33 protein-coding genes (2 of these 33 running past the window's edge) are annotated in these 57671 nt (G+C 67.9%); 11 read left to right on the top strand and 22 right to left on the bottom strand.

From position 1 onward, the window contains the following. Positions 1 to 389: the beginning of a M20 family metallopeptidase gene (locus BLW48_RS19065; protein WP_093176942.1), read on the bottom strand. Its footprint begins 1039 nt before the window's first position; 389 of the gene's 1428 nt are visible here — the first part of the coding sequence; the start codon lies at positions 387 to 389; its stop codon lies off the left edge, out of view. 116 nt (positions 390 to 505) lie between these two features. On the opposite strand from BLW48_RS19065, the gene BLW48_RS19060 reads away from it, so the two are divergent. Continuing rightward, entirely contained in the window at positions 506 to 1447 is a 942-nt protein-coding gene (locus BLW48_RS19060) for a LysR family transcriptional regulator (RefSeq protein WP_093176940.1), read from the top strand. A 9-nt stretch (positions 1448 to 1456) separates the two neighbouring features. Here the strand turns inward: BLW48_RS19060 and BLW48_RS19055 are convergent, their stop codons facing one another. Beyond that, on the bottom strand, positions 1457 to 2119 hold the full coding sequence (locus BLW48_RS19055; protein ID WP_093176939.1) for an NAD-dependent epimerase/dehydratase family protein: 663 nt from the start codon (positions 2117 to 2119) through the stop codon (positions 1457 to 1459). Positions 2120 to 2133: 14 nt separating this feature from the next. Next, entirely contained in the window at positions 2134 to 2520 is a 387-nt protein-coding gene (locus tag BLW48_RS19050) for a thioredoxin family protein (RefSeq protein WP_093176937.1), read from the bottom strand. A 123-nt stretch (positions 2521 to 2643) separates the two neighbouring features. On the opposite strand from BLW48_RS19050, the gene BLW48_RS19045 reads away from it, so the two are divergent. After that, on the top strand, positions 2644 to 2982 hold the full coding sequence (locus BLW48_RS19045) for an Mpo1-like protein (RefSeq protein ID WP_093176935.1): 339 nt from the start codon (positions 2644 to 2646) through the stop codon (positions 2980 to 2982). Here BLW48_RS19045 and BLW48_RS19040 read toward each other — a convergent pair. Beyond that, positions 2979 to 4190: a YihY family inner membrane protein gene (locus BLW48_RS19040; RefSeq protein ID WP_093176934.1), complete on the bottom strand. Its 1212-nt coding sequence runs from the start codon at positions 4188 to 4190 to the stop codon at positions 2979 to 2981. The genes BLW48_RS19045 and BLW48_RS19040 overlap by 4 nt on opposite strands. Between BLW48_RS19040 and BLW48_RS19035 the strand changes: the two genes are divergently transcribed. Continuing rightward, a complete protein-coding gene (locus tag BLW48_RS19035; RefSeq protein WP_256216820.1) occupies positions 4189 to 4662 on the top strand; it encodes a DUF2069 domain-containing protein in 474 nt (157 codons plus the stop codon). The two genes, BLW48_RS19040 and BLW48_RS19035, sit on opposite strands and share 2 nt — an antisense overlap. After that, entirely contained in the window at positions 4659 to 6092 is a 1434-nt protein-coding gene (locus BLW48_RS19030; RefSeq protein WP_093176932.1) for an FAD-binding oxidoreductase, read from the top strand. Before BLW48_RS19035 ends, BLW48_RS19030 begins: the two co-directional genes overlap by 4 nt. 15 nt (positions 6093 to 6107) lie before the next feature. Here BLW48_RS19030 and BLW48_RS19025 read toward each other — a convergent pair whose 3' ends face one another. After that, a complete protein-coding gene (locus BLW48_RS19025; RefSeq protein ID WP_093176931.1) occupies positions 6108 to 6860 on the bottom strand; it encodes a siderophore-interacting protein in 753 nt (250 codons plus the stop codon). Positions 6861 to 7171: 311 nt separating this feature from the next. Here BLW48_RS19025 and BLW48_RS19020 point away from each other — a divergent pair, with 311 nt between their 5' ends. Both BLW48_RS19020 and BLW48_RS19015 read left to right on the top strand, forming a co-directional pair. Then, a complete protein-coding gene (locus BLW48_RS19020) occupies positions 7172 to 7789 on the top strand; it encodes an RNA polymerase sigma factor (RefSeq protein ID WP_093176929.1) in 618 nt (205 codons plus the stop codon). After that, positions 7786 to 8853 carry a FecR family protein gene (locus BLW48_RS19015; protein WP_256330828.1) on the top strand — a complete coding sequence of 356 codons (1068 nt, stop codon included), beginning with the start codon at positions 7786 to 7788 and terminating at the stop codon, positions 8851 to 8853. The genes BLW48_RS19020 and BLW48_RS19015 overlap by 4 nt, the downstream gene beginning before the upstream one ends. A gap of 13 nt (positions 8854 to 8866) precedes the next feature. Here BLW48_RS19015 and BLW48_RS19010 read toward each other — a convergent pair whose 3' ends face one another. The 7 genes from BLW48_RS19010 to BLW48_RS18985 all read right to left on the bottom strand — a co-directional run bounded on the left by BLW48_RS19010 (position 8867) and on the right by BLW48_RS18985 (position 16395). Then, complete coding sequence (locus tag BLW48_RS19010; RefSeq protein ID WP_177142360.1) at positions 8867 to 9016, bottom strand: hypothetical protein; 150 nt, start codon at positions 9014 to 9016, stop codon at positions 8867 to 8869. A 74-nt stretch (positions 9017 to 9090) separates the two neighbouring features. Next, the gene (locus tag BLW48_RS35015) at positions 9091 to 9270 is read right to left on the bottom strand and encodes a hypothetical protein (protein ID WP_093077835.1); all 180 of its coding nucleotides are present in this window, start codon (positions 9268 to 9270) and stop codon (positions 9091 to 9093) included. Positions 9271 to 9483: 213 nt separating this feature from the next. Then, positions 9484 to 10932 carry an efflux transporter outer membrane subunit gene (locus tag BLW48_RS19005; RefSeq protein WP_093176926.1) on the bottom strand — a complete coding sequence of 483 codons (1449 nt, stop codon included), beginning with the start codon at positions 10930 to 10932 and terminating at the stop codon, positions 9484 to 9486. Continuing rightward, on the bottom strand, positions 10929 to 12941 hold the full coding sequence (locus BLW48_RS19000) for an ABC transporter permease (protein ID WP_093176924.1): 2013 nt from the start codon (positions 12939 to 12941) through the stop codon (positions 10929 to 10931). Before BLW48_RS19000 ends, BLW48_RS19005 begins: the two co-directional genes overlap by 4 nt. Further along, the gene (locus BLW48_RS18995) at positions 12938 to 14101 is read right to left on the bottom strand and encodes an efflux RND transporter periplasmic adaptor subunit (RefSeq protein WP_093176923.1); all 1164 of its coding nucleotides are present in this window, start codon (positions 14099 to 14101) and stop codon (positions 12938 to 12940) included. Before BLW48_RS18995 ends, BLW48_RS19000 begins: the two co-directional genes overlap by 4 nt. A gap of 21 nt (positions 14102 to 14122) precedes the next feature. Continuing rightward, complete coding sequence (locus tag BLW48_RS18990; RefSeq protein ID WP_093176921.1) at positions 14123 to 14707, bottom strand: Fur family transcriptional regulator; 585 nt, start codon at positions 14705 to 14707, stop codon at positions 14123 to 14125. Further along, the gene (locus BLW48_RS18985) at positions 14704 to 16395 is read right to left on the bottom strand and encodes a cyclic peptide export ABC transporter (RefSeq protein WP_093176919.1); all 1692 of its coding nucleotides are present in this window, start codon (positions 16393 to 16395) and stop codon (positions 14704 to 14706) included. The genes BLW48_RS18990 and BLW48_RS18985 overlap by 4 nt, the downstream gene beginning before the upstream one ends. Positions 16396 to 16672: 277 nt before the next feature. On the opposite strand from BLW48_RS18985, the gene fhuF reads away from it, so the two are divergent. The 4 genes from fhuF to BLW48_RS18965 all read left to right on the top strand — a co-directional run bounded on the left by fhuF (position 16673) and on the right by BLW48_RS18965 (position 22262). Beyond that, a complete protein-coding gene (gene fhuF / locus BLW48_RS18980) occupies positions 16673 to 17404 on the top strand; it encodes a siderophore-iron reductase FhuF (RefSeq protein WP_256330826.1) in 732 nt (243 codons plus the stop codon). A gap of 70 nt (positions 17405 to 17474) precedes the next feature. After that, entirely contained in the window at positions 17475 to 18311 is an 837-nt protein-coding gene (locus tag BLW48_RS18975; RefSeq protein ID WP_093077844.1) for a formyl transferase, read from the top strand. Positions 18312 to 18402: 91 nt separating this feature from the next. After that, positions 18403 to 19704 (top strand): lysine N(6)-hydroxylase/L-ornithine N(5)-oxygenase family protein, encoded by a 1302-nt coding sequence (locus tag BLW48_RS18970; protein ID WP_093176916.1) that lies wholly within the window; start codon positions 18403 to 18405, stop codon positions 19702 to 19704. A gap of 167 nt (positions 19705 to 19871) precedes the next feature. Continuing rightward, positions 19872 to 22262: a TonB-dependent siderophore receptor gene (locus BLW48_RS18965; RefSeq protein WP_093176914.1), complete on the top strand. Its 2391-nt coding sequence runs from the start codon at positions 19872 to 19874 to the stop codon at positions 22260 to 22262. A 47-nt stretch (positions 22263 to 22309) separates the two neighbouring features. Here BLW48_RS18965 and BLW48_RS18960 read toward each other — a convergent pair whose 3' ends face one another. The 10 genes from BLW48_RS18960 to BLW48_RS18915 all read right to left on the bottom strand — a co-directional run bounded on the left by BLW48_RS18960 (position 22310) and on the right by BLW48_RS18915 (position 56985). After that, a complete protein-coding gene (locus BLW48_RS18960; protein WP_177142359.1) occupies positions 22310 to 26344 on the bottom strand; it encodes a non-ribosomal peptide synthetase in 4035 nt (1344 codons plus the stop codon). A 19-nt stretch (positions 26345 to 26363) separates the two neighbouring features. Next, entirely contained in the window at positions 26364 to 29549 is a 3186-nt protein-coding gene (locus BLW48_RS18955) for a non-ribosomal peptide synthetase (RefSeq protein WP_093176911.1), read from the bottom strand. 4 nt (positions 29550 to 29553) lie between these two features. Beyond that, positions 29554 to 38529 (bottom strand): non-ribosomal peptide synthetase, encoded by an 8976-nt coding sequence (locus tag BLW48_RS18950; protein WP_093176909.1) that lies wholly within the window; start codon positions 38527 to 38529, stop codon positions 29554 to 29556. After that, a complete protein-coding gene (locus BLW48_RS18945; RefSeq protein ID WP_093176907.1) occupies positions 38529 to 45011 on the bottom strand; it encodes a non-ribosomal peptide synthetase in 6483 nt (2160 codons plus the stop codon). The genes BLW48_RS18950 and BLW48_RS18945 overlap by 1 nt, the downstream gene beginning before the upstream one ends. Before the next feature lie 13 nt (positions 45012 to 45024). Next, positions 45025 to 49653 carry a type I polyketide synthase gene (locus BLW48_RS18940; RefSeq protein WP_093176905.1) on the bottom strand — a complete coding sequence of 1543 codons (4629 nt, stop codon included), beginning with the start codon at positions 49651 to 49653 and terminating at the stop codon, positions 45025 to 45027. Continuing rightward, entirely contained in the window at positions 49653 to 54950 is a 5298-nt protein-coding gene (locus BLW48_RS18935) for a non-ribosomal peptide synthetase (protein WP_093176904.1), read from the bottom strand. The genes BLW48_RS18940 and BLW48_RS18935 overlap by 1 nt, the downstream gene beginning before the upstream one ends. 58 nt (positions 54951 to 55008) lie before the next feature. Next, positions 55009 to 55767 carry a thioesterase II family protein gene (locus BLW48_RS18930; protein WP_093176902.1) on the bottom strand — a complete coding sequence of 253 codons (759 nt, stop codon included), beginning with the start codon at positions 55765 to 55767 and terminating at the stop codon, positions 55009 to 55011. After that, a complete protein-coding gene (locus tag BLW48_RS18925; RefSeq protein WP_093051643.1) occupies positions 55767 to 55997 on the bottom strand; it encodes an MbtH family protein in 231 nt (76 codons plus the stop codon). The genes BLW48_RS18930 and BLW48_RS18925 overlap by 1 nt, the downstream gene beginning before the upstream one ends. 148 nt (positions 55998 to 56145) lie before the next feature. Beyond that, on the bottom strand, positions 56146 to 56415 hold the full coding sequence (locus BLW48_RS18920) for a DUF4880 domain-containing protein (RefSeq protein ID WP_093176900.1): 270 nt from the start codon (positions 56413 to 56415) through the stop codon (positions 56146 to 56148). Between the two features lie 48 nt (positions 56416 to 56463). Continuing rightward, positions 56464 to 56985, bottom strand: coding sequence for a sigma-70 family RNA polymerase sigma factor (locus BLW48_RS18915; protein ID WP_093051649.1), 522 nt, complete (start codon positions 56983 to 56985; stop codon positions 56464 to 56466). Between the two features lie 270 nt (positions 56986 to 57255). On the opposite strand from BLW48_RS18915, the gene BLW48_RS18910 reads away from it, so the two are divergent. Then, positions 57256 to 57671, top strand: the 5' portion of a protein-coding gene (locus tag BLW48_RS18910) for a ParB N-terminal domain-containing protein (RefSeq protein WP_093176898.1). The gene runs 430 nt beyond the window's last position; 416 of the gene's 846 nt are visible here — the first part of the coding sequence; the start codon lies at positions 57256 to 57258; its stop codon lies beyond the right edge, outside the window.

Below are 57671 nucleotides of genomic sequence, written 5' to 3'. Positions count from 1 at the left end.
CCCTTGTTGTCGGCGGTGCCGCGCCCGTACCAGCGCTCGCCGCGCACGGTCAGCGCCCACGGGACAAGGCCCTCTTCCCAGTGCGCGTCCTGCCCGCTGACCACGTCGCCGTGGCCGTAGGTCATTACCGTGGGCAGGGCCGGGTCTTCGATGCGGCGCGCGATGAGGAACGGCCCACCGCTGGGCACCGGGTTGGCGATCACCTCGCAGGCGAAGCCAAGCGCCATGAGCGGCGGGGTCATTTCCTCGCGCAGGTAGGCCTCCAGCGCGGGCGTTGCGGCGCCGGTGTCGCTCTCGGTGCGAAAGGCGATGCGGCGCTGGAGGTCGGCGAAGAAGCCGCCCCCGTCGAAGTAGGCGGCGGCAGCGGCCAGGCTGTCTGTGCGTTGCATGAAGGGCTTCCTTGTCTGTCTTTCCATCGGGTGCAGCAAGTACAAGGCCTGAAGGCCGATGCTTCCAGCATCGTTTTGGCAAGCTACCATTGCCTTGAAGGCAACACCCTGGCGTCATGACTCTCCCGCTTCTCAGCATCCCGATGCGCCACTTCCTCGAAGTGGCGCGCAGCGGCTCGGTCAACCAGGCGGCGGCGCGGCTGTTCGTGGCGTCTTCGGCGGTGAGCCGGCAGATCGCCAAGCTCGAAGACAGCCTGGGCACGCCGCTGTTCGAACGGCATGCGCGCGGCATGGCGCTCACGGCCGCCGGCGAACGGCTGGCCGCACACCTGCGCAATGCACAGCTCGACATCGAGCAGGTGGTCGAACAGGTGCGCGATCTTGGCGGGCAACGCGCGCGGCGCATTCGCATGGCCTGCACCGAGGGCTTCGCGGGGCATTTCATGCCGCTGGTGATGCGCAGCTTCGAGACGGCGAATCCGGGCTGCCAGCTCGAACTGCACGTGGGCTCGCCCGACGGCGTGAGCGCGCTGCTGGCGCGCGGCGAGACCGACATCGCGCTCAAGTACGTGGTTGCGCCCGAGCCGGGCTTGAAGATCGAGCACACGGCCACCGCGCCGGTGTACGCGGTGCTGCGCCCCGACCATCCGCTGGCGCGCCAGCGCGTGGTGTCGGTGGCCGATGCGGTGCGCTATCCGCTGGCCGTGGGCGACCGAGGCGTGACCGCGCGCCAGCTGTTCGACCAGGCCTGCAGCCTGCAGGGGCTGCAGTACCACGCGCTGTTCGTGAGCAATTTCTCTTCAGTGCTGCTGCCCTTGCTGCGCACGCCCGACGTGATGCTGTCGGGCCTGCTCACGGTGATGCACCTGATCGACGCGGGCACGGTGGTGGCGCGGCCCTTTGCGGAGGCGCCGCTGCAGCAGCGCCAGTTGCAGGTGCTGGCGCTCGAAGGCCGCACGCTGCCGCCGCTGGCGCAGGACTTCGTGCGGCACCTGGTGAGCGCGATCGCCAGCGCGGGCCGGCGCAAGCTGGGGCGCGCGCGGGCCGCTGCGGCCTGAAGAAGCTCTTCAGCCCAGCGCGTTGATGTCCGCCGGATCGAGCAGCACCTTCGGCGCGCCGTTGCGCGCCACGGCCAGCATGGCGCGGCCGATCTTCTCGGTGGTCGTCACCTTGTTCGGCCACAGGCTGTGGGCCAGCCCGAGCACGGGCCTGAGCACGACGATCGCAGCGTCATAGAGCGGCGTCTTCGAGCGAATGCCATGCAGCGGCTGGATCATGCCGGGCCGGAACATGTAGGCCGCCTTGAACGGCAGGCGCAACAGGGCGTTTTCCGTCGCGCCCTTCACGCGCGCCCACATGCTGCTGCCGCGCTCGCTGCTGTCGGTGCCTGCACCCGTCACGTAGGTGAAAGTCATGGCCGGGTTGAGCCGCGCGAGCACTGTGGCGGCGGCCAGCGTCAGGTCGTAGGTGATGCGCTTGTACTCGGGCTCCTTCATGCCGACCGACGACACGCCAAGGCAGAAGAAGCAGGCGTCGAAGCCCTGCAGTTGCGGCTCGATGGCGCTGTAGTCGTACATGTCCTTGTGGACCAGGTCGCGCAGCTTGGGATGCTGCTGCCCCGTGGCATTGCGGCCGACCGCGACGACGCTCTCGACGTCGGACGCCAGAAGGCACTCGCGCAGCACACCCTGCCCCACCATGCCGGTGGCGCCGAAGATCAGGATTTTCATGACGGAGCTTCCGGTCAGACCGTGAAGACGGCCGGTTTCTTGTTGAGCACGGCGAGCAGCAGGTCGACGTCAAGGCTCGAAGGCTTCGGCGGCTGCAGCGCGGAGAGCATGCGCGACAGCGTCTCGGCATGCGGCAGCAGCGGGCCCAGAAAGCGCGTGCCGTCGACGCCCGCAACCAGCAAAGTCGGGAAGGTCTCTACGTCGAAGGCGTCGGCGATGTCTGCGTGGTCCTCGATATCGACCCAGGCGAAGCGGAACTGCGGGTGCGCGCGCGCCACCTCTTCGAGCAGCGGCCGGTAGTCGCGGCAGGTGCCGCACCATTCGGCGCAAAGGCACACGACCCAAGGCGCATCGTTGCTGGCCGGCTCGACGGATTCGGGGGTGCTTGGAAGGGCGCTCAAGGCTGATGCGTCGGTGGTGTGATCGGAAGGCCGGGGTGGTGCGGCCGGAAGGTCGTGGCTATTATGGACAAAGCCCTCATCCGCCGGGACCACCGGGTTTCAGGGGCACAGGAGACTCGCACGATGAACACCACGACTGCCCCAGGATCTGCCGTCGATCCGCGTCAATTCAAGAGCTTTGCGCAGTTCTATCCCTTCTACCTGACCGAGCATGCCAACCTCACCTGCAGGCGGCTGCACTTCGCGGGCTCGACCATTTCGCTGCTGTGCCTGGTGGCGCTGGTGGTCACGCTCAACCCGCTGTGGCTGCTGGCCGGGCTGGTGGCGGGCTACGGCTTTGCCTGGGTCGGGCACTTCGGGTTCGAGAAGAACAAGCCGGCCTCGTTCAAGCGGCCGCTTTACTCCTTCATGGGCGACTGGGCGATGTACCGCGACATCTGGCTCGGTCGGGTGAAGATCTAGATCAGGAGCACGTCGCCCAGGCGCAGCGAGCGCAGCGGACCCTTCTGCCAGAGGTCTTCAAGCGGCTCGGCCTGCGGCATCAGCAGTTCTTTCAGCAGCGGCTCGATGGGCGTCGAAGGGTCCGCGAGCAGCACGAAGCGCGGGTCTTCGTTGGCGGGCTCTTCCGCGAGCGGCGCGATCCAGTCGAGCGCCACCAGCGTTTCGAGCACCGGCGCCAGTTGCAGCGCATCGACCCGCATGCGCGTGACCAGTTCGGTCGCGCCCATGCCCTTGGCCGGCGTGGCCTGCGCGCGGGCCAGATGCTGCAGCGCTTCCATTGCCAGCTGCAAGGGCCAGCCCGCGGTGCCGCCGCGCCGTGCCACGCCCGTGAGCAGGCTCGGCAAGTAGGCCGCGATGACCGCGCCGAGCAGCACGATCACCCAGGCCACATAGATCCACACGAGCAGGATCGGCACCGTGGCAAAGGCGCCGTACAGCACCGAATAGGTCGGCACCAGGCTCAGGTAGTAGGCCAGCACGCGCTTGGCGATTTCGATGGCGGCCGCCACGAAGATGCCGCCGGCCCATGCATGCGACCAGCGCACGTTGGTGTTGGGCACGTAGTGGTAGAGCGACGCCATGCCGACCGCGAGCAGCGCGAACTCGAAGGTGTCGAAGAACAGCTTGACCATGCCGCGCCCCACCACGTCGCTGGTGGCCGAGACCACGTACGAAGTGGTCGACAGGCTCACCGCAAGGATGATCGGCCCCAGCGTGATGGCCGCCCAATAGATGAGCACCCGCTGCGCGAACGGCCGCGGCGAGCGTACGCGCCAGATGTTGTTGAGCGTCTTGTCGATGGTGAGGATCAGCGCGATGGCGGTGATCAGCAGCACGATCAGGCCCGCGATGCCCAGCCCGCTGGCCTTGCTCGCGAACTGGTTCAAGTAGCCCAGCACCTGCCGTGCGATGTTGTCGGGAATCAGGCTCTCGATGAGCCAGCGCTGCAGGCGGCCCTGCATCTTCGCGAACATCGGGAACACGGTGAACAGCGCCAGCGCCACGGTGAAGAACGGCACCATTGCGATGGTGGTGGTGAAGGTCAGGCTGCTGGCCGTGAGGCCGAGCCGGTCTTCGCGAAAACGCTCGCCCAGCACCGCTGCGGTGTTGCGCCACGGAAAGCGCGAAAGATCCCTCCAGAGTTGCCTGCGATTCATGGCGGCTATCATGCCATCCGCTCTTTTTGTCGCCGCTGGCCGCCTGCCGGGCGCTCTCTTCCCTTCGCTGCCCAACGTGTCCGACACTCCGCTCCCGCCCTCCTCCGTTCGCGCGACCCGCTGGGCCGCCGTGGGCAGCCTCGTCGGCCTCATCGTGCTGGGCCTGGCCTGGGAGCTATGGCTGGCGCCGCTGCGCCCGGGTGGCTCGCTGCTGGCGCTGAAGGTGCTGCCGCTCGTCATTCCGCTCGCGGGTCTGTGGAAGAACCGCATGTACACCTACCGCTGGGTCAGCCTGATGATCTGGCTCTATTTCACCGAGGGCGTGGTGCGCGCCTGGAGCGACACCAACGGCGTGGGCCAGGTGCTCGCGCTCGTCGAGGTGCTGCTGTGCCTCGTGCTCTTCGCGGCCTGCGCATGGCATGTGCGGCTGCGCCTGCGCCACGCCAAGAACGCTGCCCGCCAACTGGAGGCTTCTGCCCAATGACCACTGCTGCTTCTTCTTCCCTGATCGATCAACTGCGCGCCATCGTCGGCGCGGCGAACGTACTGAACGAGGGCGACCTCACTGCCTACGAGCAGGACTGGCGCAAGCGCGCGCGCGGCAAATCGCTGGCCGTGGTGCGGCCCGGCACCACGCAGCAGGTGGCCGACGTGGTGAAGGCCTGTGCGGCCGCCGGCACCGCCATCATTCCGCAGGGCGGCAACACTGGCCTGGCGGTCGGCTCCATTCCGGACGAGAGCGGCACGCAGGTGGTGCTGAGCCTGCAGCGCCTGAACGCGATCCGCACCATCGACGGCGCCAACCTCACGATGACCGTCGAGGCCGGCTGCATTCTTCAAACGCTGCAGGAGACCGCCGAGAAGGCCGGCTTCCTCTTCCCGCTGAGCCTCGCGGCCGAAGGCAGCTGCACCATCGGCGGCAACCTCGCGACCAACGCGGGCGGCACGCAGGTGGTTCGCTACGGCAACACGCGCGAGCTGTGCCTGGGCCTCGAAGTGGTCACGCCGCAGGGCGAGATCTGGGAAGGCACCAGCGGCCTGCGCAAGGACAACACCGGCTACGACCTGCGCGACCTCGTCATCGGCAGCGAAGGCACGCTCGGCATCATCACCGCCGCGACCATGAAGCTCTACCCGCTGCCGGCCGCGCAGCTCACGGCCTGGGCCGCGGTGCCCTCGCTCGACCATGCGGTCACGCTGCTGGGCCTTGCGCACAAGCACCTGGGCTCGGGCCTCACGGGCTTCGAGGTGATGGGCAAGTTTGCGCTGAGCCTGGTCGACAAGCACATGCCGCAGCTGCGCGTGCCCTTCATCAAGGATGAGGCCGTGCCGTACTGCGTGCTGCTGGAAAACTCCGACAGCGAATCCGAAGACCATGCGCGCGCACGCTTCGAGGCGCTGCTCGAAACCGCCTTCGAAGACGGCTGCGTCACCGACGCGGTGGTAGCCGAGAACCTCACGCAGGCGCACCAGCTGTGGCACATCCGCGAAAGCATTCCGCTCGCGCAGGCCGAGGAAGGCCTGAACATCAAGCACGACATCTCGATTCCCGTGTCGCGCATCCCGGCCTTCGTGCAAGAAACCGATGCGCTGCTGGCGCGCGAGATCGCCGGTGTGCGGCTGGTGAACTTCGGCCACCTGGGCGACGGCAACCTGCACTACAACGTGCAGGCGCCGGAGAACATCGACACCAAGGCGTTCCTGAAGAACGAAGAAGAGCGCATCAACACGCTGGTGTACGACGCGGTCGAGAAGTTCGGCGGCTCGTTCTCGGCCGAGCATGGCGTGGGCTCGCTCAAGGTCGACAAGCTGGAAAAGCACAAGTCGCCTGTGGCGCTGGAGATGATGCGGGCGATCAAGCGCGGGCTCGATCCGAAGAACATCCTCAACCCGGGTCGCGTGATCCGGGTCTAGCTTGGCGGCCCACGTTCAGTCGAGCCCGGTCTTCCCCGGTGCCCAGTAGGCCTTGGCCTTGATTCGCCGCGCCTCGACGCCCTGCGCCTTGAGCGCTCGACTCACCTGCTGGATCGACGCGGCCTTGCCGGTCAGCACATAGTGCGTGCTGCCGTCCATGGGCGGCACCATCGCGGCCAGCAGCTCGCCGATGTGCGAATCGTCGGCGCGGCGCTCCATCAGCGCGAGCGGCTGGACGCCCAGCGCATCCAGTACCTGACGCGATTCGGCGATGGCGTTCACCTCGAACACGGCGCGAACACCCTGCCCGGGCGCATCCCTGCCGCACAGCGACGCCGCGAGGCCGAAGGAGGTCTCGTCGCCGAAGAGAATCGTCGACGCCGGCAGCGGCTCGAGTTCCAGCGAGCGGCGCGGCCCGAACACCTGCTGTTCGTCGCCGGGCCGGGTGCGGCGCACCCATTCGCTGCCCGGCCCCTCGCCGTGCGCAAACGCCACAATGCGCGCGACGCCGCGTGCGGCATCCAGGCACAACGGGGTGTAGGTGCGCGCCTCGAATGCGCCGCCGACCTTGATCTGGAGCTTCTGGCCAGGCGACCAGCGATGGCCTTCGAAAGCCGCGCCTTCGAGGTCGATGAACCGGAAGTGCGTCGACAGGCTGGTGGCCGCAATGACACGCACCGGACGCAGGAACAGGCGGGTGAGCGTGCGTTCGATCAGCCCGGGTTGGGGGGCATCAGGCGAAGGCGCCGCGAAACGGGAAGAAGACATAAGAAGGAACTCTCTGGACAGTGAGTGGATGCGGCAACGCCGCGAGAACCTGACAAGTTAGTTTCGACAGCCGGTGGCAAAAGTGGCAAAGGCGGCTCATCCGCGACGCGCCACAGTCATGTCTTCAGCTAACAATTCAGTGATACACTCCAATAAGAATAGTTCTTATTCACCCTTCCCGGGGATTTTCAAAACCAAATGCTTCTGCGGCCAGCTCGCCTCTTCCCATGCGGAAGTCGAGGCGAATCCGTCGGTGCGTTCTGGCAAGCGGCCCCGGGGTCCATCGTCGATGCTTGCGAGAAGGCGGCCGGATGCGCGACCTCGTTCAGGAACTGGTAGCTCACTACGCGGACTTGCGCCGGCAGCTCACTCGCGACCTGAGAGACCCGCACTACGCGGCCGACATCGCGCAGTCCAGCTTCGAGCGGGTCTATGCGGCGTCGCTCAAGACGCGCGGCGGCAATCGCGGCGATGCACTGCCCGATCCGCAGGACGCCGCCTATTCCATCGAATCGCCCCGCGCCCTGCTGTTTCGCGTGGCGCGCAACCTGTGCGTCGACGATGCACGCCGGCGCAAGGTCGCGCAGGAATGGGTCAGCACGCATGCAGGCATCGGCACGCACCAGACGGCCCAGTCCAGCGAATACGTCGTGGCCCAGCAACGGGTGCTGGCGCGGGTGGTCGAAACCATGGAACAACTGCCGCCGCGCCGGCGCGAGGTGTTCCTGTTGTTCCGCGCCTACGGCCACACGCGCGCTGAAATTGCGCAGCGGCTGAACATCACCGAGATGGCCGTGGCCAAGCACCTGCTGCGCGCCACCATCGATTGCTCGCGCGTGTTTGCCGAGTTGCGCTCGGAGCTGATCGAACCGCAGGTCGTGCTGAGCCGGCCGGGCTTCGACGCGGCGCTGGCCGAAGACTTCTCGTGAACGGCGGCAGCATGGCGGCAAGCGCTCCTCCGCGCGAACGGCTGATCGAGCGCGCGCTCGCGCTGATCGTCGAAGGAGAGATCGCACCCGGCGAGGCCGCAGGCCGCGCCCGCGCGTTGCTCAACCAGTGGCGCGGCAAATCGGCGGAACATGCAGCGGCCGTGCAGGAGGCACGCGAGCGCTGGGACGCACTCGGCGGCATGGCGAACGACTTGCGCGCGCACTTCGACGAACCCGCCGAAGCCGCGCTGATGGCCAACGCGGCCGCCACTGCGGCCGCATCGACGCACCGGCAGCAGCGCCGCAAGATGCTGCTTTCGGTCGCCGCCTTGCTGGGCACCGGCCTGGTCGCGGGCCGGGGCGTGCAGTGGTACTGGCAGCAACCCCTGTTCCGCGCAGCCTACGAAACCCGCACCGCGCAGATGCTGAAGGTGACGCTGACCGACGGCCGCAGCGGCGCGCCCGGCAGCCAGCTCGACCTGGCACCGCAGAGCGCGATCGACGTGGCGCTCTATCGCCAGCACCGCGCCGTCGACATGGCGCACGGCGAAGTGCGCTTCGAGGTGGCGCGCGATGCAGACCGCCCTTTCAGGGTCCGCACGCGCGGCGCCACCATCGAAGTGGTCGGCACCGCGTTCACCGTGCGCGACCGTGGCGGCCCGATCACCGTGGGCGTGGAGCATGGCCATGTGCGCGTGCACATGCCGCCGCGCGACGGGTCCACCGGCGCAGAGACGGAAGTGATCGACCTGCGCATGGGCGAGCTGCTTGAAATCGACGACGGCCGTGCCGCCGCAGTGCGGCAAACCGACACGGCAGCCCTGTCTGCGTGGCGCAATGGCTGGCTCGTCTTCGAGAACACGCCGCTCGGCGACGCTCTGGCCGCGGTCAACAGCTATCGCGCACGGCCCATCGTCAGCACGAGTTCGCGCGTCGACGCGATGCGGCTGTCGGGCCGTTTCCGCACCAACGATTCCGAAGGCCTCGTGGCCGCCCTGCCGACGATCCTGCCTCTGGCCGCCGAACCGCAGCCGGACGGCAGCGTGACCCTGCGAACGCGCTGAGTCCTTCGCCGCGTCAGGCGTCGCGCACATTCCCCACGGGGTGGCCGGACTGCACCAGGCCCCACTCCGCCAGCGCGATGTCGAGCGCGCGCAGGTGCCGGGGGTCTTTCCCGAGCCACTGGGCCAGTTCCTCCGTGTTCTGCAGGGTCGGCGAGGCGTGCATGCAAGCGAAAAGCGACGCCGCGGTGCGGACGCATTCATCGGGCACGAGGCAGTGCGCGGCCAACCCGGCGCGCCTCATTCGAGCCCGCCCGTGGGCGGATGAAAATTCCTGCGGCGGCTGACGACCAGGGCGGCGCCCGCCAGTGCCCAGAGGCGCAGGGCGCGGTCGAATGCGGGCGGATGTGCCTGGTCTTCCCGCAGCCAGTGCGTCAGCTTCAACGCGCCCGTGCGGCATGGATTCTCTCGGAGGTCCATGTAGAGACGCCATGCGGTCTCCTCGGCGGACGGCGCCTCCGGATGGTTTTGCGGGGCCACTGCTACTCCAGGCGCTGTGTTGTTGATTCAGGGGGATGACCGTCGAGGCCGATGCGCACCGGAAAATGCCGGCGCGCAGGCGTCTAGAGAAAAAGACGATCCGCGGCCCCGAATGTTCAAAGAGGCCGGCCCGGCGATGCAGGGCCACGAGCGTCAAACGCATTCGGTATGTCCTTCGACTGCGGCGGGTGCGGCATCCGCGCACCGGGCCTGCCGCCATCCGCCGCCCATTGCACGGTAGAGCGAGACCCGTGCCTGCAAACGCGCCATGCGCAACTGGACCGCCAGGTCCTGCGCGGTGTAGAGGGTGCGTTGCGCGTCGAGCAAGGTCAGCAGTGTCTCGGCGCCCGCACGGTAGCGGGCCTCCGACAGATCTGCCGCGCGGCGCGCCTCGGCCAGTTCGGCGCCTTGCGCCGTTGCCTGCGCATCGATGGCCGACACGCCGTTCAGCGCAGTCTCCGCGTCCGCGAACGCACCGACGATCGCGCCCCGGTAGGCGGCCAGCAATTCCTCGCGCCTCGCCTCGGCCAGGCGTTGGCCGCCCGCCAGTCGCCCTCCATCGAAGACCGGCGCGGTCAGGCCGGCAGCCAGGCTGTAGAGCGGGTTGTCGAAGAGCCTGCCGAAGCGGCTATCTCCGGTGCCTACCGTGGCGCTCAGGGAGACGGTCGGCAGCAGCGCAGCGCGCGCCGCCAGCACGTTGGCATCGGCCGCAGCCAGATGCGCCTCCGCGCGTGCGATGTCCGGGCGCCGCACCAGCAATGCAGAAGGCGCGCCCGCGCCGACGACGGGAACCTGAAGCGCATCGAGCCGCGGCCCCCGCAGTTCGAACGCCGGCGCCGCAGTGCCCAGCAGCAACGCCAGCGCGGTCTCGGCGTCGCCCGCCTGCTGATGCAGCGCTGCGAGCGCACGTTGCTGCGCGGCCACCAGACCGCGCTGCTGTGCAAGATCCAGCGGCGACACCGCGCCGGCGCGGCTGCGGGCCTCCACCAGCGCCAGCACGCGGTGCGCGTTGTCGAGGTTGCGTGCCGCAATTTCGGCGCGTTCGCGCAGGGCCAGCGCCAGCAGCCAGGTGGCGGCGACATCGGCCGTCACAGTGAGCCGCACCGTGTCGCGGTCGAAGGCGCTTGCGCGCAAGCCTTGCAGCGCTTCGTCGCGCGGCGCGGCCTCCCGGCCCCACAGGTCGAGTTCATAGCTGGCGGCAAAACCCGCCGCATAAGTGCTGCCGGCAACCGTTGCATTGCCGCCCAGGCGGCCCTCGCGACTGACGCCGAGAGTGCCCGTCACCTGCGGCCGCAGCGCCGCGCCGGCGATGCGCGCCCGCGCGTCGGCCTGCCGCACCCGGGCGACAGCAGCCGCGAGATCGTTGCTTTGCGATTGCGCACGCGCAATCAGCGCGTCGAGTTCCGTGCTGCCGAAACTGCGCCACCACTGCGCATCGGCCGGCCCCGTGTCGACACGAGCCTGCGCATGACGCCATGCAGAGGGAAGCTCCACCGCGCGCTCGGCGCGATCGCCATGCAGCACGCAGCCCGACGACAGCGCCGCACACAACAAAGCCGCCCACCAGCCACATCCAGAGCGCGTTCGCAGCAACACCGTCATTCCCCCGCCAGCGCCACCACGGGGTCCAGCCGCGCAGCGTTGCGCGCCGGCATGAACCCGAAGATCACGCCCGTCAGCACCGCGCAGCCGAACGCACCCACGCTTGCCGCCAGCGAGAACAGCACCGGCACGCCTGCCAGCATCAGCCCCACGACGATGCCCAGCCCGGCAACAACGCCCACGGTGCCGCCCACCGACGTCACCAGTACCGCCTCGGTCATGAACTGCCGCAGGATGTCCCGCTGGCGCGCGCCCGTCGCCACGCGGATGCCGATTTCGCGCGTGCGCTCGCGCACCGTCATGAGCATCACGTTCATCACGCCGATACCGCCCACGATCAGCGACACGATGGCGATCAACCCCAGCATCAGCGTCATGGCGCGCGCGGTTTCGGTCTGCACGCGCAGCGCCTCGACGCGGTTCCATATCAGCACGTGGCGCCCGGCCTGCTGCCGTTCGAGCTGCGCCTCGATGGCGGCGGCCGTTTCCTGCGCCTTGTCGATGTCGCGCACCTGCACAGCAAGCCACGTCGGGTGGGGATGGCCGTAGACGCGCGTGGCCGCGGAAGACAGCGGCACAACCACCCGGTCGTCCTGGTCCTCACCGTTGGTGGCGCCCTTCGACGCCAGCACGCCGACGACCTGGAACGGCACCTTGTCCACCAGGATGTCCTGTCCGACGGGGTCCTGCCCGTCGGCGAACAGGCGCTGGCGCACCGTTTCGCCGATCACCGCGACCTTGGCGATGCGCCGTTCGTCCTCGGCGTCGAACATCACTCCCCGACTCACGCCCCAGCCGAGCACTCGCGAGAAATCGACCGTGGCACCGCCGCCCTCGGTGAGGTGGTCGATATTGCCGCGGCGCACGACCACCCTGTCTTCGATGTAGGGCGCGACGCCTTCGACATTGGGCAGCGCGCGAACGGCCAGCGCGTCGTCCAGCGTGAGCGGCGCGCTCGGGTTGCGCAGGCTGGCGAGCTGCACGGAAACGAACATGGTGCGGGTGCCGAAGGTCTCGAACTGCGCCATCACCTTCCGCTGCGAGCCGCCGCCGACTGCCAGCATCACGATGACCGAGGCCACGCCGATCACGATGCCCAGCAGCGTGAGCCCGGTGCGAAACCGGTTGCTCCACATCACGCGCCATGCGGCCCGTGTCGCCTCGCGAATGTCGGCAGGCAGCGAGGCGCCGCCAGTGACCGATGGGCGACTGAAGACCGGAGCCGGCGCTGCAGCGATTGCCGCCGCGCCTTCGCCGGTGTGCTCACCCGAATCCGCCACGATGCGCCCGTCCCGGATCTCGATGATCCGCCGCGCCTGCGCGGCCACCGAGCGGTCGTGCGTGATGAGGATGATGGTGTGGCCCGCATCCGCCAGTTCGTGCAGCAGCGCCATCACTTCGGCGCCGCTCTTGCTGTCGAGCGCACCGGTGGGCTCGTCGGCCAGGATGATGCGCCCGCCATTCATCAGCGCACGCGCGATCGCCACGCGCTGCTGCTGCCCGCCCGACAGCTGGTGCGGGCGATGGTCGAGCCGCGCGCCCATGTCCAGCCGTTCGAGCAGTGCGGTGGCGCGCGCACACCGCTCGGCCTCCGGCATGCCGGCATAGAGCGCGGGAATTTCCGTGTTCTCGCGCGCCGACTCGCTGGGCACCAGGTGGTAGCCCTGGAACACGAAACCGAAGGCCTCGCGGCGCAGCCAGGCGAGCGCGTCGGCATCGAAGCTGGCCACGTCCTGGCCGTCGAACAGGTAGCGCCCGGCGCTCGGCCGATCGAGGCAACCCAGGATGTGCATCAGCGTGGACTTGCCGGAGCCCGAAGCACCGACGACGGCCACGAACTCGCCCGCGTACAGGCGCAACGAGATGCCATGCAGCACGGTCGTTGCCGGGCTGCCCGCCCCTGCTTCCTTGCCGCCCCGGCCACCGCGCCCGCCGTACGACTTGCGAATGTCCTGCAGCTCGATCAGCGGCCGCGGCGCATCGCCCGGCGCATTCGCCGCGGTCGTCATGGCTTCGAAGCCCTGGCGGCGATGACGATGCGGTCTCCGGCCTGCGCGCCTTCCAGCACCTGCGCAGCGAGCCGGTTGCGTACGCCGACGCGCAGCTGCCGGACCTCGACCTTGCCATCGGGGCGAAGCACGCGCGCCGTGAAGCGGTCGCTGCTGCCGGCCACCGGCACCAGCGCGGCGAGCGGCACCGAAAGCGCGTCTTTTTCGGCGTACTCGACGAAGGCGACCTTGGCCGTCATCTGCGGCATGAGCTCGCCGTCGGCATTGTCGACATCGAACAGCGCCGTGTAGACCACCACCTTGCTCGCCGCGGCGGAAGGCTTGGCGCTGCTGTCGCTGCCCGTCTTGTTCTCGGGCACCGGCGGCGCGGGCAGCAGCTGCCGCACGTGCCCCTGCCAACGGCGCTGGCTCTCGCCGAGCGTGGTGAAGTAGACCGGCATGCCGGTCTTGATGCGCCGCACGTCGGCCTCGGAAACCTCCGACCACACCGTCATCGAAGACAGGTCTGCAATGCGCAGCACATTGGGCGTCTGGTAGGTCGCGTTCAGCGTCTGGCCCTCGCGCGCCTCCACCGACACGACGGTGCCGGACATCGGCGCGTAGATGCTGGTGTAGCCGAGGCGGGCCTCGTCGGCCTTCAGCGTCGCCTGGGTCTGTGCGATCTGCGCCTCGAGCTGTCTCACGCGCGCACCGGCCGACGCCAGCGCGGCTTGCGCGGCCTGCACGTCCTCGTCCCGCGTGGCGCCGTCGGCAGCCATCTGGCGTTGTCTCGCATGCTGCTGCTGCGCCAGCACGTGCTGGGCCTGCTGGTCGTCGCGCTGCGCGCGCAGCCCCGCCAGCGAGGCTCGACCCGCGTCGACCGTGGCCCGCTGCACGCTGGGATCGATCTCCACCAGCAACTGCCCCCGCTTGACGACGTCGCCCGGCTGCACATGCAGCCGAAGGATCTGCCCGGAGACCTGCGCGCCCACGTCCACGTAGTGCCGCGGCTGCAGCACCCCGAGTGCCGAGACGCTGGACTCGATGGTGCCGCGCGCGACCGGCACGGAGTCGACGTCCATCGGCTCGCCCCTTCCCCAGAGCAACCCCGCGCCGGCTGCCGCGCAAAGGGACACGAGCACCGCGGCGACCGCACGGCGGCGCCAGGCGCCTTGACGCACATCACTCACGCCGGCTCCTCGTCAAGCGGCAAGGCGCTGCGCGCGCGGGCGAGCGCGGAAGCCCGCGAGCGGCAGCATCCTGCCGTGCTCGCGCGACGACTGGTGCTCGCTCGACGATTCCCCCGCGGACCGGTGCTCGCAGGACGAACATGAGCCGTGGATCTGCACGTCGAAGGTGCCCGCGAGCGGCAGGCCCTTGCTCTGGGCCACGCGCACCAGCGCCTCGTGAAGCTCGCGGTCCTGCACCTCGGTGAACGTGCCGCATCCGTTGCAGCGCATGCGCACGCTCAAGGCGTCGGCATCCGCACCGGGCGCGGCGTAGCGGAACACCGCCAGCGCACCGCCGCGGCTGCGCGCCCATTCGCGCTCGACAAGCCCCGAATGTTCGAACTCCTTGAGGATGCGGTAGACCGTGGTCAGGCTGGCCGAGGTGCCGCGCAGCAGCATGCGGCGAAAGACTTCTTCACCGCGCTGCCATTCGCTGCCCGCGTCCGCCAGCGTCTGGAGCACGCACAGCCGCACCACGGACGGCCGGATTCGCGCAGCCCGCAGCTGCGACATGAACAGCGGCCGCTGCGTATCGTTGGTTTGCGGGCCGTCGGTCATGCAGCAAGACTCTCCAGGTGGGCGCGGGGCCGGTCGTCCGCGATGCGGCCGGCGCTCATGGTGATGATGCGGTCGGCCAGGTGGAAGTAGCGGTCGTCGTGCGAGATCACCACCAGCAGGTGCCCCTTGGCACGCAGCTCGGGCAACAGCTCGGTATAGAACAGGTGGCGGAAGGTCGGGTCCTGGTCGGCGGCCCATTCGTCGAACACCAGCACCGGGCGCCCCTCGAGATAGGCGTGCACCAGCGCCAGTCGCTTGCGCTGGCCGGTCGACAGGTCCGTGGTGGTGAACGCACCGTTCTTCAGGCTCACCTTGTGTGCGATTTCCAGGCGCTCCAGGTAAGGCAAGGCGCGCTGCGGCAGCACCTGCATGCTGGCCTCGCCCTGCTCTTCGTCCGGACCGGCTGCGAGGTCCTCGAACAGGTAGAAGTCGGAAAACACCGTGGTGAAGAGCTGGCGGTAGTCGTCGCGGCGCTCGGGGCCCACCGGGGTGCCGTCGATTGCCACCTCGCCTTCGTGCGGCGCGTACAGGCCGAGCAGCAGCTTGATCAGCGTGGTCTTGCCGGAGCCGTTGTCGCCCACCACGAACACCATCTCGCCGCGGCGAAGCCGCAGGTCGATCGGCCCGAGCGCGAAGGCCTCGCCGCCCTCGGGCGCATCGAAGGCATAACGCACGCCGCGCAGCGCGATCTCGTGCTCGAACTTCAGCTCGCTGCCCGCATGGCCGACGTGCAGGTGCGGCTCCGGCGTGGCGAAGCGCGCCGACAGATCGGCAATGCGCCGGAATGCGACCCGCGCGCGCCCCACGGCAGGCAGGGCACCGGCGATCTGGTCCATCGGCCCCTTGAGGAACAGCAGCACCAGCACGAAGCCGCTGAGCACCGCGGGCTCGGTCGGGCGGAACGAGGCCCAGCCCAGGATCAGCGCGATCAGCAGGAAGAACAGGCCCGAACCGAATGCGGCGGCAATGACGAAGGTGTTGATCGCGCGCCCGTTGACCGTGCGGATGTTGTCGACGATGCGCTCGATCTGGCCACCGAACATGCGCTGGCGGCGCACGCGGTGCATGCGCAGCTCCTTGGCGCCCTCGCTGATCGCGCGGTAGGCCTTGTGCAACTGGTCTTCATGTTCGCGTGCCTTCCAGAAACCGCTCACTCCGCGGAACTGCGCCATGGCCTGCACCGTCGCGCCGATCGCCAGCGCCACCAGCAGCACACCGAACAGCGGCAGCGACAGGTAGGCCAGGTAGGCCAGGCAGCCGAGCGCCGTAACGCAGGCGATCAGCGTCGCGGACAGCGCGAACGCAACGTCGCTGACCATGTCCACGTCCTGCGACAGCACCGGCATCAGCCTGTGGGTGCGGTAGCGCTCCAGCGCGTCGATGGGCGCCGAAAGGATCTTCTGCGCCAGGCTCTTGCGGACCTGCGCAACCACCCGCTGGCCGACGAAGTTGGTCGAGACATCGGACACCATGCGCCCGAACAGCGCCACCGCGCACAGCCCGATGAACGTCAGCAGCAGGCCGCCGGACAGGCCGCCCTGCCGGTTGAGCACCTGGTTGATGGTGCTCAGCAGCGCGACCGTGGCCGCGCCCGCGCCGATGCCCGTGACCGCCGACAGCAGGATCCACGGCAGGAACGGCTTGAGCAGGCGTGCGAACTCGCCGTCGGGAGCGGGGGCAGTTGTCATGCAAGAACTCTTTCCGCCCTTGGGCGACTGGGGTCCGGCGGCATGGGCAAGCCCTGCCGCCGGACGCGAAACGGATGGATGCACCCCTGCCGCGCCGGCTGGGCCACAGGGCTGCGGGCGGCAACGGACCGCCTGTACCCCACTTGACGGGTGGCCCGCGCAAATGTTCACGCCGCGCCGCATGAACACCTGCGCGGCCCATCCGTCCTAGCTTCATGCCCCCTGCAAACCGCCGCACCGCCGGCGCCCCCTCTTTCGCGACGACGCCATGATCGCCATGCTGGAACCCCTGTTCCAGGGCAACCTGGCGCCGCACGGCGAGGCACTGCAGTGCGCGCCGCAGCCGCCCGCGGGCGCGCTGCGCGTTGCCGACCTTGTGCACTCGCCCGAACTGCTGGGCCGTGTGCTGCGTCTGCATGCGTCGCACCTGGGGGTCGAGGGCAAGGACCTGCGCGCAGTGGCTTCGGCCTGGAGCCTGGACTACCTCGGCATGCTGCTGCCGCCGGTCGCGGCCGCCGCCAGCGTGCTGCAGCATGGATTTCCCGTTGCCGCCGACCAGGTCTGGGTGCGCCTCGGCCCGCACGCCCACCCACTGAGCTTCCACATCCGCGAGCTGGGCCAGCCGCAACGCGGCGCGACCACCGAGGAGCGCTACTCGGCGCTGCTGCGGCAGCACCTGGAGCCGCTGTTCTCTGCGCTGTGCCGCCTGACGGGCATCGCCGCCAAGATCCTCTGGGGCAACGCGGCGCGCAACCTCGAACCGGTGCTCGACCAGGCGCTTGCGTTGACCGGCGGGTCGCCGCCGATCGCCGGCGACAGGCAGCAATTGCTGCACAACCCCGCCTGGCCGGCATGGAGCAACCCCCTGCCCGGCCGGCAACGCGAAATCCGCGTGCGCCTCGAGGGTCGCGAGCGGACCGTGAAGCTGCACCGCCAGTGCTGCCTCTTCCATCTGTTGCCACGCGAAGGCTACTGCGGCGCTTGCCCGCTGTCGCCGGCGCACCGCTGACAACGCCATCACGTCATCACGTCATCACGTCATCACTTCTTCCATCCACCCACCCATCGAGCGCATATCCATGTCCAAGGCAAAACTCGTCTACATCATGTCCCTGAGGAATGCGGCGGCCGACAAGGCCGGCCAGTACATCGACTACAAGGGCGGGCAGCGCTACATGAAGTCCCCGCTGGAGTACCTGGCCGAGGCACTCGAGCGCACGCCGCTGGGCGATGCCTACTCGCTGGAGGCCGTGCTCTTCGACGACGACGAAGGCTCGCCGCGCGACCGCCAGGCGCTGCAGGACTACGGCTTCGGCTTCGATCCGGCCCGCCAATGGATCTACCCGGGCGACCTGCAGGTGCAGGGCCGCCGGGCCAACGACATCTTCCACAACGTACCGTCGACCTACCGGCGGCTGCCGCTGGACGCGGCCGCCGAGCGCGCAGCCGGAAAGAAGGAGTTCGAGCAGCGCCTGCTCGAGCGGCTCACCGCGCTGGAGGCTGACCTTGTCGTGCTCGACGGCCTGCTGGTGATCCTCGACCAGCTGGCGCGCCCCGAAAGTCCCTTCTTCCGCCGGATCGTGAACATCCATCCGGGCATCACGCGCCTGGAGTCGCCGTTCGAGCGCCGCGGCGCCTGGGCCACGCTCGACGCGCTGTACGGCGCCAAGGGCCAGCGGGTGGTCGACTGGCGCACGCGCGAGACGGTCGCGATCGAGCCGGTGCTGAAGACCGGCGCCTCCTTCCACTACGTGGACACCGGCATCGATTCGGGCGAAGTCATCTTCGACGTGCTGGGCACCGACATCGACCCCGCCGACACCATCCTCGAGCTGCGCTGGAACAACTTCAACCGCAGCCTCTTTCCGGCGCTCCACCAGGGCCTGGCCCTGATGGCCGAGACCGTGGAAGCGTGAACATCCCGCGCCGCCGAGCGTCTTCTTACACACGGCCCAGGGTGGGCTGCCGCATGCGGCGCGCCGCCCTCCACCACAGGAGTTGATTTCAATGCCACACGTCCATGATCTGGTCGGGATCGGGTTCGGCCCGTCCAACATCGCCCTGGCCATCGCCCTCGACGAAAAGCGCCATGCCGGCCGCCCGCTCGATGCGCTGTTCATCGAGAAGCAGCTGAGCTTCGCCTGGCACCCGCACATGCTGCTGGACCACGCGCACATGCAGATCTCCTTCCTGAAGGACCTGGCGACGCTGCGCAACCCGACCAGCCGCTTCACCTTCATCAACTACCTGCACGAAAAAGGCCGGTTGACCGACTTCGCCAACCTGAAGAGCTTCTTCCCCAGCCGCCACGAGTTCAACGACTACCTCTCGTGGGCCGCCGAGCAGTTCGAAGACGCCTGCGCCTACGGCGAAGAGGTGTTCGAGGTGCTGCCCGAAGAAAAGGGCGGAGAGGTGGCCCTGCTGCGCGTGCGCTCGCGCAACCATGCGGGCAAGCTGGTCGAGCGGCTCACGCGCAACCTCGTGGTCAGCATCGGCGGCATGGCGAACATCCCCGACGGCTTTCGCGCACTCCGGAACGACCCGCGCGTCTTTCATTCGAGCAGCTACCTGCAGGACATCGCACAGCTGCCGGACGCCCGCCGCATCGCCGTGGTGGGCGCAGGGCAGAGCGCGGCCGAGATCTTCATGGACCTGCAGGGCCGGCCCGGCGCGCCGCAGGTCGACCTCGTCACCCGCTCGCGCTCGATCCGCCCGGCCGACGACAGCCCCTTCGTGAACGAGATCTTCAACGCCGAGTTCACCGACTACACCTTCAGCCGCTCCGATGAGGAACGCGCCGCGCTGCTCGACGAGTTCTGGCACACCAACTATGCGGTGGCCGACCTGGAACTGATCCAGCAGATCTACAAGGCCTTCTACCAACAGCGGGTGACCGGCGGCAACCGCCTGCGCTTCCTGCGCCGGCACGACATCCGCAACGTCACGGCCGACGACCAGGGCGTGCACCTCGCGCTGTGGGACCAGAACGCCCTGCGCGAGCACACCGTGCGCTACGACGCCGTGGTGCTCGCCACCGGCTATGTGCGAGAGCACCACAAGGCTCTGCTCGCGCCGCTGGCGGGCTATCTCGGCAGCTACGAGGTCGACCGGCACTACCGCGTCCTGGCCACGCCCGACTTCCATCCGGCCATCTACCTGCAAGGCGCCTGCGAGGATTCGCATGGCCTGAGCGACACCCTGCTGTCCGTCACCTCGGTCAGAACCGGCGAAATCGGCAGCGCCCTGCTGGCCACGCCGGCCGGCGCGGCAGTGCATCTCCGGCCGGAACCCGAGGCCGTCCAGAACTGAAATTCCGGCGCCGCACCCCGGCGTACTAAAGATTTGTGCAGGGAGAGTGTCTCTGTTTGATGAGTTCGAACGTCTTACTCATAGATGCGCCAGAGACCGGAAGTTGGGCCGGCATCCGCACCTGAATGTGAATGCGTCGTAATTCAAAAAACTGGAGTTGTTCTTTTATGCGTCCCCTGCCTCGTCAACATCTGCTGAATGCCGCGCTTGCCGCGGCGTTCGGTTCCGTTCTCACCGTCTGGGCCCCACTGGCTTCAGCGCAAGCGCAGGCTTCCGGCCAGGCCGTGGCGCAGGTGTTCGACGTGAAAGTGCCGTCGCAGGCACTCGGTGCAGCGCTCAACGAGCTCTCGCGCCAGACCAGCGTGCAGGTGTTTGCTGCCGGCGAGGTGGTCGCGGGCAAGAACTCGCGCGCCGTGCAAGGCAAGCTCACGGTCGATCAGGCCCTGGGCCAGATGCTCGCCGGCACCTCGCTCGAGGCGACGCGCGCCGCCAACGGCAGCTTCACGATCCGCCGCACCGCCGACCTTGCCAGCTCCCAGGGCACTCTGCCCGCGGTGCAGGTGGTGGCCAACGCCGACGAATCGCCCACCGGCCCGGTCACCGGCTACGTGGCCCGCCGCAGCAGCACGGCCACCAAGACCGACACGCCGGTGCTCGAAGTGCCGCAGTCGATCTCCATCATCGGCCGCAATGAAATGGAGGCGCGCGGCGCGCAGGACGTCATGGAGGCCATTCGCTACACGCCTGGCGTCACGACGAACACGTACGGCCCCGACAACCGTGGCTGGGAATACATCCTGCTGCGGGGCTTCAGCACTTCCGCCAACGGCGTCTATCGGGACGGGCTCGCCCAGCCGGCGTTCGGCCCCACCTACTACCTGAGCGAACCGTATGGGCTGGAGCGCGTGGAGGTATTGCGCGGCCCGTCGTCGATGGTGTTCGGCCAGGGCGACGCAGGCGGCATCGTCAACCGCGTGAGCAAGGAGCCGACCGGGGAGAAGAGCCGCGAAATCGAACTCCAGTACGGCAGCTACCAACGCAAGCAACTGGCGTTCGACCTCGGCGACAAGATCGGCAACAACACCGACCTGAGCTATCGCCTGGTTGGCGTAGGCCTCGACAGCAACGACCAGGACAGATACCCCGACGGTCACAAGCTGAACCACACGCGCACCTACATCGCGCCTTCCGTGCGCTGGCAGCCCAATGCAACGACCTCGTTGACCGTCTTTGCGGAGTACCTCAAGAACAACACGTCTGAAGACCCGTACTACCTCACCCAGGACTACGTTCTCTACCCCGTGAAGGTGGGCGACTACAGCTTCGGCCAGCTCAAGCAGAAACAGGCCGCCATCGGCTACCGCTTCGAAACGGCCCTGAACGACACCTGGACCCTCCGCCAGAACTTCCGCTACAGCAGGATCGACTTGAACAGGCGAGCAGTCTGGGCCGGCTCGCTCGGCGATGACCAGCGCACGCTCTCCCGCGTTGCCAGAAGCTGGAACGACCCCGTGAACCTGGCAACGCTCGACACCAACGTGCAGGGCAAGCTGCAGTACGGCTCCGTCCAGCACACGGTGCTGCTCGGTTTCGACTACACCGACCAGAACGGCAAGCAGCGGCGTTTCCGCGGCGCGGCACCAGACCTCGACGTGCTCGCACCCGTCTACGGCCAGGCCGTGGCAACGCCCACCATCCCGGTGACCGACCTGTCGCAGTCGACGCGCCAGATCGGCATCTACGCCCAGGACCAGATCAAGTTCGGCGACAAATGGGTCTTCACCGTCGGCGGCCGCCAGGATCAGGTACGCCAGAGCACCAGCAACTACCTGAGCGAGACCTTCACCCGGAAGTCGGACAGTGCGTTCAGCGGCCGGGCAGGCCTTAGCTACCTGCTCGGCAACGGCTGGGCGCCCTACATGAGCTACACCACGTCCTTCCTGCCCAACAGCGGCGTCGACGCGAACAACCAGCCCTTCGATCCCAGCCGCGGCAAGCAGGTCGAGGTCGGCGTCAAGTTCCAGCCCGAAGGCACGCGCACCCTGTTCACCGCCGCGGCCTTCGACCTGCGCAAGACCAACGTGGTCACCTACGACCCGGCAACCTCCGAGGGGCGCCAGATCGGCAAGCAGCGCTCGCGCGGCATCGAGCTGGAGGCCAAGGGCGAGCTCGCACCGGGCCTCAACATCGCTGCTGCCTACACCTGGCTGGACATGAAGGTGCTCGCCAGCGCCGATCCGGACGAAATCGGCAAGATCCCGCCGCTCGTGCCCAAGCAGTCCGCCTCGGTGTGGCTCGACTACACCCTGGGCAACGGCCTGGGCTTCGGCGGCGGCGTGCGCTACATCGGCAAACGCCAGAACGACGAGTACAACACCACGTTCGAACGCGGCGTGACGCTCGTCGATGCGGCCGTGCACTACGAAACCGGCCCGTGGCGCTTCGCGCTCAACGTCTCCAACCTGGCGAACAAGAAGTACAACTCGATCTGCTACCACGGCGAGTGCTACCAGGGCACCCTTCGCGCGGCGACCCTGACCGCCCGGTACAAGTTCTGATCGATCAGCCTCGCCCCCCGCGTGAATGCGGGGGGCGAGGCCATCCATCAGCGCGCGCCTGCTGTCTCCCTGTCCTGCGCATCGCACATGGCCGCATGCAGATGACTCAACATCGCAGCGTGGCGCACGATGCCCTGATGGTCGGCATCCACTTCGACTGAAGCACGCGCTTCGCCGTCGAACTGCGACAGGAGCGCGGCCTTTTCCGCAGCCGCTCTTCCCTTCTTCCACCAGAAATGCGGCGCCACGTTCAGGCGCGGGAACGCGGCGATCTTTTCCGTGATCGCGTTCATGCGCCTGGTTGCGACGATCCCCTGGACGATGTCGGCCGTCTTCATGCTCATGCCGGCCGCGGCCACGATTTCTTCGACAGCGTCGCGCACGGCATCGTCGGATCCTGAGCGGATCGGTTCGAACCTGTCGAGCATCGCGTCGACGGCCTCGCGGCCCATGCTGCCGTTCGCGGTGTCCAGAACGAAATCGCGGAAGTCCTGATACCAGCCGTCCGGATCGAAGCTCTCGTCCAGCAGGAAACTGTCGACCATGCCGAGGAAGGCGACGTCCACGCCCTTCTGCTCCAGCAGGCTGGCGACATGTACCGCAACAACCGCCCCCAGTGACCAGCCGACGATGCCAACGGCTCCTTGCGGCCGCGTCTTGCGGATGAGATCGACGTAGTACCGGGCCATCTGCCCGATGGACTCCAGCCCGGTGATGTCGTCCGTGTAGCTCAGGCCGTAGACGGCACGCGAGTCTTCCAGGTGGCGCGCCATCGGCCGATAGTCGACCGGATGGCGCAGCCCGGGCGGCACGCAGAAGAGCGGCATCGCTTCTGCCGGCCCGGCATACGCGTTCAGCAACTGGACAGGCTGCGGAGTCGCCCCGATATCCAGCTGTGCAACCAGCCTGGCGATCGTCTGCTTCTGAAGCAGGTCCTGCAGGGAGATCTTCACGCCCAGCGCACGCGACTTGTTGATCCTGGCCAGCAGCCTGAGCGCGACAAGGGAATCACCACCGAGCTCGAAGAAGTTGTCGTGGCGCCCCACGTGCGGCACGCCCAGCACCTGCCCCCAGATCGCTGCCAGTGCGCCCTCCACCAGCCCCTGTGGCTCCTCGCCTGCCCGGGCCTCTCCGAACTCCGGCGCCGGCAATGCCTTGCGATCGACCTTGCCATTGGCGTTCAGCGGCAATGTATCCAGCACCACCAGCGCCGCCGGCACCATGTAGTCCGGCAGCGCCGCGGCAAGACGTTCACGCAACACGGCTGTCTCGATGGCCTGCCCGGCGTGGGCGGAGACATAGCCCACCAGTCGGGCTCCGCTTGCGGCATCTCGTGCCGCCACCACCGCTTCGCGCACTTCGGGCTGCGCCAGGAGTTGCGCCTCGATCTCGCCCAGCTCGATGCGGAAGCCCCGCACCTTCACCTGGTGATCGATGCGGCCCAGGTACTCCAGTTGGCCCTCCGCATTCCAGCGAACGAGGTCGCCCGTGCGGTACAGCCGGGCGCCATCTTCCGTCGCAACAAAGCGCTCTGCGGTAAGGCCCGCCCTGTTGAGATAGCCGCGTGCAAGGTTGACCCCGCCCAGGTACAACTCTCCCGCCGCTCCTGCAGCTACCTGGTTGAGCTCCGCATCCAGCACACGCGCCTGGGTGTCGCTGATGGGGCGTCCGATCGGCACCTGGCTCCGCCCGTCATCCCGGCAGGTCCAGTGCGTCACGTCGATCGCGGCCTCGGTCGGGCCATAGAGATTGCAGAGCACTGCCTGCGGCAGCCGCCTGAACACTTCGTTCTGTGCTTCGGCCGACAGGGCCTCGCCACTGCACACGATGCGCCGCAGACTGGTGCAGGCCTCGATGCCCTCGTGGGCCAGGAAGGCCTGCAGCATCGAGGGCACGAAGTGCAGGATCGTGACCCGGTGCTGCCCGATCAAAGTTCGCAAACGTGCCGGGTCGCGGTGGTCGCCCGGAAGGGCAACCGCCAGGCGAGCGCCGAACATCAAGGGCCAGAGAAACTCCCACACCGACACGTCGAAGCTGAAGGGAGTCTTCTGCAGCACGGTGTCGTCCGCACCGAGTGCATAGGCTTGCTGCATCCAGGCAAGGCGGTTGTACAAGGCGCCATGACGGTTGGCGGCGCCCTTCGGCTTTCCGGTGGAGCCGGAGGTGTAGATGACGTAGGCGAGGTTCTCGCCGCTCAACGCAATCTGCGGATTTGTCTCGGATTCGGCGCGAACGTCCAGCATGTCGAACGACAGCACCTGCACGGCCTCGGTGCCCGGCACGGTGAGATGGCTCTGCGTCAACACCAGCCCGATGCCGCTGTCGGCCACCATGTAGGCCAGCCGGTCCGCCGGGTAGTCCGGATCCAGCGGCACGTACGCACCGCCTGCCTTCAGGATCGCCAGGATCCCCACCACCATCTCGATGGAGCGCTCCACCGCGATGCCCACCTTCGCCTCTGGCCTTACGCCAAGGCCAATCAGATGATGCGCGAGGCGGTTCGCCCTCGCATTGAGCTGCGCGTAGCTCAGCGTCTCTTCGCCGAAGCTCAAGGCCGGCGCATCCGGGGTTCGTTGCGCTTGCCCTTCGATCAGCCGATGCACCGGTGTCGCGTTTTCATGGCGCTGCGTGTTCACACCCCACGCCGCGAGTTGCGCGCGCTCCGCCGCGCTGCAAAGATCGACGCCCGAAAAGGCCTGCCCCGGATCGACCGTCAATGCCTCGAGCAGGCGCACGTACCAGCCTGCCAGTCGCGCCACCGTCGCCTCGCCGAAAAGGCCCGTGTTGTATTCGATCTGGGCGTGCGCCCGCGTCGGTTCGATGAAGAAATCCAGTGACAGGTCGAACTTCGCGCTCGCATTGCGGGCACCGATCTCCTCCGTGCGCGCGTCGCCGAACGCGAGGCCGGCAGCGCTGTCGCCCATCTGCACGCCGAACATCACCTGGAACAACGGATTGCGCGACGCGTCGCGCTTCACGTTGCGGCTGGCCAGCAGCGCCTTGAGGGGAAGGTCCGCATGCTCCAGCGCGGACAACGAATCGCGTCGCACCCGTCGGCAGATTTCGAGCAGCGTGGCGCGCGGCTCGAGCCGCGCCCGGAACACCTGGGTCGTGATGAAAAAACCCACCAGATCGCGTACCTCGTCGCGATGGCGACCGGCATTGGCCACGCCGACGGCAAAGTCGTTCTGGCCGCTGTACCAGCCCAGCAGCATCTGCCACGTCGCGAGCAGGACCACGAAGGGCGTGCACTTTTCCGTGCGGCAGAACTTCTGCAACGCCACGGCCAGTGCAGGCTCCAGCTCGAAGCGATGCACGGCACCGTCGAAGGTCTGCCGCGAGGAACGAACCCCGTCCAGCGGCAGTTCCAGCGGCGGCACATCGGCACCCAGATGGGTGTTCCAGTAGTTCAGCTGCGTCGCCAGGGCCTCGCCCTGCAGGCGTTCCCGCTGCCACAGTGCGTAGTCGGCGTACTGGACCGGCAAGGCCGGCAGCCGCACGGCCGCGCCCGCGGCCAATGCCATGCGGTAGGCCGAAGCGAGGTCTGCCGCAAGGATGGGGTTGGACCAGGCATCCGACACGATGTGATGCAGGCAGACCGTCAGCACATGCTCTTCGTCCGACAGCCGGATCAACCTCGCCACCAGCGCGGGCGCGGCGCCCAGGTCGAACACGTGCAGGGCCATCTCGCTCGTCAGCGCATCGACACGCGCCTGCCGCACGACCCCGGACTCCAGGGACAGGTCGAACCGCTCCAGCACGAACGTCACGTCCCGCACCATCTGCTGCATGGGCACGCCGTCTTTCTCGAAGAAGCGGGTGCGCAGGATGCCGTGGCGATCGATCACGGCCTGGAACGCCCGCTCGAGCGCATCCGCATCCAACGGGCCCTGCAGGCGGAGCATCCTCGGCAGGTTGTAGGCCGTCAGCCCCGGCTCCAGGCGCTGCAGGAACCAGAGCTGCTCCTGCGCATGGGACAACGGCACCGCGTCGCCGTTCGACACACGGCGGCGGATTTCGTCGTCTTCCTCCGCCCACTCGTCTGCTGCCGAAATCCGCTGCGCCGCATCGGTGATGTTCATCACTGTTCCATCCTGCATATCAAACTGATCCTGAGTCCTTGAGGCGAGCTTGCTCGTGCGTGTGCGCCAGCAGTTCCATTCGCTCGACGTCCTGCTCCTCCAGCGCGCGAAGCGCCGCCGCCAGCGTGGCGACGGTGGGATGGTCGAACACCAGCCCCGGCGCGATATCGAGTCGCAGCAGCTTGCGGATGCGCGCCACCAGCTTGATCACGAGCAGCGAGTGCCCGCCGAGTTCGAAGAAGTCGTCTTCCACGCCGATGATGTCGCGCTGAACGAGGCCGGCCATGCACTGCGCCAGCACCGATTCGAGTGCGTCGCGCGGGGCCGTTGCCACCGGCTTCCGGTCATCGACCTTTGCTGCGGACAGCAACGACTGGCGATCGATTTTTCCGTTCGGCAGCCGCACGAACTCCGCAACGAAGGTGCAGCGTGCGGGCACCATGTGCGCAGGCAGCAGCGTGCCCAGCCGCCCGGTCAGCGCCGAACAGTCGGCCTCCGATGCGAGCAACTCGTCTGCCACGACGAAGGCCCGGAGTTCGGTGTCGCCTCCGCCGGCCGGCACCGCCAGCACCACGGCCTGCCGTACGCCGGGCTGCGACAGCAACACCGCCTCCACCTCGGCCGGCTCGACACGAAAGCCACGGATCTTGACCTGGTCGTCAGCCCGCCCTGCCAGGCGGATGCCGCCCTCGGGCAGCACGCAAGCCAGGTCGCCCGTGCGGTAGAGCTTTTGCCCCGGCTGGAACGGATCGGCCACGAAAGCGCCTTCCACTTCCCGGTTCAGATAGCCGCGGCACAGCTGCGCACCGCCGACATACACCGCCCCCAGCGCACCGCTCGGCACCACGCGCAGGGACTCATCCAGTACATGGATGCGGTTGTTCGCCAGCACGCGCGACAGCGGCAACACCGAAGACGAGGCGCCTTCTGCCAGCACACGATGCACCATCACACCCACCGTCGTTTCCGTGGGGCCGTAGTGGTTGTAGACCACGGTCTGCGGTGCGAGCCGCGCGATGCGCTCGATGAGCGAGCGCGGTGCGGCCTCGCCGCCCAGCACCAGCGTGTCGGGCAGCTTCGGTGCATCGTCCTCGAGCAAGGCCTCCAGGTGGGAGGGCACCATCTTGAGCGCGTCGATCCGGCGTTCGCGCATGAAGCCCGCGAAAGCGCGCGCATCCTTCACGTCGCCGGGGCCCGCCACGACGAGGCAGGCGCCGTTGTGGAACGCACCGAAGAGCGCCGTGTTGCCCAGGTCCGCGACGACCGAGCTGGTGAGCGCCCAGCGACGGCAGCGGCCCAGGTCCATGGCCGACGACACCGCCGCCACGTAGTTGAGCAATTGCCCTTGCTCGATCACCACGCCCTTGGGCGTTCCCGTCGAACCCGAGGTGTAGAGCACATAGGCCAGGTCACGCATCGCAGGCTGGTGTGCCGGCGCGCTGTCGGCAAAGCCGCCCAGGTCCATGTCACCGAGCGATGCCTGACGCCACGGTGCATCGCCGGGCGAAGCCGACCCGGTGGCATGGAGCACGAGCGACGGCACGGCGTCTTCCAGCACGGCCTGGCGGCGTGCGGCAGGCCATTCGGGGTCCAGCGGCAGGTAGCCCGCCCCGATGCGCCAACTTGCAAGCATCGCCACAAGCAAGTCGGCCGACCGCGGAAGGTTGAGCGCCACCAGCGCGCCGGCCGTAGCGCCCTTGGCCTGCAGCCAGTGCGCCATCCGGTTGATTCGCGCATCGAATTCGCGGTAGCTCAGAAGCACATCGCCTGCCTCCAGCGCGGGCGCGTCCGGCGTCGTCCGAGCCCAGCCGGCGACCTGCTCGGCCAGCGTGAGGATTCCGAAATCCGCCTCCTCGCCACGGGCTGCGAGCAACAGCAATTCGCGCTCGCGCGAACCGACCAGCGCGAGGCTGCCAACCGTCGCGCGAGGCTGCGCCACGGCATCTTCGAGCAACGTGCCGTACTGCCACAGCAACCGCTCCACGGCCTGCGGTGAATAGCGCGATGCGTCCGCATGCACGGACAGCGTGAACGCCTGCCCGGCCTGGCCGACCTGCAGGGCCAGCTCAAAACAAGGCTGCGGCCCGGGCGCGGTGTCCACACGCCATGACACGGCGCCGTGCGACCGCACAGGCGCCTCGTCGAAACCGAAGCCCACGTCGAGGTGCGCGGAGATCGGCGGCGCATCGATTGCCCAGTACTCCTGCGCCTCGGTATGCGCCTCGACTGTTTTGCCCAGGCGCCCGATCCAGTCGGATAAGCGCTCTTCAGGCGCGACATCCACGACCACGGGCAGGATCTTCTCGAAGACGCCCACCGCTGCCTGCATCACTTCGTAGTTGCGCCGGCAATCGTTCTGCCAGCCGGCTACGAATGGCCGGTGGCCCGTCAGCCGGGCCACGAGCAGCCACCAAACGGCCTGCAGCAGCAAGTCGGTGCCGCACCCGAGCTGCCCGGCCACTTCCTGCATGCGGGCGGCGAGCGCCGCGTCAAGAGGAAGGGCGAGGCTGATGCGAGTCGGTGTGCCTTCGCGCTCCCCGTCCGCCCGGGTGTTCAGGCGCGGCGCCTGCAGCATGTCGGCGCGGTCGATGTAGGCATGCCAGTAGCCACGCCCGTCGGCCGCTTCGTCGTCGCTGTCGAGCTCCTGGCGCCATTCGACGAACTGCGCGTACTGGAAGACCTCGTCCGCATCGACGACCTGCCCCGTCAGGTAGGCCGTGGCAATCTGATCCAGCAAGCCCTGCAGGCTGCCCTTGTCCGCGGCGAACACGCTGGCGACCAGCAGGAGCTTGTGTCGTGTTTCTCCGAGCCGGGCGATCCCTATGCGCAGCAGCGCGCCGCTCGCGACATCCAGCGGCTCTTCCGTACACACGGCGATCCAGTCGGCCAGCGCGGCAGCACTGTCGTCGTTGCCGCGAAGGTCGATTTTTTTCAGGCCCGGCATTACCGCCGCATCGAGTGCCTGTTGCCGCAGGCCCCGGAAGCCGGGAACCTGCAACACAGCCGAGCGCAGCGCCACATGGGCCTGCACCACCGACTGCACCGCAGCCTGCAGGCGCGCCGCATCGAGCTCGCCGCCAAGATCGGCCAGCAGCACGAGCTTGGGCGCGCCGGTCGCGGCCTGTTCTCCGTGCTGGGCCCAGATGGCACGCTGTTCCGGGCTGAGCGGCAAAGCGGAACTCGTGGTTTCAAGGATGGCAGCCATGGCTTCAACCCTCGGACACAACGGGTTGCTGGGCAGCGCGGTCGAACATCGCGCCCATGGCGACCACGATCTTGCGCGGCCCCTCGTACGGGTCCCGCGCGTGTGCCGCGAGCATGTTGTCGAGCATCACCACATCGCCCTGGCGCCAGTCGAAGCGCACGGCGCAGGCCTCGTAGGCACGGCCGACGATCGCCATGGTCTCATCATCGATCGGCGTACCGTCGCCATAGGTCACGTGCCGCGGCAGGCGATCCAGGCCTCCGGCCATGACCAGCAAGTCTTCGCGCACGTCCGCCTCCAGGCAACTCACATGGTGCAGCTGGATCTGGTTGAAGAAAACGCGCTCGCCCGTGACGGGGTGCGTGATCACCGCCGGGCAACGGGTGCGGGTCTGCAGCGTTTCCTCGTCCAGCCAGCGCCAATCGGTGCCCGCCAGTGCGAGACGCGCCTCGACCTCCGCCTTGCTGTCGGTCTTGAAGAAGTCCTGCCAGCTCACGTCGAACCGGGGCACGAAGGTGCGCACGTACAACAGCTCCTTGCGCTCGAACTCCGCCACCATGTCGGCCGGCAGATGGCGCAGCATCTCGCGGCAATCGACGATGGGCGTGGCGCCGCCCACGGGCGAAGGCAGCTCGCAGAAGAACCACTGCTTGCGCGGCCAGCGGTCGAGGTGCGAACTCTCGTTGTGATACAGGATCATCTGGCGCTCGGGATATGGCGTCGAGCGATAGGTGTTGCGCCCGCCCTCCTTCTTCGGCAGGTCGCCGTAGCCGCCGTAGAGCTCGGGCTCGATCACTTCTGCAAAAGCCTCGAACTCCTGCGGCGTGCGCAGGCCGAAATTGCGCAGCAGGATGCCGCCGTGCTTGCGCAGGCTGGCCTCGATGTAGTCACGCTGCTCCCGGGCCCATGCCACCGCGTCGATGTCGCTGCTCGTGGCCTCGATGACCAACGGGAAAGTCCGTTGGTCCGACAGGAAGGACGTGCGCACGGGCGAGCGCGGTGCCGACTGGACGTCGCGGTCCTTGTCCGCGAATTTCTTGAGCTTCTGCAGTTTGCCCAGCGCAGGCGAAGTAGATGACATGGTTTTTCTTTCCGGGTTGGATTGAATGACGAAACTCTCCAGCACGTCGTTGGGTGCCGCGACAACCTGTTGCAGGAGATCGCGCCACGCGGCGGATGCGCGTTCGATGGTTTCGCGCAAATACAGGCTGGAGGCAAAGGTCCACTCGGCCCGCAGGCCGCTTTCGTTCTCGCTCACGAAGACCGCGAGGTCGAACTTCGATGTCGTTCCGGGTTTCGCGATCGGCTCGATGACGACACCCGGGATCTCGAAGCGTTCTTCGGGCATGTTCTGCATGACGAACAGCACCTGCACCAGCGGGTTGTGCTGGCGGCTGCGGGGCGCGCCGACCAGCTCGACGATCTGGTCGAAAGGCACGTCCTGGTGCTCGAAGGCCGACAGCGTGCTCTCCTTGACCGTCGAGAGCCACTGCGCGAATGGCAGCGCTGGCAAGAGCCGGGAACGCAACGGCACGACGCTGACAAAGAAGCCGATCAGGTCTTCGAGCGCTGGATGGTCGCGCCCTGCAACGTCGGTGCCGACCACCAGGTCGTCCGACGCGGCCTGCCGGTGCAGCACGAGCAGGAAGGCCGAGAGCAGCAGCACGTAGAGCGAGGTCTTCTGCTCCCGCGCCAGGCCCTGCAGCGCCTGCGCGAGTTCGCGTCCGATGTCGATGCCGACCGTGTCGCCCGCCACCGAAGCCACAGGGGGACGGGTGCGATCGGGTTTGAGCGTGGAAACGGCGGGAGCGGCATCGAGGTAGTCGCGCCAGAACGCGGTGTCTTGCGCAAGGTTCTGCGCGAGCTTGCGGTGGTGCCAGTCGGCGTAGTCCGCGTACTGGATCGCGAGCGGTGCAAGGGGTGAGCCACGCCCTTCCCGCAGCGCCGCATACAGGGCCATGAAGTCCTGGATGAAGACGGCTTCCGACCAACCGTCGAACACGATGTGATGCACGCACAGAAGCAGCACGTGCTCCTCGGGCTGCAAGCGCAGCACGGCCGCCGCAAAGGCCGGGCGAGTGGTCAGGTCGAACGCGGTACCCGCATGCACGGCGAGCGCGTCGTTCATCGCTGTCGCCCGGAACTCGCCCGACAGGTGCGAAATATCCGTCAACGGAACGACGAGCTCGCTCTCTGGCGCGATGCGCGCCACGGGGTCGCCGTCGTCGTTCTCGGGGAAGCAGGTCCGCAGCACTTCGTGCCGCTGCACGATGGCATCGAGCGTGGCCCGCACCAGATCGACATCGAGTGCTCCCGACAACCGCAGCGCCGCCGAGATGTTGTAGGCCGAGTGCTTGCCGGTCGAACCGTCCGACAGCCGGTTCACCAGCCACAAGCGCTGTTGCGCGGGCGAGAGCTTCATGTCGGCCATGCGCTCGACCGGTTGCAGCACCGGTGCCTGGCTGGACAACGGGGTGCCATGCCTCGCCTGCCGGGCGACATTCGCAAGGTCTCGAAGCACCGGGTGCTCGAATATCTTGCGCAGCGGCAACTCGAAGCCGCCGTCGACGCGTGCCCTCGACGCGAGTTGTGCGGCCAGCAGGGAGTGCCCGCCGAGCTCGAAGAAGCTGTCATGCCGCCCCACGCGTGCAACGCCCAGCACCTCGGCCCAGATCGCAGCCAGCTTTTGTTCCACCTCGCCTTCGGGCGCCTCGTATGCACGGTCGCTCGTGAACTCCGCCTCCGGCAGCGCCTTGCGATCGACCTTGCCGTTTCCGTTCAAAGGCAGGCGGTCGAGCACGACGATGGCGGCCGGCACCATGTAGTCGGGCAGCACCACCGCGAGCCGGTCGCGCAGCATCGCCACCTCCATCGCCTGCCCCACCTGCAATGCGATGTAGGCGACCAGCGATGCGCCACTCGCGCCTTCGCGCGCCACCACCACGGCCTCGCGCACTTCGGACTGCGCCAGCAGCTGCGCCTCGATCTCCCCCAGTTCGATGCGGAAGCCCCGCACCTTCACCTGGTGGTCGATGCGGCCCAGATACTCCAGCTGCCCTTCAGTGTTCCATCGCACCAGGTCGCCCGTGCGGTACAAGCGCTGACCGTCTTTCGCCGCAATGAAGCGCTCGGACGTCAGGCCCGCGCGCTGGAAGTAGCCGCGCGCCAGGCCGATGCCGCCCAGGAACAGTTCGCCCGGCACACCTACCGGCGCCGGGTTCAGGAATCCGTCCAGCACGTGGAGCGTTGTGGCCGCAATCGGTCCGCCGATGCGAGGCCTGCTGCGAACCTCGGCTGCCGTCGACCAGATGGTCGTTTCGGTGGGGCCGTACATGTTCCAGAGCTCGACACCGATCGCCCGCAGGTCTTCCGCAAGGTCTTCCTGCAGCGCTTCTCCACCGCACAGGCCCTTGAAGTTCGCAAGCTGGCCACCATTCCATCCGGTAGCCCGCAGAAGCCGCCAGCCCGCGGGCGTGGACTGAAGCACCGTGGCGCCGCAGTCATCCATCAGCTTCCCAAGTGCACTGCCGCTTCGCACCACATCCCTCGATGCCAGCACGAGGCGCGCACCGCTGAGCAGCGGCAGATACAGCTCCAGGGCGGCGATGTCGAACGACAGGGAAGTGACCGCGACCAGCACGTCGTCCTGCGTCATGCCCGGTGCGTCCTTCATGCTCAGCATGAAGTGGCAGAGCGACAGGTGCCGCACCATCACGCCCTTCGGTTTTCCCGTGGAGCCGGAGGTGTAGATGACGTAGGCCAGGTTCTCGCCGCCCAGCGCGATCTGCGGGTCCGCATCGGAGCAGCCGCCGGTGTCCAGCGTGTCCAGTGCCAGTACCTGCAGCGCCTCGGCGCCCGGCACCAGGGCTCTCAGGTGACTCTGCGTGAGCAGCAGCGCGATGCCGCTGTCAGCCACCATGTAGGCCAGCCGGTCCACCGGGTACTCCGGGTCCAGCGGCACATACGCACCGCCGGCCTTCAGGATCGCGAGCACGCCAACCACCATGTCGATGGAGCGCTCCACTGCAATCCCCACCTTCGTCTCCGGCTTCACGCCCAGGGCGATCAGATGGTGCGCGAGGCGGTTGGCTCGCGCATTGAGTTCGCCGTAGCTCAGCACCTCGTCGCCGAAGACCAGCGCCACCGCGTCGCGATGTGCCGCGACCTGACGCTCGATCAGCCGGTGCACCGGCACATCCTCGGTGTACCGCACAGCGTTTTCACCCCATGCGGCAAGCTGGCGCTGCTCGCCATCGGACATCACCCCGAGTTCGCAGACCGGCCAGTCGGGCTGCAGCGACAGGCCCTGCACGACGGCCTCGACAGCTGCAACCATCAGGTCGCACACGCGCCCGGCATCCACTGCCTCGTGAATCTGCGCGACCAGACCGAAGCCCTCGCCCAGGTCGTCCACCGACATCTCGATCGGGTAGTTGGTGCGCTCCCTGCTGCCGAGGATCTCCATGCCCTCCCAGAGCGGGCCCTTCTGCGCCGCCTTGCCCTGCTGCGCGCCGTAGCGGTAGTTCAGCAGCGCCGTGAACAGCGGCATCCGCTCCGGCAGTCCGCTGCAGCGCTGGGCCAGCGAGAGGCTGGCGTATTCGTGATGCATCAGCTCGATCAGTGCCGCATGCGTCTGGCGCACGCATGCCTGCACGCCTTGCGTTCCCAGCCGCACGCGCACGGGCAGCGTGTTGATGAACATGCCCAGCGCCCGGTCGGCATTCGCGCCACCCTGCATGCGGCCGAACAGCACGGTGCCGAACACCACGTCGTCCCTGCCCGTGGTCTTGCTCACCACCAGCGCCCAGGCCAGGTGGAACAGCGCCGCGGCGCTCACGCCATGTCTCTGTGCCTGCCGCCTGACCTGCAACGCGAGTCGGGCGTCCAGCGCGAGCGAGGTTTCGCGCACGCGGGTGCCGTCGCCCTGCACGTCGAGCAGGCCGAAGGGCGCCGTCGGCTCCTCCACATCGGCGAGCATCCGGCTGAAGAAGGCCTTGTGCTCGGCCTGGCTCACGTCCAGCCTGGCCTGCCCGACGAAGCGCCGGAACGGCACAGGCGTCGACAGCTCGGCCTTTCGCCCTTGCTGGATCAGCGCGATTTCCTCGACGACCAGCTCCAGCGTGGTGTGGTCCACCACCAGGTGATGGTTCGCCAGTTGAAGGAGCCAGCGGCCGTTGTCCGTGTCGTGAGCGGCGATGGCCCTGAGCATCGGTGCCTTGCGCACGTCGATGCGGTAGCGGGCCGGGTCGACGTGTGCATCGAGCCGCGCGGCCGCGCTCGCACCGCTCGGCTCGGCATCTGCCAGCCACTGGAGCTCGAGCAACGCCTTGCGATGCACCACCTGCACCGGTTCGGGCAGGTCTTCCCACATCACAGCCGTTCGCAGGATGTCATGGCGCGCAATCACTTCGTTGAAGCTGGCGACGAAGTGCTCGAGCCTTTCGCGGCTCTCGAAACTCAGGCGGTTCAGCGTGATGTACGCGTCGCCCTCCGTCTGCAGCATGTGGTGGAAGAGCATCCCCTCCTGCATCGGCACCAGCGGGTAGATGTCTTGCACGTTGGCCGCCCCGCCCGGCACCGCCGCCTCGATGCGCGCAATCTGCCGCGCATCCAGCGCCACAAGCGTCAGCATCTCCGGCTGGATCGCCCTGCAATCCGCCGGAATGCCGTTGGGCGGAACAATCACTTCCCGCCGCACCGGCTCCTGCGCCAGCGCCTGCGCGAAGGCGCCGAGCCGGGGCTGCTGGAACAGCGTGCGCACTTGCGCCGCCCAGCCCTGGGCGCGCATGCGCTCCAAAAGTCGCAGCGCCAGCAGCGAATGGCCGCCGAGTTCGAAGAAGCTGTCCTGCCGCCCCACGCGCGCCACGCCCAGCACCTCGGCCCAGATCGCCGCGAGCTTCTCTTCCACCTCGCTCTCGGGCGCTTCGTACGCCTGTTCGCTCGTGAATTCCGCGGCCGGCAGCGCCTTGCGATCTACCTTGCCGTTCGTGTTGAGCGGCAATCCCTGCAGCACGACGATTGCCGCGGGAACCATGTAGTCGGGCAGCGCCTGGCCCAGTTGCTCCTTCAGCTGCGCAACGTCGATCGCCTGGCCGGCATGCGGCGATACGTAGCCCACCAGCCTCGTGCCGGCGGGGCCTTCGTCGGCCACCACAACCGCCTCGCGCACTTCGGACAGCGCCAGCAACTGCGCCTCGATCTCTCCCAGCTCGATGCGGAAGCCCCGCACCTTCACCTGGTGGTCGATGCGGCCCAGGTACTCCAGCTGACCCTCGTTGTTCCAGCGCACAAGGTCGCCCGTGCGGTACAGCCGCTCTCCGTCCGCTCCCGCGACGAAGCGTTCCGACGTCAGGCCGGCCCTGTGCAGGTAGCCGCGCGCGAGGCCGGCGCCGAAGACATGCAACTCGCCGGCCACGCCGACCGGCACCGGGTTCAGATGCGCATCGAGCACCCGCAGCCCGAGGTCCGGAATGGCAAGGCCGACCGGACTGCGCTGCCGGCCCAGGTCTGCCGCCGTGATCCGCCGGTAGGTCACATGCACCGTCGTCTCGGTGATCCCGTACATGTTGACCAGCTGCGGGCTTTCGTCTCCATGGTGGTCGATCCACTGGCGCAGCCGCTGCGGGTCCAGGGCCTCACCGCCGAAGATCACCGCGCGCAGCGCCAGGCGCTCCTGGCCAGCCTCGTAGGCCTGCGGCAGGCTGATCAACTGGCCGAACGCCGAAGGCGTCTGGTTGAGCACCGTCACCTTCTGCGTCCGCAGCAGTTGCAGGAAGTCTTCGGGCGATCGGCTGACCCAGAACGGCACGATGACCAGCTTGCCGCCGGTGCACAGCGCGCCGAAGATTTCCCACACCGAGAAATCGAAGGCATAGGAATGGAAAAGGGTCCAGGTGTCTTGCCGGCCGAACCGGAACCAGGCATCGGTGGCGCCGAGCAGCCGCGTCACGTTGCGATGGCTCATCTGCGCGCCCTTGGGCCTGCCGGTGGAGCCCGAGGTGTAGATCACGTAGGCGAGGTTCTCGCCGTGCAGCGCGACCTGCGGGTCGCTTGCGGGCTGTGCGTCCAGGTCCAGCGTGTCGAGCGCCAGCACGCGCAATCCCTCGGCGCCCGGCACCTGCGACTGCAGATGGCTTTGCGTCAGCAGCAGCGCAACGCCGCTGTCCTGCGCCATGTAGGCCAGCCGCTCCGCGGGGTACTCCGGGTCCATCGGAACATAAGCGCCGCCGGCCTTGAGGATGCCCAGCAGGCCCACCACCATTTCCATGGAGCGCTCCACCGCGATCCCCACCTTCGTTTCCGCCTTGACGCCCAGCGCGATCAGGTGGTGCGCTAGGCGGTTGGCCCTGGCGTTGAGTTCGCCGTAGCTCAGCATCTCGTCGCCGAACACCAGCGCTGCCGCTTCGGGCTGCTGCGCAGCCTGCCTTTCGATCAGCCGGTGCACCGGCGTCGCATCCGGAAAGCTTTGCGAATTGGCACCCCAGGCCGCGAGCTGCGCCCGTTCGGCTTCGCTCAACAACGTCACCTCGCCCGCGGCCTGTTCGGGGTGGTCCGCCAGTGCCTGCAGCACCGCCAGGTAGTGGCCGGCCATGCGTTCGATGGTCGAGGCATCGAACAGCTCCGCCGCATAGCTGAACTTCGCATGCAGCCGGCCGTCGGGGCTCTCGTCGGTGACCAGCATCAGCTCGAACTGCGCGGCCTGGGCACCCAGGTCGTAGGGCTCCAGCGCAAGCCCCGTCAGCCCCTCCAGTCCCGAGAAATCCGCGCGCTGATGATTGAACAGCACCTGGAACAGCGGCTGGATTCCCGGAATGCGCTCGGGCTGCAGTGCCTCGACCAATTGCTCGAACGGCAGGTCCTGGTGCATCTGCGCGCCCAATGCCGCCTCGTGCGTCTGCGCCAGCACCTGCAACAGGCTGGTGCGGTTGTCGACCACGGCGCGCAGCACCTGCGTGTTGACGAAAAAGCCGACGACGCCTTCAGTCTCCACACGGTGGCGGTTCGCAATCGGCACGCCCACGCGAATGTCTTGCTGGCCGCTGTAGCGACCGAGCAGCACCTGGAAGCCGGCCAGCAGCACCATGAACACCGTGCCCCCCTGGCTCCGGGCCCGCTTCTGCAGGCCCTGAACCAGCGACACGGGCAACTCGACCCGATGGGCGGCCGCGCCATACCGGGCATCGGGCCTTCGGGCGCGGTCGAGCGGCAGTTGCAGCACCGGCTGCGTCGCGCCGAGTTGCGCCTTCCAGTAGGCGAGCTGGCGCTCCTGCTCGCCGGCCTCCAGCCAGTGGCGCTGCCACACGGCGTAGTCGGCGTACTGGATCGGCATTGCCTGCAGCGCCACCGCTTCGTGCTGCACGCAGGCGCGGTACTGAGCCACAAACTCGTCCACGATGATCTGCAGCGACCCGCCGTCCGAGACGATGTGGTGCATCACCAGCACCAGCACGTGCGCCTCGGGCGCCAGGCGGATCAGCGCCACCCTCAGCAGCGGTCCTTGCGTCAGGTCGAAGGGCGTGTTGCCGATGCGGTGCGCCGCTTCGCGGGCCATCGCTTCGCGGGCATCGGGGTCTACCTTGCTCAGGTCCAGCAGCGAGAAGTCGAGTTCGCCGTCTTCGCGAATCACCTGCTCGGCGAGCCCGTCGGCATCGGCGCGAAATACCGTGCGCAACGATTCGTGGCGCGCCACCAATGCCTTGAAGCTCGTGCGTACCGCGTCCACATCCAGTGCGCCCGTGAGCTTGAGCGCGTCGCTGATGTGATAGGCCGTACTCTGCGGATCGAGCTGCCACAGGAACCACTGGCGCTGCTGCGCGTAGGAGACATGGCAGAGGTCCTGCGCCGCGTCTTCGCGCGGGAGGATGGGAAACTGGTCGAGCGTCAGACCCTTGGAACGGATCCCCTCGTACACCACGCGGCGCTGCTCGGTCGACAACCGGGAGAAGCGCTCGGCGATGCGACGGGTTGCTGTGGTTTCCATCAAACGGTCTCCATGCTGTCGATCAGCGAATCGATTTCTGAAAGGGCCTGGACCACGGGGCTGTCCCGAAGGGCCTCGGCGATCCGGGCGGCCATGGCGGCCAGGGTCGGGTACTGGAAGACGTCGCGGATCGTGAGTTCGCTTTGCATGGCGGCATGCAGGCGCGCCACCAGCCGCGCGGAAAGCAGCGAGTGCCCGCCAAGCTCGAAGAAGTTGTCGTTGCGCCCCACGCGCTCGACACCCAGCACCTCCGCCCAGATGGCGGCGAGCTTCTCCTCGGTCTCGTCCCGTGGCGCCTCGTACGCGCTGCACGCAGTGAACTCCGGCGCCGGCAGCGCCTTGCGGTCCACCTTGCCGTTCGCGTTCAGCGGCAGTGCGTCGAGCACCACCAGCACCGCGGGCACCATGTAGTCGGGCAGCGCCTCGCCGAGACGCTCGCGCAGCACGGCGGTGTCGATGTCTTGCCCCGACACATAGCCCACCAGTCGGGTTCCCGCAGGGCCGTCGTTCGCAACGACCACGGCTTCGCGCACCTCAGGCTGCGCCAGCAACCCTGCCTCGATCTCGCCCAGCTCAATGCGAAAGCCCCGCACCTTCACCTGGTGGTCGATGCGGCCCAGGTACTCCAGCTGACCCTCGTTGTTCCACCGCACCAGGTCGCCCGTGCGGTACAGCCGCTCTCCGTCTTCTGCTGCGATAAATCTTTCTGCCGTCAGGCCCTCGCGGTTCAGGTAACCGCGCGCCAGCCCGGCACCCGAGACGTACAGCTCGCCCGCCACGCCCAGCGGCACCGGGTTGAGCTGCCCGTCGAGCACCCGAAGCCCCAGGTCCGGGATCGCGATGCCCACCGGACTGCGCGCCTCGCCGACGTCCGCAGCGGTGATGCGCCGCCAGGTCACGTGCACCGTGGTCTCGGTGATGCCGTACATGTTGATCAGCTGCGGGCTGGCGTCGCCGTGGTGCTCTATCCACCCGCGCAGGCGTTGCGGGTCCAGCGCTTCGCCGCCGAAGATCACTGTGCGAAGCGCCAGGCTGCCTTCATGGGCCTGGGGCAGGCCGGCCAGCTGGCCGAAGGCCGAGGGCGTCTGGTTGAGCACCGTGACGCGCTCCTTGCGCAGCAGCTGCAGAAAGTCTTCAGGCGAGCGGCTCACCCAGAACGGCACGACCACCAGCTTGCCGCCGGTGCACAGGGCGCCAAAGATCTCCCACACGGAGAAGTCGAAGGCGTAGGAATGGAACATCGTCCAGACGTCGTCAGCGCCGAAGCCGAACCACGCATCTGTGGCGCTCAACAGGCGGCTCACGTTGCGATGGCACAGCTGCGCACCCTTGGGCCGGCCCGTGGAGCCCGACGTGTAGATGACGTAGGCGAGGTTCTCGCCGTGCAGTTCGACCTGCGGATCGTGCGACGGCTCCTCGGCCAGGCCGAGCGTGTCCAGCGCCAGCACCTGCAGCGCTTCGGTGCCTGGCACCTGCAGATGGCTCTGCGTGAGCAGCAGCCTGATGCCACTGTCGCCGACCATGTAGGCCAGCCGGTCGGCCGGATATTCCGGATCCAGCGGCACGTAGGCACCGCCGGCCTTCAGGATCGCCAGGATGCCCACCACCATCTCGATGGAGCGATCCACTGCAATGCCCACCTTGGTCTCGGGCCGCACGCCCAAGGCGATCAGCCGGTGTGCGAGGCGGTTGGCCTGTGCATTGAGCTCGGCGTAGCTGAGCGTCTGCTCGCCGAAGGACAGCGCAGGCGCTTCAGGATGCGCACGAACCTGCTTCTCGATCAGCCGATGAATCGGCTCACTCGTTTCAGCCGCCCGCTTGCGCGCGCCCCGTGCCGCCAGTTGCGCATGCTCGGCTTCGCCCAGCAACGCCACGTCGCCCACCGGCCGTTCGGGGTGATCGGCCAGGGCGGACAGCACCGCGAGGTAGTGTCCCGCCATGCGCTCGATGCTCCGCGGCTCGAACAGTTCCGCGGCGTACCGCAGGCTCGCTCGCACACTGCCATCGGCGCTTTCAGTGGTTTCCAGCGTCAGTTCGAACTGCGCGGCCTGCGCGCCCAGGTCGCACTCGGTCAGCGTGAGGCCGGGCAGGTTCTGCAGCGCCTTCAGGTCGCCGCGCTGGTGATTGAACATGACCTGGAACAGCGGACTGGTGCTCAGGCTGCGCTCGGGCTGCAGCGCCTCCACCAACTGCTCGAACGGCAGGTCCTGATGGGCCTGTGCGCCGAGCGCGGCTTCCCTGGCGCGCATCAGCACCTGCGTCAGGCTCTCGCGGCCGTCCAGCATGTTGCGCAGCACCTGCGTGTTGACGAAGAAGCCGATCACGCTTTCGGTTTCGGCGCGGTGGCGGTTGGCAACCGGCACGCCCACGCGAATGTCGGGCTCGCCGGTGTAGCGGCTGAGCAGTACCTGGAAGCCCGCAAGCAAGCCCATGAACAGCGTCGCGCCCTGGCCCTGCAGGCGCCGGTGCAGCCGCTGCACGAGATCGCCCGGCAGTTCGAATCCATGCCGCACGGCGCTGTATCGGCCATCGGCCTTTCTTGCGTGGTCGGTGGGCAGTTGCAGCACGGGCTGCTCGGTGCCGATGTGCTGCGTCCAGTACGCCAGCTGGCGGTCGCGCTCGCCGGCTTCCAGCCAGTCGCGCTGCCATGCGGCGTAGTCGGCGTACTGGATCGGCAATGGAGGCAACTCTGCAACCGAGCCTTGCACGCGTGCGCTGTACTGCGCCACGAATTCGTCGACGATGACCTGCATCGACCAGCCGTCGGACACGATGTGATGCATCACCACGACGAGCATGTGCTCCTCGGGCGCCAGGCGGATCAGGCCTACGCGCAGCAGCGGGCCTTCGCCCAGGTCGAAGGGCGTGTGGCTCAGGCGCAGGGCTTCTTCCCTGCTGCGCGCTTCGCGTTCCTGCCCGGTATGCAGCGCCGCGAGATCGACCATGGCGATGTCCAGCGCTCCGGCTTCTCGGATGAGTTGCCGGGCCAGGCCTTGCGCGTCGGCGCGGAACACTGTGCGCAGGGACTCGTGGCGCTGCACCAGCGCGTTGAAACTCGCGCGCACGGCCTCTACATCGAGCTTGCCTTCCAGCTTCAGTGCGCCGCTGATGTGATACGCGGTGCTTGCGGGGTCGAGCTGCCACAGGAACCACTGGCGCATCTGCGCGTGAGACAGCGCGAGGGTGCCGGCGCGCTGCGTTGTCGTCAGTACGGGAATTGCCGGTGACTGTGAAGCGTGATCGATCCTGATGGCATGGGCGATGCGCGACAGGCTCTGGTGTTCGAAAACCTGTCGGGGATTCAGTTGCACGCCGGCCCTGGCGGCGCGCGCCGCTACCTTGAGGCTGAGGATGGAGTCGCCGCCAAGTTCGAAGAAGTTGTCGTTGCGGCCCACGCGGGCGACGCCGAGCACTTCGGTCCAGATCGTTGCGAGCGCCTGCTCGACCTCGTCCTGGGGCGCCTCGTACGCCCTGTCGCTCGTGAACTCCGGTGCTGGCAGCGCCTTGCGGTCTACCTTGCCGTTGGCGTTCAGCGGCAGGGCATCGAGCACGACGATGACGCTTGGGACCATGTAGTCGGGCAGTGCTTCTGCAAGGCGCTCTCGCAGCGTGGCTGTGTCTATGCCTTGCCCCGAGACGTAGCCCACGAGCCGCGCTCCTGCGGGGCCTTCGTTCGCAACGACCACCGCCTCCCTGACTTCCGGCTGCGCCTGCAACTGCGCCTCGATCTCCCCCAGCTCGATGCGGAAGCCCCGCACCTTCACCTGATGGTCAATGCGCCCCAGGTACTCCAGCTGCCCCTCGTTGTTCCAGCGCACCAGGTCGCCCGTGCGGTACAGCCGGCTTCCGTTGTCTGTCGCGATGAACCGTTCTGCCGTCAGTGCTGGCCGCTTCAGGTAGCCCCGTGCGAGGTTGATGCCCCCCAGGTACAGCTCACCGGCCACGCCCACGGGCACCTCGTTCAGGCTGGCGTCCAGCACATACGCCTGCGTCTCGCTGATCGGCCGGCCAATCGGCACTTGCGTGCTGCCGTCGTCCCGGCACGTCCACTGCGTCACGTGGATCGTCGTCTCCGTCGGGCCGTACAGGTTCTGCAGCGTGGCGCCGCTCAGGCGTTGAAGTGCTTCTCTTTGCGTGGCTGCGGGCATGGCCTCGCCGCCGCAGATGATGTGCTTGAGCTTCGTCGTTGCTTCGATGCCCTCGTAGGCCAGGAAGGCCTGCAGCATCGAGGGCACGAAATTCAGCGTCGTGATCTGGTGCTTCTGGATGAGTTCGACCAGGCGCACCGGATCGCGGTGGTCGCCTGGGTTGGCAATGACCAGTCTTGCCCCTGATGTCAGCGGCCAGAACATCTCCCAGACCGACACGTCGAAGCCGAAGGGGGCCTTGTGCAGGACCGTGTCAGCGCCTGCGAGGGTGTAGAACTCCTGCATCCAGGCCATGCAGCTGTACAGGGCTTGATGGCGGATGGCTGCACCCTTGGGGCGGCCTGTGGAGCCGGAGGTGTAGATGACGTAGGCCAGGTGTTCGCCGTGCAGGCTGACTTGCGGGTCGGCCTCGGACTCGGACGCTGTATCGAGGGTGTCGAGTTTCAGCACCTGCAATGCGTCGACACCGGGGATGAGATCTCGCAGGTGGCTCTGGGTCAGCAGCAATGCGATGCCGCTGTCTTCGACCATGTAGGAAAGGCGGTCTGCGGGGTACTCGGGGTCAAGGGGCACGTAGGCGCCGCCTGCCTTGAGCACTGCAAGGATGCCCACCATCATCTCGGTGGAGCGCTCCACGCAGATGCCCACCAGTGCATCAGGGCCTACGCCCATGCCGATCAGGCGGTGCGCCAGCCGGTTCGCTCGGGCATTGAGTTCCGAGTAGCTCAGGGCTTCGTCGCCGAACACCAACGCGGGCGCATCCGGGCGGTGCTTCGCATGCGCCTCGATCTGGCGATGCACGGGCTGTGCGCCCTCGTGGCGGCGCGGGTTCTCGCTCCACGCCACAAGCTGCGCGCGCTCCGCAGCACCCACCAGCGCCACATCGCCCACTGCCAGCTCAGGCTGGGCAGTCAACGCCTCCAGCACCGCCAAATAGTGCCCCGCCATCCGCTCGACCGTCTCCCGATCGAACAGCTCCGCCGCGTAGAGAAAGGTCGCATCGACCCGACCGTCTTCGAGCTCCAGCGTCTGCAGCGTCAGCTCGAACTGCGCATCCTCTTCCTCGAAATCCAGCCGCTGAACCGACACGCCCGGCCATTCGGCCAGCGAGCGATGGTCGCGCCGCACGTGGTTGAACATCACCTGGAACAGCGGGTTCGCGCTCAGGCTGCGTTCAGGCCGCAGCGCACCAACCAACTGCTCGAACGGCAGGTCCTGATGGGTCTGCGCGCCGATGGCGGTGTCACGCGTCTGCACCAGCAACTCGGCCAGCGTCGTGCGCGCGCCGATTTGCGAGCGCAGCACCTGCGTGTTGACGAAGAAGCCGACGACGCCCGCCGTCTCCGCGCGGTTGCGGTTGGCAATGGGCACGCCGACGCGCGCATCGGTCTGCCCCGTGTGCCTGAACAGCAGCGCATTGAAGCCTGCGAGCAGCGCCATGAACAGCGTCGCGCCCTGACCCTGCGCCTGCTGGCGCAGCCGCGCGACGGTGTCGGCCGGCAGCGCGACGGTGACGCGTGCCGAGCCGTAGCGGCCATCGGCGTTGCGCGGGCGATCGGTGTGCAGCGAGATCACCGGCTGCTCGGTGCCCAGGTGATCGCGCCACCATGCGAGCTGGCGCTCGCCCTCGCCGCCGTCGAGCCACTGGTTCTGCCAGACGGCGTAGTCGGCGTACTGCACCGTCAGTGCGGGCTGCGCTGCTGGCTGCCCCTGCACGCGCGCGGCGTACTGCGCGGCCAGCTCGTCCAGCGTGAGCTGCACGGACCAGCCGTCCGACACGATGTGATGCATCACGACCAGCAGCCGATGCGTTTGCGCGCCGGTCTTCAGCAGCACGGTGCGCATCAGCGGGCCGCGCGTGAGGTCGAAGGGCTCGGTGCGAATGCTGCGCACCTCGTGCTGGATGGCAGCCTCGCGTGCCTCGGCGTCGAGCGTGCTCAGGTCGATGCACGGCAGTTCAACCGTCAAGGCCTCAAGAATGACCTGCTCCGCCTCGCCGTCGCCTTCCTCGCGGAACACGGTGCGCAGCGACTCGTGGCGGTCGACCAGCGCCTGCATGCTCGCGTGCAGGGCCTCTGTGTCCAGCTGCCCCGTGAGCACCAGGCCGCCGCTCAGGTGATAGGCGGTGCGGGCTGGGTCCAGCTTCCACAGGAACCACTGCCGGCGCTGGGCAAAAGACAGCGGCGCCCGGTCCTTCTGCGGGCGCGGGGGAATGGCGCTCCCGGCCTCGCGCGTGCCGGCCACGCTCGCACCGCGCAGTCTTTCCTTCAGCCTGGCGCGTTGTTCTGCGCTCAGGCTGGCGCGGCGTGCGGAGATATCCTGGATTTCGGGCATGACAGTGCTTGTTTCAGACGGTGGCGGACAGTCGGTCCGGTGTGGCGGCATCGGCCGGGTCGCCGTTCTCGCTGTTCTCTATTTCTTCGATCAGCCGGGTCTCGACCAGCAGGGCCAGGTCGGCGATGGTTGGCGCCTTGAAGAAGGCGGCCGGGTGCAGCTCGACCTCGTAGGCCTTGCGCACGCGCGCCAGGATCTGGATGGCGAGCAGCGAGTCGCCGCCCAGCTCGAACAGGTTGTCGTGGATGCCGATGGCGGTAATGCCCAGCATGTCCTGCCAGACGGCGGCAAGGCCGGTCTCGAGGTCGCCGTCGGGCGCGACGTAAGGCGTGTCGAGCGCGGGGCGCGGGTGGTTGCGACGGCCCGCGCGCGCGGCGTGGGCCAACGGGCCGGACTCGATCAGTTCGAGCATGCCGCTGTCGAGCTCGCCAAGGCGCTGCGTCAGGTCGGTCGTGGAGATCACGACTTGCGAGAACGCCGGGCCGTTGACGATTCGTTCCAGCGCCAGCGCGCCTTCGGGGCCGTCCATGCCGACGCCTTCGGGCAGCACCATGCCAGCGGCCATGCCCAAGTCGCGCCAGGCGTCCCAATTGACCGAAAACACCGCGTGGCGCGCACTGCGCTGCACCTGCGCGGCCAGTGCATCGAGGTACGCGTTGGCCGCGGCGTAGTCGCTCATGCCCAGGCCGCCGGCCATGCTGGAAATGGATGAACAGAAGAGCACGAAATCGAGTGCGTCTTCGCGCACCGCTTCGAGCAGCGCCTGCGTGCCGCGCAGCTTGGGCGCGAACACGGCGTCGACCATGGCGCGCGTGCGCTGGCCGATCATCCCGCTGCTGGCATGGCCCGCCGCGTGGATCACGCCGTGGATGGCGCCGAAGCGCAGCCGGGCCTGCGCGGTGGCGGCCTTCATCTGCGCGGCATCAGACACGTCCGCCGACAACGCGAGCACTTCGCCGCCAAGGGCTTCGAGTTCGAGCAGCTGCAGCAGCTTCTGGCGCAATGCCGCCGGCTGCTCCGGCGATGCGGCCAGCGCCTCCCAGGTGCTGCGCTCGGGCAACGGCGTGCGTCCGAACAGCACCAGCTTCGCCTGCCACGACTTGGCAAGGTGCCGCGCCACGGAAAGGCCCACGCCGCCGAGGCCACCGGTGATCAGGTAGACGCCGTGGGTGCGCAGCCGCTGCTGCGGCCCTGCGCCCGGCGCCGGCAGCGCCAGCGGCTCGTAGGCCTTGACCCAGCGATGCGGGCCGCGGTACGCCACCAGCGGCTCGTCGTGGCGCGCCGGCATGTCGGCCGCGAGCTGCTTCACCAGCCATGCCTCGGCATCGCTGCCGGCTGTAGGCAGCACCACATCGACGACGCGGCTGTCGATGTGCGGATACTCCTGCCCGATCACCTTGGCCAGGCTGAACAGCGTGGCCTTCTCGGGGCACAGGGGCTCCAGCCCGCTCACGTCTTCCATCTGGTTGGTAACGACCTGGATCGCCAGCTTGCGCTCGCTGCCGGCCGACGCGCTGTCGAGGGCCTGCGCCAGGGCCAGCAGGCTGAAGAAGCCGCGCTCCAGCATCTCGCTCGACTGCGAAGGCACTGCAAGCTCGTCGTCCACGCTCCACAGGTGATAGATCTTCGAGACCGGCCCCAGCTCGGCCTGCACCTTGCCCAGCACCTGCTCGTGGTCGGCGCGCTCGCCGGGGCGCACCGCGTAGTGGCGCGGGCTGATCTCGACGAAGCCCGGCCCCTGCTCCACCCAGACCACGGGATGCGCGTCGGCCTCACGGTGCAGGTGGCGGATCAGGCTGTCGGTGAGGCTGCGCGTTTCGCCGAACACCAGCGTGCAGGTGCCGGTCGGCGCGGGGGTGTGCACCGCCAGCAGCGGCTCGGTGCGCTTCCAGGTGGGCACGTAGAAGGCGTCGGCTGCCGGCCCTGCCTTGGCGCTGCCCTCGAATGTGCCCGCCTCGATCCAGTACGACTGGCGCTGGAACGGATAGGTAGGCAACGGCACCTGGCGGCGCGGCTGGCCCGCGCGGCAGGCGGCCCAGTCGATCTCGACACCGGCACACCAGAGCGCGCCGGTCACGCTGGCCAGCTGCCGCTCGTTGCGGGCCTGCTGCTGTGGATGCGCCTGGCTCGCCCAGATGCCCGCGGCCGACCCGGCCAGCGGATGCTGGCGCGCGAGGCCCGCCAGCGTTTCGCCGGGGCCCACTTCGAGCACGACACGCCCGGCCACGCCCAGCAGCGCGGCCAGTCCGTCGGCAAAGCGCACTGTGCTGCGCAGATGGCGACCCCAGTAGGCCGGGTCCACCGCCTGCTCGGCCGTGATCGGCTGGCCGGTGACGTTGGAGATGAAAGGAATGCGCGGCGCATGGCGCGGCACCGAGGCAACCACCTGCTGCAGTTCGGCCACGATGGACTCGGTCATGGCCGAGTGGGAAGCGATGGCAACGTGCAGGCGGCGCGGCATCAGGCCACCGGCGAGCAGTTGCTTTTCTGCCGCTTCGATGGCCTGCAGCGGCCCCGCGAGCACGCACAGCTGCTGGCCGTTGATCGCGGCGATGTCGCAGCCGGCCTGGAGGAACGGTGCGAGTTCGGCCTCGGTCAGCGCGATGGCCGTCATGGCACCGGCCGGCATCGATTGCATCAAGCGACCGCGCGTGGTGACGATGCGCAGCGCGTCTTCCAGGCTGAACACGCCGGCCAGGCAGGCAGCCACGTATTCACCAAGGCTGTGGCCCAGCATCACGGCGGGTTGCACGCCGCGCGCCATCCAGGTGCGTGCCATCGCGTACTCGACGATGAACAGCACCGGCTGCGTGTATTCGATGCACGACAACTTCTGGTCGGCTGCGGCTTCGGCACCGGCTGCCGGGTAAAGCAGCTGGCGCAGGTCCATGCCCATCGCGTCGTTCAGCAAGGCGCAGCAGCGGTCGACCTCGCCGCGAAACACCGGGTCGTCGCGGTACAGCGCCGCGCCCATGTTGGCGTGCTGCGTGCCGCCGCCGGGGAACAGGAAGGCGACCTCGGGCGCGGTGGCCGGCGCGCGCATCACCTGCTCGAAGCCGCCCTCGGGCGACAGCAGGGTCTGCGCAGCCATGGCATGGCCGTTGGCGACGATGGCCGCGCGCAGCGGCAGCGGGCGGCGCCCGCTCTGCAAGGTGTGCGCGATGTCGGCAAGGGATTGGTCGGCAGACGCTTCGAGATGGTGACCGAGCTGCCGGCCGGCCTCCTGCAGCGCAGCGGCGTTCTGCGCCGACAGCGGCAGCACCTGCCAGCTGGACGGGCTTTCAGCCGGCTTCGCGGCCGGCGCCTCTTCGAGCACCACATGCACGTTGGTGCCGCCGATGCCGAACGAACTGACACCCGCGCGGCGCGGCGCGGCACCCGCGGGCCATGCCTTGGTGGTGGCATTGACATAGAACGGGCTCGCCGCGAAATCGATCTGCGGATTGGGCCGCTCGTAGTGCAGGCTGGCCGGCAGCGTCTTGTGCTTGAGCGCCATCACCGTCTTGATGAGGCCGGTGACGCCGGCCGCCGCATCGAGGTGGCCGACGTTGGTCTTGACGGAGCCGATGGCGCAGTAGCCGGTGCGATCTGAATCGGCCCGGAAGGCCTGCGTCAACGCGGCCAGCTCGATCGGGTCACCGAGCACCGTGCCTGTGCCGTGCGCCTCGATGTAGCCGACGGATTCGGCCGTCACGCCAGCGATCAGTTGCGCCGCGCGGATGACTTCGGCCTGGCCGTTCACGCTGGGCGCGGTGAAGCCGACCTTGTCGGCGCCGTCGTTGTTGGCGGCCGTGCCCTTGATGACGGCGTGGATGGTGTCGCCGTCGCGCAGCGCGTCGTCCAGGCGCTTGAGTGCCACGAGGCCTGCGCCGCTGCCGATCACCGTGCCCGCGGCCTTCTCGTCGAAGGCGCGGCAGTGGCCGTCGGGCGAGAGGATGGCGCCGGCCTGGTAGAGGTAGCCGCCGTCCTGCAGCAGGTTGAGCCACACGCCGCCGGCCAGCGCCATGTCGCAGTCGTAGCCCAGCAGCGCCTGGCAGGCTGTGTGCACCGCGGCCAGCGAGGTCGAGCAGGCGGTCTGCACTGTGACGGCGGGGCCGCGCAGGTTGAGCTTGTAGGCCACGCGAGTGCACAGCGAACCGCCGGAGTTGCCGCTCATGAGGCCCAGCAGGTCGGCAATGCCGCGTCCGTCGCCCAGGCCGAATGCGGGCAGCAGGTGCCGCATGAGGTACAGGTTGGGGCCCTCGCCCGCGTACACGCCGATCTTGCCCGGCCAGGTATGCGCGTCGCAGCCGGCGTGCTCCAGTGCTGCCCATGCGCACTCCAGGAAGATGCGCTGCTGCGGATCGAGGTACTCGGCTTCGCGCGGCGAGTAGCCGAAGAAGCCGGCGTCGAACTGGTCGAAGCCCTTGAACTGGACGCCCGCCTTCACATAGGCCGGATCGTCGAGCAGCTCCTGCGAGATGCCTTGCGCGCGCAGCTGCTCGTCGGTGAAGCCGGCTATGGACTCCACGCCGTCGCGGATGTTGCGCCAGAACGCATCGACATCTTCGGCGCCCGGAAAGCGGCCCGCCATGCCGACGATGGCGATCTCGATGCCGGTGGCTGCATCGGCCTGCGCGGCCTGTTCGTTGAGGGTGTTCATCAGTTGACTCTTTCCGCGGATTTGCGACGTTGAAGCAAGGCGGCGCGCTGGCGCAGCGCACGGTCGTCGCCGGCCGTGGGCGACAACGCCGCGGGTGCATCGGCGCCGCGCGCCATCCACTGGGCCAGCGAACCGACCGTGGGGTACTTGAAAAGCTGGACCAGTGCGACGGTGGTGCGCAGCCTGTCTTCGAGCAGGCGGTGCACGCGAACCAGCAGCAGCGAGTGCCCGCCGAGGTCGAAGAAGTTGTCGTGAGTGCCGACCTTGTCCATCTGCAGCACTTCGGCCCAGACGGCGGCGATGGTTTCGGCGATGGGGCCTTGCGGGGCTTCGTAGGGTTTGTCGCTGGTGATGGCGGGGGTGGGAAGTGCCTTGCGGTCTACCTTGCCGTTGGCGTTCAGCGGTAGTGCATCGAGCACGACGATGACGCTGGGCACCATGTAGTCGGGCAGTGCTTCTCCAAGGCGTTCTCGCAGGACTGTCGTGTCGATGCCATTGCCGGACACGTAGCCCACGAGCCGCGCTCCTGCGGGGCCTTCGTTCGCGACGACCACCGCCTCCCTGACTTCGGGCTGCGCCTGCAACTGCGCCTCGATCTCCCCCAGCTCGATGCGGAAGCCCCGCACCTTCACCTGATGGTCAATGCGCCCCAGGTACTCCAGCTGCCCCTCGTTGTTCCAGCGCACCAGGTCGCCCGTGCGGTACAGCCGGCTTCCGTTGTCTGTCGCGATGAACCGTTCTGCCGTCAGTGCTGGCCGCTTCAGGTAGCCCCGTGCGAGGTTGATGCCCCCCAGGTACAGCTCACCGGCCACGCCCACGGGCACCTCGTTCAGGCTGGCGTCCAGCACATACGCCTGCGTCTCGCTGATCGGCCGGCCAATCGGCACTTGCGTGCTGCCGTCGTCCCGGCACGTCCACTGCGTCACGTGGATCGTCGTCTCCGTCGGGCCGTACAGGTTCTGCAGCGTGGCGCCGCTCAGGCGTTGAAGTGCTTCTCTTTGCGTGGCTGCGGGCATGGCCTCGCCGCCGCAGATGATGTGCTTGAGCTTCGTCGTTGCTTCGATGCCCTCGTAGGCCAGGAAGGCCTGCAGCATCGAGGGCACGAAATTCAGCGTCGTGATCTGGTGCTTCTGGATGAGTTCGACCAGGCGCACCGGATCGCGGTGGTCGCCTGGGTTGGCAATGACCAGTCTTGCCCCTGATGTCAGCGGCCAGAACATCTCCCAGACCGACACGTCGAAGCCGAAGGGGGCCTTGTGCAGGACCGTGTCAGCGCCTGCGAGGGTGTAGAACTCCTGCATCCAGGCCATGCAGCTGTACAGGGCTTGATGGCGGATGGCTGCACCCTTGGGGCGGCCTGTGGAGCCGGAGGTGTAGATGACGTAGGCCAGGTGTTCGCCGTGCAGGCTGACTTGCGGGTCGGCCTCGGACTCGGACGCTGTATCGAGGGTGTCGAGTTTCAGCACCTGCAATGCGTCGACACCGGGGATGAGATCTCGCAGGTGGCTCTGGGTCAGCAGCAATGCGATGCCGCTGTCTTCGACCATGTAGGAAAGGCGGTCTGCGGGGTACTCGGGGTCAAGGGGCACGTAGGCGCCGCCTGCCTTGAGCACTGCAAGGATGCCCACCATCATCTCGGTGGAGCGCTCCACGCAGATGCCCACCAGTGCATCAGGGCCTACGCCCATGCCGATCAGGCGGTGCGCCAGCCGGTTCGCTCGGGCATTGAGTTCCGAGTAGCTCAGGGCTTCGTCGCCGAACACCAACGCGGGCGCATCCGGGCGGTGCTTCGCATGCGCCTCGATCTGGCGGTGCACGGGCTGTGCGCCCTCGTGGCGGCGCGGGTTCTCGCTCCACGCCACAAGCTGCGCACGCTCCGCCGCACCCACCAGCGCCACATCGCCCACTGCCAGCTCAGGCTCGGCAGCCAATGCCTCCAGCACCGCCACGTAGTGCCCAGCCATCCGCTCGATCGTCTCCCGATCGAACAGCTCCGCCGCGTAGACCAGCCCCAGCGTCAACCGGCCATCGGGTGTCTCGCGGGCTTCCAGCACGAGTTCGAATTGCGCCGTTCCGTCTGGCAGCGCATGGTGCGCAACCTCCAGCCCCGGCAACTGCGCCAGCGCCCGGTAGTCTTCGACGAGGTGGTTGAACATCACCTGGAACAGCGGGCTCTGGCTCAGGCTGCGCTGCGGCTGCAGTGCTTCGACCAATTGCTCGAAGGGCAGGTCTTGATGCGTCTGCGCACCCAGCACCGCTTCTTTCGTCTGCGCCACGACATCCGACAGCCGCGTGCGCCCACCGATCCGGTTGCGCAGCACCAGCGTATTGACGAAGAAGCCGATGATGTTTTCCGCCTCGACACGGCTGCGGTTTGCCACCGGAGCGCCGACGCGGATGTCTTCCTGCCCGGTGTAGCGGTGCAGCAGCGCCTGGAAGCCGGCCAGCAGCACCATGAACAGCGTGGCGCCCTCGGTAGCCGCGGCCTGGCGCAAGCCGGCCAGCAGTGCCCCGGGCACTTCGACGCTGCGGCGTGCCGCGCGATAGCCGATCTGCGCCGTGCGCGGACGGTCGATCGGCAGCGCCAGCACAGGATGTTCTTCGCCGAGCTGCGCGCGCCACCAGGCCAGTTGCCGCCCGGCCTCGCCGGCGGCGAGCCAGTTGCGCTGCCACGCCGCATGATCGACGTACTGGATACGCGGCGCGGTGCGGCGCGACGGGGCATCGCCCTTCAGCCGCGCGGCATAGCCGGCCGCCAGTTCATCGAGCAGCACCTGCATCGACGCGCTGTCGGAAATGATGTGATGCATCACCACCACCAGCAGGTGCGAGGTGTCCGACAGGCGGATCAACGCCACGCGCAGCAACGGCCCCTGCGTCAGGTCGAAGGGCGCGGCATGCAGGCGCTGCGCTTCCTCTGCGGCACGTGCTTCGCGCTCGCTGGCCGCGAGGTGACGCAGATCGATCAGGTTCAGAAGCGGTGCCCACGACGGGCTGATCAGCTGCTCTGCCGTGCCGTCGGCACCTGCCAGGAATACCGTGCGCAACGACTCGTGGCGCGCGGCGATGTCTTCGAACGCGGCATGCATCGCGGCGGCATCCAGCGTGCCCGACAGGCGCAGCGCGCCGCTCATGTGGTACGCCGTGCTCTGCGGCGCAAGCTTCCACAGGAACCATTGACGCTCCTGTGCGTGCGACAGCGGCAAGGGCTGCAGCCGGCGCTCGGCGGACAGCGGCTCGATGGCCGCCATGCCGGGCACGCGGCCCGGACGGTCCTTGCGGCTGCGCACGATGGCCGCGCAAGCGCTCAGCCGGGGCTGCTCGAAGAGGTCGCGCAGATCGAATTCGATGTTCCAGTGCCGGGCGATACGCGCGCATGCTTGAACCGCGGCCAGTGAATTGCCGCCTGAGGTGAAGAAATGCGCGTCGTGCGCCAACGCACGGTCTTCGGGCCACTTGAGCACTTCCTTCCAGATGGCCGAGACCGCTTCTCCGATTTCGTCGAACACCGGTGCTTCCGCCGGAATCGAAGACCCGCTGCCGCCGTGCGTGAAGACGCCGTGCTCGTGGATTGCGTACGCATCGAGGCTGCGCGCCGCAAGCCCCGCGCGGCACGCCTGGCGCTGGAGCTTGCCGCTCGATGTCTTGGGCAGCGCGCCCGGGTTGAGCAGCACCACGGCGGACGGCGCCTCGCCGAACACCTCGCTGACCGCCGCACCCAGTGCGTCGACCAGCAGGTGCGGAGGCACGAGCTTCTGCATGCTGCGCGAAACCTCCGCTGCCACGCCGATGCCTTCGCCATCCGGCCCCGACACCGCGAAGGCGGCGACTCGCCCCTTGCGCACGGCCTCGATCTCGGCCTCGACTGTGCGCTCGATGTCTTGCGGGTAGATGTTGTGCCCGCGAACGATGATCAGGTCCTTGATGCGGCCCGTCACATAGAGCTGCCCGCCGTGCATGAAGCCGAGATCGCCGGTGCGCAGCCAGCGCTGCCCTTCATGCATGGCGAAGGTCTCGCTGGTTTCGCGTTCCTTGCCCCAGTAGCCGGCACAGATGCTCGGGCCGCTCACCCAGATTTCGCCGACGCGGCCGACGTCGAGCGCAGCCAGTGAATCGGGGTCGGTGATGCGTACGTCGTGGCCTTCCGGCGCGGCGCCGCAGCCGACCAGCATCGCGCCCTGCGCGCTTTCCACGCCCTCGCCCCTGGCCAGTGCATCGGCGGAGAAAGTGCGCGCGACCAGCCCGGCGCCGCGTTGACCGCCTGTGACGAACAGGGTCGCTTCCGCGAGGCCGTAGCAGGCATACACGGCGTCGGGGCCGAAGCCTGCGGGCGCGAATCGCTCGATGAATTCGGTTTCGGTGTCTGCGCGCACGGGCTCGGCGCCGGTGTAGGCGACGCGCCACGACGAGAGGTCGAGCCCCGCGAGCCGCGCGCCCTTCACGCGGTCGAGGCAGAGGCGATAGGCAAAGTCGGGACCGCCGCTCAGGGTGGCACGATGGCGCGAGATGAGTTCGAGCCAGCGCACCGGGCTTTCGAGAAAGTAGCGCGGCGAGGTCAGCACCAGCGGAATGCCGCTGTAGAGCGGCTGCATGAGGCCGCCGATGAGGCCCATGTCGTGATAGAGCGGCGCCCACGACACGAACTTGTCGTCCGGCCCGATGCCCATGCCGTCGCGAATGGCGCGCTCGTTGGCGATGAGGTTGCCGTGGGTCACGATCACGCCCTTGGGGGCGGAGGTCGAGCCCGAGGTGTATTGCAGGAATGCAGCATCGTCCGCGGCGGGCGCGAACGGCATCCATGCATCGGCGAGCGCGGGACTCACCTCGTCGACGGCAATCATCTCGGCCTGCGCGAACGCATCGGCCGCGCCGTCCATCGCGGCACGCATCGCCGCCGAGGTCAGCACGCAGCGCGCCTGCGAGTCTTGCGCAATGCCCGTCAGCCGCGCGAGATGCTGCGGCCGCATGGATTCGGGCGGGAACACCGGCACCGCGATCACGCCGGCGTAGAAGCACGCCAGCATGCTCACTGCGTAATGGTCGTCGTTGTCCAGCATGACGAGGGCGCGCTCGCCCTTCGCAAACTGCTGCTGCAGGCGGGCCGCCAGCGCGCGCACGCGCGACTCGAAAACGGCGTAGGTGATCGGCTTCTCGAAGTAGGCGCCACCCGCCTCGCCCGCCACCGTGAGCCAGACGTCGTCCGGCCGGCCTTGCGCCAATGCCCGCAGGTGTTCCACGAAGTTTGCGGACACCGGGTGATGCCCCGGATTCACCGTCGTTGCTGCCGTGTCTGCCATCTCGCTCACTCCAGAAAATTAGTAGGGGCGCAGCCGGCACCGGGCCGGCAGCGTTCACTCATGCCGCGTCAAGTCGATGCCCATGCAATGAGCCTTGATGCCTGCCGGCCATGGCCTGCCCCAGACGGCGCGTCAGTGCAGCCAGGAAGGCCGCCTCGTGCTGACGGATGAAGAAGTGGCCGCCATCGAACCAGTCGAGCGTGAACGCGCCGCCGGCATGCGCCGACCAGGCCTCGATGCGCGCCGCGTCGATGTCGTCCTGTCGGCCCGCGAAGACATGCAGAGGCATTGGAAGAGGCGCATCGGCCGTGTACTCGAAGCTCTGGCACACGCGGTAGTCCGCGCCCAGCGTGTCGAGGGTGATGCGCATCAGCTCGGCGCTGGCGAAGACTTCTTCGGGGGTGCCGCCCTGCTTGCGCAGATCGGCGATCAACGCAGCGTCGTCGTGCGTGTCGGGGAGGCGGCTCGGGTCGCGCTGCGACGGCGCGGAACTGCCCGACGCGAAAAGCGCCAGCGGCAACGGCCGGCCGAGCGCGCGCAGACGTTGCACGACGCCATAGGCCAGCAATGCGCCCATGCTGTGCCCGAAGATCGCGAAGCTGCCGTGCATCGCGTTCGTCTGCTCGGCGCAGATCCGCGCGACCTGGGCATCGTAGGTTTCGACGAAGCGCTCGCCCATGCGCATGCCCCTACCCGGCAGTTCGACGGGCACGAGCTCGATCCAGCGCGGCAGCTGATGCCGCCAGCGCAAATACATCGTCGCGCTGGCGCCCGCGCAGGGCAGACACAGCAGCGAAACCCTCGCCGGCCCGGCCATCAGCTTGCGGCAGCTTCCGCGGCCATCCAGTCGCGCAGCGACTTGGGGCGCATGTCGGTCCAGTTCTTCTCGACGAAATCGAGCGCGGTCTTCTTGTCGCCCTTTACCCCGTCGACAGCCTTCCAGCCGCTGGGCACAGCCTTCCAGTGCGGCCAGATGGAGTACTGGTCTTCCTGGTTGACCAGGACGATGAAGGTTTCGTCTTCGCGATCGAAGCAGCTGGTAGACATGGGCGGTCCTTGTGCGGTTGATTGAGGAAGCGGGCGGGCAAGCGGGCCGGTGGGTGGCCGATTGCTGGGCTTCTGATCAACATGACGATTCGGGACCGAATCTGTTCACCCCGGTGCGGGGAGCGGCCAGGCGGCGCGCTGGCGACGATCAGGCGTCGTCGTCGCTGGGTGCTGCGTCTTCGGGGGATGCCCGGTTCCGGGTTTTCTTCCACGCATCGACGTCGATGGTGGGTGGCACCAGACCCGCGAGCAGCCAGAGGCGGGCGGCCTTGTCGTAGGCCTTGCGGTGGGCGGGGTCGGCGAGAAGCCACGTCACCATTTCGACACGCGAACCTTCGCCGAAATTCTCGCGGTCGTGCTCGCGCCGCACCCAGTCCCATGCGGTGCGCCAGATGAGGTCGTCTTGCTCTTGTGCCATGCGTGTACGGTTTTACCTTACACGAAGCGGCACGAGAGTTTCTCTGCGTCAATCCTTGATCAGGTGGCGCATCGCGCCGATAGCCTCGTCCGCCTCGGCGATCAGGCGGTTCACGAGCCCGAGCGCGCAGCCCATCTGCGCCGCGATGTCGCGCTGCGTGAGGCCTTCGAGGCGGTAGAGCTGGAAGGCCACGCGCGTCCTCGGGGACAGCGCCGACAGCGCCTTCTCGATCAGGCCGACAGCCTGCCGGTCGCGCATCACGCGGTCCGGCGACGCTGGTCCCGGGACATCGAGCGTCTCGACGTCCACGTCGAAGGTGCGGTAGGTGGCTTCGAGGGACTGGCGGCGGCAGTGGTCGAGTGCGAGATTGCGCACCACCTGGCAGCAATAGCCCATGGGCTTGTCGACCTTACGGTCGCAGGCGCCGTCGGCAATGCGGAGATAGGCGTCTTGCACGACATCGTCGGCAAGGTCCGTGGTGCGGACGATCCTGCGGGCCACGTGCAGAAGCTGGGCCCGGTTGGCGACGAAAACATCTCCCAGAGAAGATTCGGACGTGAGTGACAGCATTTTTTGAGCAACTCCAGATTGGGGCCAGGCGTCGAAATTCGGAACGGCGCGCGTCGGGCGCATTGGCGTGGCTGCGGCTCTCCGGCCACATATTTAAATAAGAATCATTAATATTTACAAAAGGATGACAGCGCAAATTTGCGACTGTGTCCTTACCTCTATAGACGTTTGGATGCACCAAACAGAGACACCCGGACGACGTCTCGAAAGCCCGTCGGCCGGGCGCATCTAAAATTCCGCCCCTTTGCCCCGTTCCGCTTCCCGCCCCTCATGAACATCGTCGTCAACGAAGAACTCAAAGCCTATATCGACCCACTGACGCCGGAGGAACACGAAGCGCTGGAACGCAGCATCCTGGCCGAGGGTTGTCGCGACGCGTTGGTGCTGTGGGGCGACGTGCTGGTGGACGGCCACAACCGCTACGGCATCTGCCAGAAACACGACCTGCCGTTCAAGACGGTGCAGAACACGCGCTTCAAGACCATCGAGGACGTGCATCTCTGGATGATCGACCAGCACCTTGGCCGGCGTAGCATTTCGGATTTCCTGCGCGGCGTGCTGGCGCTGCGGAAGAAGGACATCGTCGACAAGCAGCGCAGCCGCGTCGCTGCTGAGCCAGCCTCGGCGTCCGACGCCCCGTTCGACGTCGATCCCCCCGCCGACGGCTCGCCGGACGACAGTGCGTC

Source organism: Variovorax sp. YR266 (assembly GCF_900107295.1).
Lineage (GTDB): Bacteria > Pseudomonadota > Gammaproteobacteria > Burkholderiales > Burkholderiaceae_C > Variovorax.
The sequence above is the reverse complement of the archived record's forward strand: the minus strand, read 5'-3'. Positions and strand labels throughout refer to the sequence as shown.

What these genes read in the sequence shown, in the direction of transcription:
- BLW48_RS19060 (WP_093176940.1), top strand. Translation starts at nt 506, where the DNA reads ATGACTCTCCCGCTTCTCAGCATCCCGATGCGCCACTTCCTCGAAGTG.
- BLW48_RS19055 (WP_093176939.1), bottom strand. Translation starts at nt 2,119, where the DNA reads ATGAAAATCCTGATCTTCGGCGCCACCGGCATGGTGGGGCAGGGTGTG.
- BLW48_RS19045 (WP_093176935.1), top strand. Translation starts at nt 2,644, where the DNA reads ATGAACACCACGACTGCCCCAGGATCTGCCGTCGATCCGCGTCAATTC.
- BLW48_RS19035 (WP_256216820.1), top strand. Translation starts at nt 4,189, where the DNA reads ATGCCATCCGCTCTTTTTGTCGCCGCTGGCCGCCTGCCGGGCGCTCTC.
- BLW48_RS19040 (WP_093176934.1), bottom strand. Translation starts at nt 4,190, where the DNA reads ATGATAGCCGCCATGAATCGCAGGCAACTCTGGAGGGATCTTTCGCGC.
- BLW48_RS19030 (WP_093176932.1), top strand. Translation starts at nt 4,659, where the DNA reads ATGACCACTGCTGCTTCTTCTTCCCTGATCGATCAACTGCGCGCCATC.
- BLW48_RS19025 (WP_093176931.1), bottom strand. Translation starts at nt 6,860, where the DNA reads ATGTCTTCTTCCCGTTTCGCGGCGCCTTCGCCTGATGCCCCCCAACCC.
- BLW48_RS19020 (WP_093176929.1), top strand. Translation starts at nt 7,172, where the DNA reads ATGCGCGACCTCGTTCAGGAACTGGTAGCTCACTACGCGGACTTGCGC.
- BLW48_RS19010 (WP_177142360.1), bottom strand. Translation starts at nt 9,016, where the DNA reads ATGCACGCCTCGCCGACCCTGCAGAACACGGAGGAACTGGCCCAGTGG.
- BLW48_RS35015 (WP_093077835.1), bottom strand. Translation starts at nt 9,270, where the DNA reads ATGGACCTCCGAGAGAATCCATGCCGCACGGGCGCGTTGAAGCTGACG.
- BLW48_RS19005 (WP_093176926.1), bottom strand. Translation starts at nt 10,932, where the DNA reads ATGACGGTGTTGCTGCGAACGCGCTCTGGATGTGGCTGGTGGGCGGCT.
- BLW48_RS19000 (WP_093176924.1), bottom strand. Translation starts at nt 12,941, where the DNA reads ATGACGACCGCGGCGAATGCGCCGGGCGATGCGCCGCGGCCGCTGATC.
- BLW48_RS18990 (WP_093176921.1), bottom strand. Translation starts at nt 14,707, where the DNA reads ATGACCGACGGCCCGCAAACCAACGATACGCAGCGGCCGCTGTTCATG.
- BLW48_RS18985 (WP_093176919.1), bottom strand. Translation starts at nt 16,395, where the DNA reads ATGACAACTGCCCCCGCTCCCGACGGCGAGTTCGCACGCCTGCTCAAG.
- fhuF (WP_256330826.1), top strand. Translation starts at nt 16,673, where the DNA reads ATGCTGGAACCCCTGTTCCAGGGCAACCTGGCGCCGCACGGCGAGGCA.
- BLW48_RS18975 (WP_093077844.1), top strand. Translation starts at nt 17,475, where the DNA reads ATGTCCAAGGCAAAACTCGTCTACATCATGTCCCTGAGGAATGCGGCG.
- BLW48_RS18970 (WP_093176916.1), top strand. Translation starts at nt 18,403, where the DNA reads ATGCCACACGTCCATGATCTGGTCGGGATCGGGTTCGGCCCGTCCAAC.
- BLW48_RS18965 (WP_093176914.1), top strand. Translation starts at nt 19,872, where the DNA reads ATGCGTCCCCTGCCTCGTCAACATCTGCTGAATGCCGCGCTTGCCGCG.
- BLW48_RS18960 (WP_177142359.1), bottom strand. Translation starts at nt 26,344, where the DNA reads ATGAACATCACCGATGCGGCGCAGCGGATTTCGGCAGCAGACGAGTGG.
- BLW48_RS18955 (WP_093176911.1), bottom strand. Translation starts at nt 29,549, where the DNA reads ATGGCTGCCATCCTTGAAACCACGAGTTCCGCTTTGCCGCTCAGCCCG.
- BLW48_RS18950 (WP_093176909.1), bottom strand. Translation starts at nt 38,529, where the DNA reads ATGGAAACCACAGCAACCCGTCGCATCGCCGAGCGCTTCTCCCGGTTG.
- BLW48_RS18945 (WP_093176907.1), bottom strand. Translation starts at nt 45,011, where the DNA reads ATGCCCGAAATCCAGGATATCTCCGCACGCCGCGCCAGCCTGAGCGCA.
- BLW48_RS18940 (WP_093176905.1), bottom strand. Translation starts at nt 49,653, where the DNA reads ATGAACACCCTCAACGAACAGGCCGCGCAGGCCGATGCAGCCACCGGC.
- BLW48_RS18935 (WP_093176904.1), bottom strand. Translation starts at nt 54,950, where the DNA reads ATGGCAGACACGGCAGCAACGACGGTGAATCCGGGGCATCACCCGGTG.
- BLW48_RS18930 (WP_093176902.1), bottom strand. Translation starts at nt 55,767, where the DNA reads ATGGCCGGGCCGGCGAGGGTTTCGCTGCTGTGTCTGCCCTGCGCGGGC.
- BLW48_RS18925 (WP_093051643.1), bottom strand. Translation starts at nt 55,997, where the DNA reads ATGTCTACCAGCTGCTTCGATCGCGAAGACGAAACCTTCATCGTCCTG.
- BLW48_RS18920 (WP_093176900.1), bottom strand. Translation starts at nt 56,415, where the DNA reads ATGGCACAAGAGCAAGACGACCTCATCTGGCGCACCGCATGGGACTGG.
- BLW48_RS18915 (WP_093051649.1), bottom strand. Translation starts at nt 56,985, where the DNA reads ATGCTGTCACTCACGTCCGAATCTTCTCTGGGAGATGTTTTCGTCGCC.